The 55410-nt window shown below is 64.4% G+C and carries 60 protein-coding genes and 1 tRNA gene (2 of these 61 cut by a window edge); 24 read left to right on the plus strand and 37 right to left on the minus strand.

Features of this window, described 5'->3' with window-relative positions:
* Positions 1–1115 carry the beginning of an aconitate hydratase AcnA gene (acnA, locus tag FJ428_RS11150; RefSeq protein ID WP_140879443.1) on the minus strand. 1576 nt of this gene lie to the left of the window's left edge, so the window shows 1115 of its 2691 coding nt (coding positions 1–1115); it begins with the start codon at positions 1113–1115; the stop codon falls past the left edge of the window.
* Between the two features lie 284 nt (positions 1116–1399).
* Between acnA and ccmA the strand changes: the two genes are divergently transcribed.
* The 5 genes from ccmA (at position 1400) to FJ428_RS11170 (ending at position 3745) form a co-directional block, all read left to right on the plus strand.
* Complete coding sequence (ccmA, locus tag FJ428_RS11155; protein WP_140879444.1) at positions 1400–2002, plus strand: heme ABC exporter ATP-binding protein CcmA; 603 nt, start codon at positions 1400–1402, stop codon at positions 2000–2002.
* A 193-nt stretch (positions 2003–2195) separates the two neighbouring features.
* On the plus strand, positions 2196–2861 hold the full coding sequence (gene ccmB, locus FJ428_RS11160) for a heme exporter protein CcmB (RefSeq protein ID WP_140492261.1): 666 nt from the start codon (positions 2196–2198) through the stop codon (positions 2859–2861).
* Positions 2848–2997: a hypothetical protein gene (locus FJ428_RS30260; RefSeq protein WP_181167271.1), complete on the plus strand. Its 150-nt coding sequence runs from the start codon at positions 2848–2850 to the stop codon at positions 2995–2997. The genes ccmB and FJ428_RS30260 overlap by 14 nt, the downstream gene beginning before the upstream one ends.
* Entirely contained in the window at positions 2994–3167 is a 174-nt protein-coding gene (ccmD, locus tag FJ428_RS11165) for a heme exporter protein CcmD (RefSeq protein ID WP_140514011.1), read from the plus strand. The genes FJ428_RS30260 and ccmD overlap by 4 nt, the downstream gene beginning before the upstream one ends.
* Positions 3164–3745 (plus strand): DsbE family thiol:disulfide interchange protein, encoded by a 582-nt coding sequence (locus FJ428_RS11170; RefSeq protein ID WP_140879445.1) that lies wholly within the window; start codon positions 3164–3166, stop codon positions 3743–3745. The genes ccmD and FJ428_RS11170 overlap by 4 nt, the downstream gene beginning before the upstream one ends.
* A gap of 14 nt (positions 3746–3759) precedes the next feature.
* Here the strand turns inward: FJ428_RS11170 and ppa are convergent, their stop codons facing one another.
* From ppa to FJ428_RS11195, 5 genes are all read right to left on the minus strand, one after another.
* A complete protein-coding gene (gene ppa, locus FJ428_RS11175; RefSeq protein WP_140492463.1) occupies positions 3760–4293 on the minus strand; it encodes an inorganic diphosphatase in 534 nt (177 codons plus the stop codon).
* Positions 4294–4483: 190 nt separating this feature from the next.
* Positions 4484–4990 carry a GNAT family N-acetyltransferase gene (locus FJ428_RS11180; RefSeq protein ID WP_140492466.1) on the minus strand — a complete coding sequence of 169 codons (507 nt, stop codon included), beginning with the start codon at positions 4988–4990 and terminating at the stop codon, positions 4484–4486.
* A gap of 116 nt (positions 4991–5106) precedes the next feature.
* Positions 5107–5745, minus strand: coding sequence for a TPM domain-containing protein (locus tag FJ428_RS11185; protein WP_140492470.1), 639 nt, complete (start codon positions 5743–5745; stop codon positions 5107–5109).
* 8 nt (positions 5746–5753) lie between these two features.
* Entirely contained in the window at positions 5754–6563 is an 810-nt protein-coding gene (locus FJ428_RS11190; RefSeq protein ID WP_181165206.1) for a YgcG family protein, read from the minus strand.
* A gap of 51 nt (positions 6564–6614) precedes the next feature.
* The gene (locus FJ428_RS11195; protein ID WP_140514006.1) at positions 6615–7250 is read right to left on the minus strand and encodes a LemA family protein; all 636 of its coding nucleotides are present in this window, start codon (positions 7248–7250) and stop codon (positions 6615–6617) included.
* 163 nt (positions 7251–7413) lie between these two features.
* On the opposite strand from FJ428_RS11195, the gene FJ428_RS11200 reads away from it, so the two are divergent.
* From FJ428_RS11200 to FJ428_RS11225, 6 genes are all read left to right on the plus strand, one after another.
* Positions 7414–7665: a hypothetical protein gene (locus tag FJ428_RS11200; protein WP_140492477.1), complete on the plus strand. Its 252-nt coding sequence runs from the start codon at positions 7414–7416 to the stop codon at positions 7663–7665.
* Positions 7666–7672: 7 nt separating this feature from the next.
* Entirely contained in the window at positions 7673–8557 is an 885-nt protein-coding gene (gene pdxY / locus FJ428_RS11205; RefSeq protein WP_140524619.1) for a pyridoxal kinase PdxY, read from the plus strand.
* Positions 8554–9327 (plus strand): DUF429 domain-containing protein, encoded by a 774-nt coding sequence (locus FJ428_RS11210; RefSeq protein WP_140879446.1) that lies wholly within the window; start codon positions 8554–8556, stop codon positions 9325–9327. The genes pdxY and FJ428_RS11210 overlap by 4 nt, the downstream gene beginning before the upstream one ends.
* A gap of 138 nt (positions 9328–9465) precedes the next feature.
* The gene (locus tag FJ428_RS11215; RefSeq protein ID WP_140492485.1) at positions 9466–10110 is read left to right on the plus strand and encodes a carbonic anhydrase; all 645 of its coding nucleotides are present in this window, start codon (positions 9466–9468) and stop codon (positions 10108–10110) included.
* A 20-nt stretch (positions 10111–10130) separates the two neighbouring features.
* Positions 10131–10541, plus strand: a complete 411-nt coding sequence (locus FJ428_RS11220; protein WP_181167280.1) for a nuclear transport factor 2 family protein — start codon at positions 10131–10133, stop codon at positions 10539–10541.
* 85 nt (positions 10542–10626) lie between these two features.
* Positions 10627–12681, plus strand: a complete 2055-nt coding sequence (locus tag FJ428_RS11225) for a M3 family metallopeptidase (protein WP_140879448.1) — start codon at positions 10627–10629, stop codon at positions 12679–12681.
* Here the strand turns inward: FJ428_RS11225 and FJ428_RS11230 are convergent, their stop codons facing one another.
* The 4 genes from FJ428_RS11230 to FJ428_RS11245 all read right to left on the minus strand — a co-directional run bounded on the left by FJ428_RS11230 (position 12682) and on the right by FJ428_RS11245 (position 17648).
* Positions 12682–14187 carry a M81 family metallopeptidase gene (locus FJ428_RS11230; RefSeq protein ID WP_140879449.1) on the minus strand — a complete coding sequence of 502 codons (1506 nt, stop codon included), beginning with the start codon at positions 14185–14187 and terminating at the stop codon, positions 12682–12684.
* A gap of 78 nt (positions 14188–14265) precedes the next feature.
* The gene (locus FJ428_RS11235; RefSeq protein ID WP_140492497.1) at positions 14266–15090 is read right to left on the minus strand and encodes a carbohydrate ABC transporter permease; all 825 of its coding nucleotides are present in this window, start codon (positions 15088–15090) and stop codon (positions 14266–14268) included.
* Complete coding sequence (locus FJ428_RS11240) at positions 15087–15956, minus strand: sugar ABC transporter permease (RefSeq protein WP_140628240.1); 870 nt, start codon at positions 15954–15956, stop codon at positions 15087–15089. Before FJ428_RS11240 ends, FJ428_RS11235 begins: the two co-directional genes overlap by 4 nt.
* A 459-nt stretch (positions 15957–16415) precedes the next feature.
* Entirely contained in the window at positions 16416–17648 is a 1233-nt protein-coding gene (locus tag FJ428_RS11245; protein ID WP_140492503.1) for a sugar ABC transporter substrate-binding protein, read from the minus strand.
* A gap of 280 nt (positions 17649–17928) precedes the next feature.
* On the opposite strand from FJ428_RS11245, the gene FJ428_RS11250 reads away from it, so the two are divergent.
* Genes FJ428_RS11250 through FJ428_RS11260 form a run of 3 tightly spaced genes read left to right on the plus strand, consistent with a single transcriptional unit; the run spans position 17929 to position 20675 of the window.
* Entirely contained in the window at positions 17929–18699 is a 771-nt protein-coding gene (locus FJ428_RS11250) for an SDR family oxidoreductase (RefSeq protein WP_140492506.1), read from the plus strand.
* 2 nt (positions 18700–18701) lie between these two features.
* Complete coding sequence (gene ugpC, locus FJ428_RS11255) at positions 18702–19769, plus strand: sn-glycerol-3-phosphate ABC transporter ATP-binding protein UgpC (protein ID WP_140879450.1); 1068 nt, start codon at positions 18702–18704, stop codon at positions 19767–19769.
* A gap of 24 nt (positions 19770–19793) precedes the next feature.
* Positions 19794–20675, plus strand: a complete 882-nt coding sequence (locus tag FJ428_RS11260) for a MurR/RpiR family transcriptional regulator (protein WP_140492512.1) — start codon at positions 19794–19796, stop codon at positions 20673–20675.
* A gap of 3 nt (positions 20676–20678) precedes the next feature.
* On the opposite strand, the gene FJ428_RS11265 is transcribed toward FJ428_RS11260, so the two are convergent.
* Positions 20679–20996, minus strand: a complete 318-nt coding sequence (locus tag FJ428_RS11265; RefSeq protein ID WP_140492515.1) for a DUF167 family protein — start codon at positions 20994–20996, stop codon at positions 20679–20681.
* A 13-nt stretch (positions 20997–21009) separates the two neighbouring features.
* A complete protein-coding gene (locus FJ428_RS11270) occupies positions 21010–21300 on the minus strand; it encodes a YggT family protein (protein WP_140492518.1) in 291 nt (96 codons plus the stop codon).
* A 136-nt stretch (positions 21301–21436) separates the two neighbouring features.
* Between FJ428_RS11270 and FJ428_RS11275 the strand changes: the two genes are divergently transcribed.
* The 5 genes from FJ428_RS11275 to FJ428_RS11300 all read left to right on the plus strand — a co-directional run bounded on the left by FJ428_RS11275 (position 21437) and on the right by FJ428_RS11300 (position 24978).
* Positions 21437–21512, plus strand: a tRNA-Ala gene (locus FJ428_RS11275).
* Positions 21513–21837: 325 nt separating this feature from the next.
* Positions 21838–22584, plus strand: coding sequence for a helix-turn-helix transcriptional regulator (locus FJ428_RS11280; RefSeq protein WP_140492521.1), 747 nt, complete (start codon positions 21838–21840; stop codon positions 22582–22584).
* Between the two features lie 402 nt (positions 22585–22986).
* Entirely contained in the window at positions 22987–24081 is a 1095-nt protein-coding gene (locus tag FJ428_RS11290) for a SagB/ThcOx family dehydrogenase (protein WP_224518943.1), read from the plus strand.
* A gap of 69 nt (positions 24082–24150) precedes the next feature.
* Complete coding sequence (locus tag FJ428_RS11295; RefSeq protein ID WP_140879451.1) at positions 24151–24402, plus strand: hypothetical protein; 252 nt, start codon at positions 24151–24153, stop codon at positions 24400–24402.
* Positions 24403–24654: 252 nt separating this feature from the next.
* The gene (locus FJ428_RS11300) at positions 24655–24978 is read left to right on the plus strand and encodes a hypothetical protein (protein WP_140628227.1); all 324 of its coding nucleotides are present in this window, start codon (positions 24655–24657) and stop codon (positions 24976–24978) included.
* A 74-nt stretch (positions 24979–25052) separates the two neighbouring features.
* Here FJ428_RS11300 and FJ428_RS11305 read toward each other — a convergent pair whose 3' ends face one another.
* From FJ428_RS11305 to FJ428_RS11320, 4 genes are read right to left on the minus strand one after another with little or no spacing between them, the layout of a single operon-like run.
* Positions 25053–25997, minus strand: a complete 945-nt coding sequence (locus tag FJ428_RS11305) for an energy transducer TonB (RefSeq protein ID WP_140580193.1) — start codon at positions 25995–25997, stop codon at positions 25053–25055.
* Positions 25994–26461 carry a TonB system transport protein ExbD gene (exbD, locus tag FJ428_RS11310; protein WP_140492534.1) on the minus strand — a complete coding sequence of 156 codons (468 nt, stop codon included), beginning with the start codon at positions 26459–26461 and terminating at the stop codon, positions 25994–25996. Before exbD ends, FJ428_RS11305 begins: the two co-directional genes overlap by 4 nt.
* Before the next feature lie 12 nt (positions 26462–26473).
* Positions 26474–27394, minus strand: a complete 921-nt coding sequence (gene exbB, locus FJ428_RS11315; RefSeq protein WP_140580192.1) for a tonB-system energizer ExbB — start codon at positions 27392–27394, stop codon at positions 26474–26476.
* Between the two features lie 55 nt (positions 27395–27449).
* Complete coding sequence (locus FJ428_RS11320) at positions 27450–28241, minus strand: ATP-binding cassette domain-containing protein (protein ID WP_181167272.1); 792 nt, start codon at positions 28239–28241, stop codon at positions 27450–27452.
* Positions 28242–28460: 219 nt separating this feature from the next.
* Between FJ428_RS11320 and FJ428_RS11325 the strand changes: the two genes are divergently transcribed.
* On the plus strand, positions 28461–29135 hold the full coding sequence (locus tag FJ428_RS11325; protein WP_140559240.1) for an isochorismatase family cysteine hydrolase: 675 nt from the start codon (positions 28461–28463) through the stop codon (positions 29133–29135).
* A gap of 98 nt (positions 29136–29233) precedes the next feature.
* On the opposite strand, the gene FJ428_RS11330 is transcribed toward FJ428_RS11325, so the two are convergent.
* On the minus strand, positions 29234–30181 hold the full coding sequence (locus FJ428_RS11330) for an LLM class flavin-dependent oxidoreductase (protein WP_140879452.1): 948 nt from the start codon (positions 30179–30181) through the stop codon (positions 29234–29236).
* Between the two features lie 137 nt (positions 30182–30318).
* Complete coding sequence (locus FJ428_RS11335; RefSeq protein WP_140492547.1) at positions 30319–30474, minus strand: hypothetical protein; 156 nt, start codon at positions 30472–30474, stop codon at positions 30319–30321.
* A 292-nt stretch (positions 30475–30766) separates the two neighbouring features.
* Between FJ428_RS11335 and FJ428_RS11340 the strand changes: the two genes are divergently transcribed.
* Complete coding sequence (locus tag FJ428_RS11340) at positions 30767–31534, plus strand: SDR family oxidoreductase (RefSeq protein WP_140628218.1); 768 nt, start codon at positions 30767–30769, stop codon at positions 31532–31534.
* A gap of 76 nt (positions 31535–31610) precedes the next feature.
* On the opposite strand, the gene FJ428_RS11345 is transcribed toward FJ428_RS11340, so the two are convergent.
* The 8 genes from FJ428_RS11345 to FJ428_RS11380 all read right to left on the minus strand — a co-directional run bounded on the left by FJ428_RS11345 (position 31611) and on the right by FJ428_RS11380 (position 41184).
* Complete coding sequence (locus FJ428_RS11345) at positions 31611–32555, minus strand: ABC transporter permease (protein ID WP_140559242.1); 945 nt, start codon at positions 32553–32555, stop codon at positions 31611–31613.
* Positions 32552–33607: an ABC transporter permease gene (locus FJ428_RS11350; protein WP_140879453.1), complete on the minus strand. Its 1056-nt coding sequence runs from the start codon at positions 33605–33607 to the stop codon at positions 32552–32554. The genes FJ428_RS11345 and FJ428_RS11350 overlap by 4 nt, the downstream gene beginning before the upstream one ends.
* Positions 33607–35097, minus strand: a complete 1491-nt coding sequence (locus FJ428_RS11355; protein WP_140879481.1) for an ABC transporter ATP-binding protein — start codon at positions 35095–35097, stop codon at positions 33607–33609. Before FJ428_RS11355 ends, FJ428_RS11350 begins: the two co-directional genes overlap by 1 nt.
* Before the next feature lie 259 nt (positions 35098–35356).
* Positions 35357–36388 (minus strand): BMP family protein, encoded by a 1032-nt coding sequence (locus FJ428_RS11360; RefSeq protein ID WP_140550656.1) that lies wholly within the window; start codon positions 36386–36388, stop codon positions 35357–35359.
* A 150-nt stretch (positions 36389–36538) separates the two neighbouring features.
* A complete protein-coding gene (gene pcaF / locus FJ428_RS11365) occupies positions 36539–37744 on the minus strand; it encodes a 3-oxoadipyl-CoA thiolase (protein ID WP_140492563.1) in 1206 nt (401 codons plus the stop codon).
* A 199-nt stretch (positions 37745–37943) separates the two neighbouring features.
* Entirely contained in the window at positions 37944–39242 is a 1299-nt protein-coding gene (locus tag FJ428_RS11370) for an FAD-binding oxidoreductase (protein WP_181167273.1), read from the minus strand.
* A gap of 2 nt (positions 39243–39244) precedes the next feature.
* Positions 39245–40618 (minus strand): glutamine synthetase family protein, encoded by a 1374-nt coding sequence (locus FJ428_RS11375; protein ID WP_140879483.1) that lies wholly within the window; start codon positions 40616–40618, stop codon positions 39245–39247.
* Positions 40619–40623: 5 nt separating this feature from the next.
* Entirely contained in the window at positions 40624–41184 is a 561-nt protein-coding gene (locus tag FJ428_RS11380) for a nucleotide disphospho-sugar-binding domain-containing protein (protein ID WP_224518942.1), read from the minus strand.
* Positions 41185–41277: 93 nt separating this feature from the next.
* Between FJ428_RS11380 and FJ428_RS30265 the strand changes: the two genes are divergently transcribed.
* Positions 41278–41472, plus strand: a complete 195-nt coding sequence (locus tag FJ428_RS30265; protein WP_181167274.1) for a hypothetical protein — start codon at positions 41278–41280, stop codon at positions 41470–41472.
* 29 nt (positions 41473–41501) lie between these two features.
* Here FJ428_RS30265 and FJ428_RS11390 read toward each other — a convergent pair whose 3' ends face one another.
* From FJ428_RS11390 to FJ428_RS11415, 6 genes are all read right to left on the minus strand, one after another.
* The gene (locus FJ428_RS11390) at positions 41502–42209 is read right to left on the minus strand and encodes a hypothetical protein (protein WP_140879454.1); all 708 of its coding nucleotides are present in this window, start codon (positions 42207–42209) and stop codon (positions 41502–41504) included.
* A gap of 323 nt (positions 42210–42532) precedes the next feature.
* Entirely contained in the window at positions 42533–43294 is a 762-nt protein-coding gene (locus tag FJ428_RS11395; protein WP_140879456.1) for a glucose 1-dehydrogenase, read from the minus strand.
* A gap of 10 nt (positions 43295–43304) precedes the next feature.
* On the minus strand, positions 43305–44117 hold the full coding sequence (locus FJ428_RS11400; RefSeq protein WP_140879458.1) for an ABC transporter permease: 813 nt from the start codon (positions 44115–44117) through the stop codon (positions 43305–43307).
* The gene (locus FJ428_RS11405) at positions 44117–44974 is read right to left on the minus strand and encodes an ABC transporter permease (protein WP_140879459.1); all 858 of its coding nucleotides are present in this window, start codon (positions 44972–44974) and stop codon (positions 44117–44119) included. The genes FJ428_RS11400 and FJ428_RS11405 overlap by 1 nt, the downstream gene beginning before the upstream one ends.
* A gap of 76 nt (positions 44975–45050) precedes the next feature.
* Complete coding sequence (locus tag FJ428_RS11410; protein WP_140879460.1) at positions 45051–46214, minus strand: spermidine/putrescine ABC transporter substrate-binding protein; 1164 nt, start codon at positions 46212–46214, stop codon at positions 45051–45053.
* Entirely contained in the window at positions 46195–47331 is a 1137-nt protein-coding gene (locus FJ428_RS11415; RefSeq protein ID WP_140492582.1) for an ABC transporter ATP-binding protein, read from the minus strand. The genes FJ428_RS11410 and FJ428_RS11415 overlap by 20 nt, the downstream gene beginning before the upstream one ends.
* A gap of 119 nt (positions 47332–47450) precedes the next feature.
* On the opposite strand from FJ428_RS11415, the gene FJ428_RS11420 reads away from it, so the two are divergent.
* Complete coding sequence (locus FJ428_RS11420; RefSeq protein ID WP_140492585.1) at positions 47451–48257, plus strand: LuxR C-terminal-related transcriptional regulator; 807 nt, start codon at positions 47451–47453, stop codon at positions 48255–48257.
* Positions 48258–48284: 27 nt separating this feature from the next.
* Here FJ428_RS11420 and FJ428_RS11425 read toward each other — a convergent pair whose 3' ends face one another.
* From FJ428_RS11425 to FJ428_RS11445, 5 genes are all read right to left on the minus strand, one after another.
* Positions 48285–50351 carry a 3-hydroxyacyl-CoA dehydrogenase NAD-binding domain-containing protein gene (locus tag FJ428_RS11425; protein ID WP_140879461.1) on the minus strand — a complete coding sequence of 689 codons (2067 nt, stop codon included), beginning with the start codon at positions 50349–50351 and terminating at the stop codon, positions 48285–48287.
* Between the two features lie 145 nt (positions 50352–50496).
* Entirely contained in the window at positions 50497–51444 is a 948-nt protein-coding gene (locus FJ428_RS11430; protein ID WP_140513970.1) for an ABC transporter permease, read from the minus strand.
* Between the two features lie 3 nt (positions 51445–51447).
* Complete coding sequence (locus FJ428_RS11435; RefSeq protein WP_140513969.1) at positions 51448–52422, minus strand: ABC transporter permease; 975 nt, start codon at positions 52420–52422, stop codon at positions 51448–51450.
* A 1-nt stretch (position 52423) separates the two neighbouring features.
* Positions 52424–53887 carry a sugar ABC transporter ATP-binding protein gene (locus tag FJ428_RS11440; protein WP_140559251.1) on the minus strand — a complete coding sequence of 488 codons (1464 nt, stop codon included), beginning with the start codon at positions 53885–53887 and terminating at the stop codon, positions 52424–52426.
* A 49-nt stretch (positions 53888–53936) separates the two neighbouring features.
* Positions 53937–54950 carry an ABC transporter substrate-binding protein gene (locus FJ428_RS11445; protein WP_140492600.1) on the minus strand — a complete coding sequence of 338 codons (1014 nt, stop codon included), beginning with the start codon at positions 54948–54950 and terminating at the stop codon, positions 53937–53939.
* A gap of 208 nt (positions 54951–55158) precedes the next feature.
* Between FJ428_RS11445 and FJ428_RS11450 the strand changes: the two genes are divergently transcribed.
* Positions 55159–55410, plus strand: the beginning of a protein-coding gene (locus FJ428_RS11450) for a glucan 1,4-alpha-glucosidase (protein WP_140879462.1). It continues 2166 nt past the right edge of the window; only the first 252 of its 2418 coding nucleotides appear in the window; it begins with the start codon at positions 55159–55161; the stop codon falls past the right edge of the window.

Here is a 55410-nt window from a genome sequence, read left to right on the forward strand (position 1 = left end):
CCGAGATCGAGCTCCAGCAAGTCGGTGAAGACCGGGTCGGCGGAGCCTGCGTCACGCCACATGCCTTGCGCCTTGGAGTAGGCTTCGACCAGCGCGATGCGGCTTTCCTCGCGGCCCGACATTGTGAGGTAGCGGATGGTCTCGCTATCGACCGGGAAAAAGCCGCAGGTGGCGCCATATTCAGGCGCCATATTGCCGATGGTGGCGCGGTCGGCCAGCGTCATATTGGAGAGACCGGGACCGAAGAATTCGACGAACTTGCCGACGACGCCCTTCTTGCGCAGCATCTGGGTGACGGTGAGCACGAGGTCGGTGGCGGTGACGCCCTCCTTCAGCTTGCCGGTGAGGCGGAAGCCGATGACCTCGGGCAAAAGCATGGAGACGGGCTGGCCGAGCATGGCCGCCTCGGCTTCGATGCCGCCGACGCCCCAGCCGAGCACGCCGAGGCCGTTGATCATTGTGGTGTGCGAATCGGTACCGACGCAGGTGTCGGGATAAGCGGTCGTTTCGCCGTCCTCGGTGTTGGTCCACACCACCTGGCCGAGATATTCGAGGTTGACCTGATGGCAGATGCCGGTACCGGGTGGCACGACGCGGAAATTGCGGAACGCCTGCTGGCCCCATTTCAGGAACTTGTAGCGTTCCTCGTTGCGCTCATATTCGAGCTCGACATTGCGCGCGAAGGCCATCGGCGAGCCGAACTCGTCGACAATGACGGAATGGTCGATGACGAGGTCGACCGGCACCAGCGGGTTGATCTTTTGCGGGTCGCCGCCGAGCGAGGCCATTGCGTCGCGCATCGCCGCCAGGTCGACCACCGCCGGAACGCCGGTGAAATCCTGCATCAGGACACGGGCAGGGCGATAGGCAATCTCGACGCCGGCCGTCCCCTTGTCGGTCAGCCAGCCGGCGACGGCCTTGATCGAGTCCTTGGTGACGGAGCGGCCGTCCTCGTTGCGCAGAAGGTTCTCCAGCAGAACCTTCATCGAATAAGGCAATTGGGCGATGCCGGTGAGCCCGTTCTTCTCGGCCTCGACGAGGTCGAAATAGGTATATTCGGCGTCGCCCGCTTTCAGCGTGCGGCGGCAATTGAAACTGTCGAGGGATTTTGACACGTGCGATCCGTCCTTGTCTGTTCAGCCTGAAAGGGAACGGACGCCGATGGCATGCAATCACGCGCAAAGGTGCGGGTACGGCCATTTCCGCTGTCCGCTCCCAAGCAACCCGAGCCGTTCAAGGCGGCGCGTGCGCTGGTTCGGCGCTAGTTCTGTTCCCGCGCCGACCGCTGGCACGGATGCACCGCATATAGAGAATTTTCTGGAATAGTTCTAGACAGTTAAAAAGCAAATTTGTGCGATGCGGCAGGGGCCGAGGCGGATTGTTTCAGGGCGGGCGAGGGATGCGGCTTATCGCCGAAAATCTGGGCGGCGAACGCGGCGGCGAGACGGTGTTTTCGGGCATTGGCTTTGAGCTCGATCAAGGCCAGGCGCTTGTCGTCACCGGGCCGAACGGATCAGGCAAATCGACCTTGCTCAGGATCGTCGCCGGACTGCTGCCGAAGGCTGAAGGCAATTTGCTGATCGAGGGCGGCGGCGATGAATTTCCGTCGATCGCTTCGGCCTGCCACTATCTCGGCCATCAGAACGCAATGAAAATGGCGCTCAGCGTGACGGAAAACCTGCGCTTCTGGCGCGACTTCAACGGCGGTGGATCCTTCGGCGTCGAGGAGGCGCTGGAGACGGTCGGACTGGGCGGCATCGGCCATCTGCCGTTCGGCTATCTCTCGACCGGGCAAAGACGACGCGCGGCGATTGCGAAACTGCTGCTCAGCCACCGGCCGATCTGGCTGCTCGACGAGCCGACGGCGGGTCTGGACAAGGATTCGGAGGCGCGATTCGCGGGATTGATGAGGGGGCATTGTTCCGAGGGCGGGATGATCGTCGCGGCAACGCATCTGCCGCTCGGGATCGAGGGGGCGACGGAATTGAGGATGGGGGAGTAATGCCGAGCTTGAACACCCCCCTCTGTCCTGCCGGACATCTCCCCCGCAAGGGGGGAGATTGGCAGCTTCGGCGCCTCGCCCGCTTTCCAACGTTGAAAATCGGCGAAGGCCGGGGTGACATCCGATCTCCCCCCTTGCGGAGGAGGTGTCCGGCAGGACAGAGGGGGGCGCTCAAGCGCGAGTATCTCATATCATGCTAGCCCTCCTCCTCCGCGATATCCGCCTTTCGATTCGGGCCGGCGGCGGGGCGCTGACGGGCGTAATCTTCTTCCTCGCCGTGATCGCCACCATTCCCTTCGGCGTCGGGCCGGACCTGAGACTGCTAGCCCGCATCGGCCCGGCGATCCTGTGGATCGGAGCACTGCTCTCTTGCTTGCTCGGCCTCGACCGGTTGTTCCAGGCCGACCGCGAGGACGGCTCGCTCGATCTCCTGGTGCTTGGCAACGACCGCCACATGCTGGCGCTGACGGTGCTCACCAAATGCCTGGCGCATTGGGCGGGCAGCGTGCTGCCGCTGGTGGTCGCCGCGCCCCTGCTCGGCCTGTTCATGAACATGGAGCCGGTCGCCATCGGCGCCACGGCGCTTACGCTGCTGGTCGGCACGCCGGCGATCACTTTCATCGGCGCCGTCGGCGCGGCGGTGGCGGTGGCGCTGCCGCGCGGCGGACTCCTGATCTCGGTGCTGGTGCTGCCGCTGACCATCCCGGTGCTGATCTTCGGGGTTTCGGCGAGTTACGGCGCGACGGCCAATCCCGATCCGTTCCTGCAGCCTTTCCTCATTCTTGCCGCGCTGACGTTGTTTCTTGCCGTGCTCGGACCGCTGGCGGCGGCGCTGGCGCTGCGCCATGGCACGGATTGAGGCGGCCACGACCGGCAGGGGCTGCGGCGCGGCGGCCAATTGCGCGGTCACCGGCGCGGGGCTAAGGGAAGGCATGATCGAGCACGGCGGAAGGATCGAATTGGCGGGCGGCATGCCGACGAGGCAGCCGGCATGAGCCCGCATGCGCTCTACGTCACCGCCGCCTATGCCGTCACGGCGATTGCGCTGGCCGGGCTGATCGGCTGGATCCTGCTCGATCAACGGGCCCGCAAGCGCGAACTGGCCGAACTCGAGGCGGCGGGCGTGCGCCGACGCTCCGACAAGGGCGGGGAGCGCGCGTCATGAGCACGGATATGCCAACGCCGGCGCCGCCCCGGCGCCGCCTGTTCGTGCTGTTGCCGCTGCTGGTCTTCCTCGGGCTGGCGGGGCTGTTCCTGGCGCAACTCCTGTCGGGGCGCGACACTTCGGAGGTGCCGTCGGCGCTGATCGGCCTGCCGGCGCCGCCGACCAACCTGCCCCCGCTGGACGGCACGAACCTGCCGGGACTCGATTCGAAATCGTTTGCCGGCAAGGTGACGCTGGTCAACGTCTTCGCCTCATGGTGCGCGCCTTGCCGCGAAGAGCACCCGGTGCTTTTGGGGCTGGCGCAGGACAGGCGCTTCACCATGGCGGCTCTGAACTACAAGGACCGGCCGGAAAACGCCCGCCGGTTCCTCGGCGATCTCGGCAATCCGTTCCAGGCGATCGGCGTCGACGAGGCCGGCCGCACGGCGATCGACTGGGGCGTCTATGGCGTGCCGGAAACCTTCGTCATCGGCAAGGACGGCAAAATAGTCTACAAGCATGTCGGGCCGCTGACGGCCGAGACGGCTCAGACGCTGCTGTTGCCGCAGATCGAGAAGGCGCTGGCCGCGCCGAACTGACGTGACCGGCCTTCTTACTTGCTTGCCTTGGCCCGCTCGATCGCGTCGACGATCATCTTCTTGGCGTATTTGGAATCGTGCCAGCCCTCGATCTTGACCCATTTGCCGGGTTCGAGATCCTTGTAGTGCTCGAAGAAGTGCTGCACCTGATCGCGGGTGATCTCGGGCAGCTGCGTGTATTCGGTGACGTTCTCGTAACGCAGCGTCAGCTTCGGCGACGGCACGGCGATGACCTTCTCGTCCTGGCCGGCATTGTCCTCCATGATCAGCACGCCGATCGGCCGCACATTGATGACGCAGCCGGGCACCAGCGCGCGCGTGTTGCAGACCAGCACGTCGATCGGATCGCCGTCGCCAGACAGCGTGTGCGGAACGAAGCCGTAATTGCCGGGATAGCGCATCGAGGTGTGCAGGAAACGGTCGACGAACAGCGTGCCGGCCTCCTTGTCCATCTCGTATTTGATCGGCTCGCCGCCGATCGGCACCTCGATGATGACGTTGACGTCCTCGGGCGGATTTTTTCCGGTGGCGATGGCTTCAATACGCATGACTTATCCCTCTCTCGATTGGCAGACCGATAGCGGGCGGCGCAAAATGGTGCAATGCGGCGAATGGTGCTCAAGAACGCCCAGCAAGACGCAATGGCATTCAATGCGTTCAATCATTAGCAGAAGATGTTTCAGTGTCGTGATTGCGTAGGTTGCGCTTCGCGCCGCTTACGCGATCGTTCCTCGCCGGTCATTCCCAGACGAAAGCAACCTTCTTCAGCGCCTTCTGCTCGAATATCTCGACGCCTTCGGCGATATCGCGGCCGCCGGCGCCGGAATAGAAGGCGAGCGCGTTCTGATTGTCTTCCAGCGCCCACACCACCGTGCCCTTCAATCCGTGGTCGGCAAGCCGCGCCCGTGCCGCCTTGAAAAGCCGGCTGCCGAGCCCGATGCCCTGATATTCCGGCCGAAGGTACAATTCATAGATCTCGCCCTGCTGCTTGAGTTCGCGGGCCCGGTTCTTGCCGATCGTGGCGTAGCCGGCAACCGTGCCGCCAATCTCGATCACCAGGACGGTGGCGGCGCGGCGGATGGCATTGGCCCACCAGTCGGCGCCGCGACGGTTGATCATCGATGTCAGGGTGCGGTGCGGGATGATGCCGCTATAGGCGCCGCGCCAAGCCTGCAAATGCACGTCGGCGATCGCCGCGGCGTCGCGCGATTCGGCTTTGCGGATATCGATGCTCAGCGTATTCATGATTTGTTAACCATAAACCCGCATCGCTCGAATGCAAGAGTCCGGGCAGTCCGGAGGACGCTTTCTCACAGGCCGTCATCGCCTGCGCGATGCGCGTTCGAGGCTGTCGGTGGAGCTCAAATCTCGACCAGATGATCGTCGAGTTCGTTGGTGTCGCCCGACGTCACCGGGAAGTGCTCGGCGAGCACCGCTCCAACCGATTGGATCGCCTTGACGAAGCCGTCGGCAAGCCGGTCGTCGCCGGCATGTGCGGTAAGCTCGCGCACCACATCGTCCCAGACATGCTGGCCGACCTTGGCGTCGATGCCTGAATCGGCGACCACCTCGGCGTAGCGCTCGGTGACCGACACGAACACCAGCGCTCCGGTACGCGCGGTGGTGCGGTGGACGTTGCGGGCCAGGAACTGCTTCAGTGCGTTGTCATGCGCGGTCTGATAGCGCAGCCGTCTCGGCACCATATGGATGCGCAGCCCCGGAAAGGCCCATAACAGCAAAAGAAAGCAGGCCAGCGCCAGAAGCTGGGCAATGACGAAGTGCGGCAGACGGATGGTTAGCCACCAGGCCTCGAGCCCATAGGCGACGGCGAGGCTGACCAGCAGCGTGGCGAGAGCCGCCACGAAGGCAGCCGGAAAGAAGTAGTTGCCGCTGGCATGCGCCACCACGCAGTAGATTTCGCCGTCGGTCCTTGATTCGGCGGCGCGGATCGCCCCGGCGATGCGCTCATGGTCCTGCGGGCTGATCGGTCGTATCGCCATGATCCCTCTCACCAGCTTCCCGAAGAGCCGCCGCCGCCGGAAGAGCCCCCACCGCCGGAGAAACCACCGCCGCTACCGCCCGAGGACCAGCCGCCGCCGCCCGACCAGCCGCCGCCACCTGACGACCAGCCGCCACCCGACGATCGCCGGCTCGGCTCGAACGTCATGCCGAGCCAGCGGTAACGGCCGGGACCGATCTTCTGGCCGAAGATCGGCGGCAACACCGAGGCCGCTATGCTGCCGAAGAAGATGAGCGCCCAGATGCCGATGAAGATGGCGAAGAACAAATCGTCGGAATTGAACGGCGCCTGCTGGTTGCGCTTGCCGCGTGCTTCCAGCTCCTCGGGATTGCCGTTGAGCACCATGATCATGTCGTCGACGGCCTTGGTGATGCCGCCGGAGAAATCGCCGGCACGGAAGGCCGGCACCATGTCGTTTTCGATGATCAGCTTGGTGTGCAGGTCGGTCAGCGTGCCTTCCAGCCCGTAGCCGACCTCGATGCGCATCTTGCGGTCGTTCGGCGCGACCAGAAGCAGCACGCCGTTGTTCTCCTTCGCCTGGCCGAGTTTCCAGAACCGGTACAGCCGGTTGGCATAGGGCTCGATCTCCTCGCCGCCGAGACTGGGAATGGTGGCGACGACGATCTGATCGGAGCCCTTCGTCTCGAAATCGGCAAGCTTCTGCGTCAGTGCCGCCCTGGTCGCCGCATCGATGATGCCTGCATTGTCGACGACACGGCCGGTCAGCGCCGGGAGCTCGGCGGCGAGGGCCGCAAATGGCACCACGAGAACGAGGAGCAGGACAGCGACGCGATACATGGCGCGTCGTCCCTCATTGGCGAGCAGGATCACCACGTCGGAATCCGGCAATCATCCGCCCTGTTTCGTGCCGAAATCGACCTTCGGCGTCTGCAATTTGTCCTCCTCGACCGTGAAATTGGCGAAGGGCTCGTTGCCGCGGAACCAGAACGTCGCCCACAGCACCGAGGGGAAGGTCCGCAGCGTCAGATTGTAGTCCCTGACCGCCTGGATGTAGTCACGCCGCGCCACCGCGATGCGGTTCTCGGTACCTTCGAGCTGCGCCTGCAGCGCCAGGAAGTTCTGGTTGGCCTTCAGGTCCGGGTATGCCTCCGACACAGCAAGCAGCCGCGACAGCGCGCTGGTCAGCCCTGCCTGGGCATCCTGGAACCTCTTGAGGGCTTCGGGATCCTTCAACGTTTCTGGCGTTACCGTGACCTGCGTCGCCTTGGCGCGCGCCTCGACCACCGCGTCAAGCGTGTCCTTTTCGTGCGAGGCGTAGCCCTTGACCGTCTCGACCAGGTTGGGGATGAGGTCGGCGCGGCGTTGATACTGGTTCAGCACCTCACTCCACGCCGCCTTGGCGTTCTCCTCCGCCGTCGGGATGGTGTTGTAGCCGCAGCCGGCAAGCAGCGGCAGCATGACGGCCATCACCAGCAAGGCGGGCAGCGTGCGGAATGTCGGGAAAGCAAGGCGCTGGGCAAACATGATCGGTCCCCTCGGTAGAAGTTGCATGCGAAGCATTACCACAATCGGCGCGCAAGAAAACGACCTCGGCGCAGACGGTTACCGATGGGGTTTACGGTCGGTCGCAAGGCGCTGTAATTGACGGAGCGAACGCGGTAAGGTCGCCACGAAACAGGACAGCATCATGGTGCAGCGCCAGGACAGCGACACCGAATCGCGCCGCATCCTCGAGCGCGTCGCGCGCGAAACCGATCCGGCCGCCACTTCGCTCGCGGCGCGGACCGCGAAGGCCGTTCGCGACCACGTCGCGGCGGCCGATGCCGACCGCGCGGATCCGATCGAAGTCTGGGGCACGCGCATTGGCCGGATAATTGGGCTGCTGCTGGCGCTGGGCCTGATGGTCTGGCTCGTGCTTTTCCTCACCCGGGGCAGTTAGGATTCCAATGAGCACCGAGCAAGCCGACGCGCCGCGCGCGGTCATCGTCATTTCCAGCCATGTCGCACGCGGCTCGGTCGGCAATCGCGCCGCCGTCTTTGCGCTGGAATCGCTGGGTTTCCCGGTATGGGCGGTGCCGACAATCATCCTGCCCTGGCATCCCGGCCATGGGCGCGCGACCCGCATCGTGCCGCCGCTCGATCAGTTCAAGGCATTGATGGCCGATCTGGAGCGCGCGCCGTGGCTGGGCGAGGTCGGGGCGGTGCTGTCGGGCTATCTCGGCGAGGCCGGCCAGGCCGAAGCCGTCGCCTCGCTGGTCGCCGCGGTCAAGGCGAGGACGCCCGACGCCGTCTATATCTGCGATCCGGTAATGGGCGATTCGGGCGGGCTCTATGTGCCGGAGCCGACGGCGATCGCCATGCGCGACCGGCTGATGCCGATCGCCGACATTGCTACCCCTAACCGCTATGAGCTGGAATGGATGGCCGGCGTGCCGTTGCCCGACCTGAAGTCGGTGATGGCCGCGGCGCTCCATGCGGGGCCTTCAACCATGCTGGTCACCTCGGCGCCGTCGATGATTTCAGGCGGCACCGGGAATCTTCTGCTCGACGGCAGCCAGGCGCTGCTCGCCGAGCACCGCGTCATCGACAAGCCGCCGAACGGTTTGGGCGACCTGACAGCGGCGGTCTACCTGGCGCGCATCCTCTCCGGCCAGCCGGCGATCAAGGCGCTGCAATCGACGACGGCGGCGGTCTACGAGATCCTGGCGCGCACGGCCAAACGCGGCGGCGACGAATTGCAGCTCGAAACCGATGCGCAGAGCCTGTCGCACCCGATGGCGATGGTGCAGCTTCGCCGTCTCACGCATCCGGGGCGGGACCGCCGCGCGTGACATCGGCCGAAGTCGTTGTTGCCGGCGTCGACGGCTGCAAGGCCGGCTGGATCGTCGTTCGACGTGCACCCGGCTCATTGCCCTCCGTCGAAATTTTCGCCAGCTTCGCCATGCTGCTCGCTGCGGTTCCCGACGACGCGATCGTCGCCGTCGACATGCCGATCGGCCTGCCTGAATTTTCGAGCAAGGGCGGGCGCGGGCCGGAGGCGCAGGTCAGGCGGCTGCTCGGGCCGCGCCAATCCAGCGTCTTCTCGATCCCGTCTCGTGCGGCACTCTACGCCGATACCGCCGAGTTCACTTCGATCGAAGCCTGGTACGCCGCGCACCGCCGGGCGAGCGACGTGGCCAGGACGACATCCGATCCGCCGCGCGGCGTTTCGATCCAGGCATTCGGCATCTTTGGCAAAATACGCGAGATCGATACGTTGCTGATCTCGCGGCCCGAACTGCGTGGCCGCGTCTTCGAATCGCATCCGGAAGTGGCTTTCTGTCGGCTCAACGGCGGGCAGGCCATGCTGCTGCCGAAGAAGGTCAAGGGCAGCATCAATCCGGCCGGCATGGCGGAACGCAAGGCGCTGCTTAGCCGGCACGGCTATGCCATAGACTTCCTCGATCAGGCGCCGCCGCGCGGTGCGGCCGCCGACGATTTCCTCGATGCGGCGGCGATGATGCTGATCGCCGGCCGCATCGCCGCCTGCACGGCACGGCCGTTTCCCGACCCGCCACTTACCGACGGCTTTGGCATACCGGTCGCCATCTGGGCGGCGTGACAACATTGCCCAGCTTTGCGCCTGACGCAGGGCATTTCTCACCAACCCCACAATTCTGCATTGCTCGCGACGGGCTTTTACCGCTAGAGCGTTTTCTCGACCGCAACGAGCTGCCGCCTCCAACCCGGAAAGCCGCCCATGCCTCACCTTCCCGACCACCTTCTTGCCGGCTACCGCAATTTCATGAACGGTCGCTATCTCACCGAGAGCGGCCGCTATCGCGAGCTCGCCCGGGAGGGGCAAGCGCCGGAAACCATGATCGTCGCGTGCTGCGATTCCCGCTCGGCTCCCGAGGCGATCTTCGACGCAGGGCCCGGCGAACTCTTCGTGCTGCGCAATGTCGGCAATCTGGTGCCGCCTTACGAGCCGGACGGCGAGTTCCACTCGACCTCGGCCGCGCTCGAATTCGCGGTGCAGAGCCTCAAGGTCAAGAACATCGTTGTCATGGGCCATGGCCGCTGCGGCGGTATCCGTGCCGCGCTCGACGCCAATTCCGCGCCACTGTCGCCGGGCGATTTCATCGGCAAATGGATGAGCCTGATCGCGCCGGCCGCCGAGACCGTGTCGGCCAGCACCTTCATGACTGCGACGGAGCGCCAGACGGCGCTGGAGCGCATCTCGATCCGCTATTCCCTCGCCAATCTCAGGACCTTTCCCTGCGTCTCGATCCTTGAGGGCAAGGGGCGGCTGTCGCTGCACGGTGCCTGGTTCGACATTTCGACCGGCGAGCTCTGGGTGATGAACAAGGAAACCGGCGATTTCGAGCGCCCGGTGCTGGAGTGATCGAAACGGCACGCCAGGCAATGAACATCCGGCCGGTCATGTTCACCGCCGCCGCACTGCTGATGGCGATCATGGCCGCCCGTGCCGATGACGGCGCCATCATCAGCCGCTGGTATTCGGCCCTGCTGGTCGCCGACCGCACCGAACTTTCCGACCTGCTCGCCGACAATGCGCGCATCGAACTCGACGACCTCGGCATCGTGCAGGGAAAGCAGGAGTTCATCGCCTCGCTCGACGAATGGAAAGGTGCGGTTGCTGGTGCCGCGATCCGACACCGGATCGAGAAGAACGAAGGCGGCGTCACCACGGTGATCGCCTGCTACGACTTCCCCGACAACGACATGCTGATGCATGAGACCTTCGCCATAGCGGGCGACCGCATCACGGCCAGCACGCAGAAAGCGCTTGCGGAAAGCTGCGAAGCCTACTGACCGGCAGCGCTGTTGCGCGCGCCGGACGAGCGCCCTACATCGGTGATTTCAGCCCCTCCCGACCTGCCAGCCCGAAAGACAATCCATGCCCGCCACGAAAGCCGTCGACCTCGCCGCCCATCCGCTGACCACGTGGCAAGGGCCACTCGGCCTGCCCGATTTCGCCCGATTTGGCGACGACGAGTTCGCACCCGTCTTCGACGCGGCGCTGAAGGCGCATGAGGCCGAGATCGAGGCCATTGCCGCGAACGAGGATACGCCGACCATCGAGAACACGCTTCAAGCCCTGGAGCTCGCCGGCGAAGCGCTCGACCATGTCTCGTCGATCTTCTGGTGCCGTGCCGGGGCCCACACCAACGAGGACATCCAGGCGCTGGAGCGCGACATCTCGCCAAGGATGTCGAGGCATTTCTCGGCGATCTCGATGAATGAAAGGCTCTTTGCCCGCATCGACGACCTTTACCGGCGCCGCGAGACGCTCAAGCTCGATGCCGAGACGTTGCGGGTGCTGGAAAAGACCTGGAAGGGTTTTGTCCGCTCGGGCGCGAAACTCGATGCGGATGGCAAGAAGCGGCTGGCAGGGATCAACGAGGAGCTGTCGTCGCTCGGCACCAGCTTCGGCCAGAACGTGCTTGCCGACGAACGCGACTGGGCGCTGTTCCTGGACGAGGCCGACCTGGCCGGCCTGCCGGATTTCGTGAAGAGCTCGATGGCCGAAGCCGCCGAGACGCGCGGCCAGAAAGGCCGCTACGCCGTCACCTTGTCGCGCTCGATCTACGAGCCGTTCTCGACCTTCTCGGAGCGCCGCGACTTGCGAGAGATCGCCTTCCGCGCCTTCACTATGCGCGGCCAGAATGGCGGCGCGACCGACAATACGGCCGTGGTGCGCGACATGCTGAAGCTGCGCGCCGAGAAGGCGAAGCTCCTCGGCTACGGCTCCTTCGCGGCGCTGAAGCTCGACGACACCATGGCCAAGACGCCCAAGGCGGTGCACGACCTGCTCGATCCCGTCTGGGAAAAGGCGCTGGAAAAGGCCGCCGCCGACCAGAAGGAGTTGGAACGGCTGGCGGCGGAAGCCGGCAGCAACGAAAAATTCGCAGCCTGGGACTGGCGGTTCTACCAGGAGAAGCTGCGCGCCGAGAAATTCGCCTTCGACGAGGCGGAATTGAAGCCCTATCTCCAGCTCGACCGGATCATCGACGCCTGCTTCGACGTCGCGACAAGACTGTTCGGCATCACCTTCGAAGAGAAGAAGGGCATTGCCGCCTGGCACCCGGACGCACGCGTGTTCGTGGTGAAGAATGCCGACGGCAGCGAGCGCGGCCTGTTCCTGGCCGACTATTTCGCCCGGCCGTCGAAACGCTCCGGGGCCTGGATGAGCGCGCTGAAATCAGGCTACCGCCTGGGCCCCGGCGCGAGCCCGATCATCTACAACATCATGAATTTCGCCAAGCCGCCCGTGGGCGAGCCGGCGCTGCTGTCGGTGGACGAGGCGAAGACCTTGTTCCATGAATTCGGCCATGCCCTGCACGGCATGCTGACCGACGTCACCTGGCCTTCGGTGTCGGGCACTTCCGTCAGCCGCGATTTCGTCGAACTGCCCTCGCAGCTCTACGAACACTGGCTGACCGTGCCGGCGGTGCTGGAAAAGCACGCTTTGCATGTCAAGACCGGCAAGCCGATGCCGAAGGCTCTGCTCGACAAGATGCTGGCGGCACGCACTTTCGGTGCTGGCTTTGCTACGGTGGAATTCACCGCCTCGGCGCTGATCGACATGGCCTTCCATGCAAGGCCCGACGCGCCTGAGGAGCCACTTCGTTTCGAGGCCGAAACGCTCGAAAAACTCGACATGCCCGACACCATCGCCATGCGCCACCGCACGCCGCATTTCGGCCATGTCTTTGCCGGCGAGGGCTATTCGGCCGGCTACTATTCCTACATGTGGTCCGAAGTGCTCGACGCCGACGCCTTCGCCGCTTTCGAGGAAACCGGCGACCCTTTCAACCCCGCGCTGGCCGAGCGGCTGAGAAAGAACATCTATGCCGCCGGTGGCTCGAAGGATCCGGAAGAACTCTACACCGCGTTTCGCGGCAAGATGCCGTCGCCGGAAGCCATGATGGTGAAGCGGGGGCTGGTGTGATCAGCCAATTTCCCCCCTTGTGGGGGAGATCGGCTGCTTCCAGGGATCCGCCACCCTTGGCCAGATCGCCCGCTTCAGTTTCCTGTAATCCGTCACCGCCGGATTGCTGGGATACGCGCTCGGCGCCGAGAGATAGATGATCTCGGCGGCGATCGGTTCGAAGCCGGCGTAGAAATGGTTGGTCGATTTGATCAGCAGCATGTCCTTGGCCAGCGGATCGACGCCGATGTTGGAAAAAATGTCCGGCTCGAAGGTCTGCGTGCGGTTGGTGTTGAGGATGATGTCGACCTCGGTGCCCTCGATGCGGATCAACGCGGCGGGCCCGAGCGTCACCCGGCTCGGCCCGAAGCTCTGCCAACCTTCGGCGAGAACTTTCAGCACCATGACGCGGGCGTCGATCGGCTCGCCGGCCTGGGGACCGGCCTTGCCGCCGAAACGCAGGTCGATGACGGCGCCCTCGCCCGCGGCCCGGCAGAAGGTCACGGCGACCGGATCCCAGATCGTCGCCACGCCGACATTGTCGATGCCGCGGGCCAAAAGCTCCCGCAGCACGATGGTGCCGTCACCCGGCACGCCGCCGCCCGGATTGTCCCAGATGTCGGCGATGACCACCGGCCTGCCGCGCTTTTCAGCGTGCACCGCCAGCGCCCGATCGATGCCATCGCCGGCGCTCAGCATCGTCATCGCCGTCTTTTCGCGCATCGCGTAGAGCTCGCGTCCCAGCGTTTCGGCCAGCGCGTCGCCGTTGGCCTTGTCATTGTCGGTGACGACGAGGATACGCGTGCCCATTTCGGGCACATCCGCCGCCATGAAGCCATGGATGACCGAGACCGACAGCACGCCGTCCCTGCCGTGCAGCGCCTTGATACGGTCGACGAAGGAGCGCATCGGTTCGCGGCTGGTCGGCAGCACCTGGATCATGCGGCAGTCGAAGGTCGAGATGACGGGCTTGATCTCGCCACGCGCCGCGGCGAGGCCAAGCTCGACGACATGTTCGCCGCGTTCGTAGAAATCGGTGTGCGGGAATTCTAGGAAATAAGCCATGACGTCGCACGCTGCCACGCGCTTCGGCGTCAGGTGGCTGTGCGGGTCGAACTCGCAGGCGATCACCACCTTCGGGCCGACGATCCCGCGCACGCGTTCGAGAAGGTCGCCTTCGCAATCGTCATAGCCCTGCGCCACCATTGCGCCGTGCAGTCCGAGGATAACCGCTTCGACCGGCAGTGCCGCCGTGAGCTGGGCGAGGATCTCGTCGCGCAGCTCCTCGTATGTCTGCCGCTGCATCAGGCCGCCGGGTTCGGCCCAGGTGGCGGTGCCCTCGATGACGTCGAGCCCCTCGCCGGCCGCGCGCCGGCGCAGGGCGACGATCGGCGAGGAGCACAGCGTCGGCGTCTCCGGATGCTTGCCCGGCCCGGCATAGAAGGCCATCTCGAACGATGCCCTGTCGGTCGGCACCGGCGAAAAGGTGTTGGTTTCCGTCGCCAGCGAGGCGGTGAAGATGCGCATGAAAGCTCCGTGGACAGGTTACTCTTCGTTCTCGCAATTCCGGACGGAAAACCGCCACACACTTTTTCAATGGAATTGCTATTTGACGGCCCCGAGCGCCAGCCCCCGCACGAGGTAGCGCTGCAGCCAGATGAACAGGATCGCCACTGGCAACGTCGCCAGCAGCGTGGCGGCCATGACGTGATGCCATTCGATGGTGTAGCGCCCGGCGACCAGCGAGAACACCTGGATCGGCAGCGTATAGCTCTCCTGGCTGCGCAGCATCGTGAGCGCCACGACGAATTCGTTCCAGGCGTTGATGAAGGTGAAGATGGCGGTGACGGCAATGGCCGGCAGGCAGAGCGGCAGAAACACTTTGCGCAGCGTCAGCCAGCGGCCGGCGCCTTCCATCCAGGCCGCCTCCTCGAGATCGCGCGGGATGGTGTCGAAATAGCTCTGCAGCATCCACACGGTGAAGGCGACGTTGAAGGCCATGTAGATGAAGCCCAGCGCGGTCGTCGATTCGACCAGTCCCCAGGCGGCCATCAACCGGAACAGGCCGAGCACCAGCACGATCGGCGAGATCATCTGCGAGATCAGCAGGAACTGGCGGAAGGCGCTGTAGCCGGCAAAACGAAAGCGCGACATGGCATAGGCCGCCGGCACGGAGATCAGGATGGCGCCGACGGTGGCGATCACCGAGACATAGAGCGAATTGGCGAGCGCCCGACCGAAGCCGGTCGCCACCCACATGTCTGCAAAATTCGACCAGCGGAATTCGCTCGGCCACCATGTCGGCGACAGCACCTCCTGCCGCGGCTTGACCGCGGTCAGGAACATCACCGCGAAGGGAAAGATCGTCACCACGATCAAAGGCGCCAGCAGCAGCCAGGCGATGACGGTACGCTTCAGCTTGCTCCTCATGCGCGCTGCTCCCGCATGGCGAGGCGCACATAGATCATGGTGAAGACCAGCAATATGGCGAACATCACCAGCGACACGGCGGAAGCCTCCCCCAGTTTGCCGATGCGGAAGGCAAGCTTGTAGAGGTGAGTGACCAGGATGTCGGTCGAATTGGCCGGCCCGCCCTGCGTCATCACCCAGATGATCGGGAAGGAATTGAAGACGTAGATGGTGTTGAGCACGATGGCGATGTTGATGAACGGCTTCAGGAGCGGAAAGGTGATTTCGCGAAACTGCTGGGCCGGCGTCGCTCCTTCGAGCGCGGCGGCCTCGTAGAGATCGTCGGGAATCGAAGACAGGCCGCCGAGGAAGATCGTCGTGGTGAACGGCACCGTCACCAATATGCCGATCAGCACCTGCATCGGGAACGCCGTCTCGGCCTGCGCCAGCCACTGGATGTTGTGATCGATAAGGCCGAGCCCGAGCAGCGCCGAATTCAGCATGCCGCTTTCACCGCTCAGCGCCCAGCGCCAGACCACCGCCGTCATGGTCAGCGACACCGCCCAGGGCAGCATGATGATGACGCGGGCAAGGCCGCGGCCATAAAAATCGGTGTTGAGGATGATCGCGACCGGGATCGACAGAAGCAGCGCGCCGCCAACCACCAGCACGGTCCATATCCCCGTGCGCCACAGTGCGGCGACGAAATCGGGATCGGCGGTGAGGGCGGCGAAATTGGCAAGACCGCTGAATTCGCGCAGCTGGCCGAAACGGTTGACGTCATGAGTTGCGATCTGGATCAGGTCCCAGACCGGCCAGAAGATCACGATTGCCGCCAGGAACAGGCTGGGCAAGGTCAGCAGATAAGGCAGGAAACGATTTTGCATCGGCTGGTTTGTACCGTGTTGCGGGTGGAGATTGGATTGCGCTGGCCTAACAGATTGACTTAATCCCGCCTCGTTCTTTTCAGGGGCACAGCTTCAGGACTCCTTGCAAGCGTGGCTGCGCCCCCTGCCTGCCCGTCCTCCGCAGCAGTTGCGGAAGGGGGCCCTTCCTCTCCCCCGTCGACCGGGGAGAGGCGTCGAGCGAAGCTCGACGGAGTGGGGGTCGACTCTTGGGCGCAAGGCGAGGCGATGCTTGCGCTTCCTATGTCCGTCGCGGCTTTGCCAGGTGGTTCCCCCACTCCGTCTCGGCTTCGCCGAGCCACCTCTCCCCCCTCCGGAGGGAGAGGAAAGGAGCCTGGCTGGGGCGGCGCTGATATCGATGAACTATCTTTCTGCTCGAGTCTGCAAGATGTGGCGCGCCCCGCCTGAGTGGGGCGCGCCACGGGCGCAGGGAGATACGCCCTATTTCTTCAGCACGGCGTTGGCCTTCGCCGCCGCATCCTTCAAACCCGCCTCCGGGTCGCCGCCGAGGTATATCTTCTGGATCGCGTCCGACGTGATCTGGGCGATCTCTTCCCAGCCCGGGATGACCGGCGCGAAGCGGGCATCGGGCAGAAGCGCGGTGAAGGCGGCGAGGTCGGCATTGTTGACGTAGTAGTCCATCTTGGCCTCTTCCTTGTTCACCGGCAGGAAGCCTTCGCCTTGCGTGAACTTGGCGCGCTGTTCCGTGGTGAACAGGAAGTCGAGCAGTTTCCAGGCCTCGTCCTTGTTCTTGGAGTTCTTGAACATGATGATGGAATCGGTGACGCCATAGGTGCCGCGCGCGCCCGTCGGGCCGGCGGGTATAGCCGCCACGCCGTATTTCAGGCTCGGCGCCTCTTCCTTGATCTGGTTGGACAGGAAGGGTGCGGTGATCATCATGCCGACCTTGCCCTGCTTGAACAGGTTCTGAACGTCCTCACGGTTGTTGGAGGTGACGCCGGGCTCCGTCAGGCCCTCGTCGATCATCGACTTGTAGAGCTTGGCGGCTTCGAGCGCGCCAGGCGTGCTCAAGCCCGATGTGCCGTCCTTGTTGAGGATCTCGGTGCCGTATGACCACATCGCATAGTAATAGTAGACGTCGGTCTCGATCTCCTTGCCCTGCAGGCCGAAGCCGAATGTGCCGGACCCCAGCGCCTTGATCTTGCGGGCGTCCTCCTGCAGCTCGGTCCAATTGGCCGGCGGCTTGGCGATGCCTGCCTTCTCGAACAGCTCCTTGTTGTAATACATGGCGCGCGCCGAAGCGGCGATCGGCAGGCCGTAGGTCTTGCCGTCCATGATCGAAGGCGACAGGAACGTGTCGATGAAGCGGCCCTTGAAGTCTGGCGTGATATAGCTGTCGAGCGGCTCGGCGACGTCCTGCTGCACGAAGTCGATCAGCCAGCGCGTGCCGATGATCGAGAGATCCGCATTGGTGCCGGCGGTGATGTCGGTGGTCAGCTTCTGCAAGAGCACATCCCACGGCACCACTTCGAACTTGACCGTGATGCCGGGGTTCTTTGCCTCGAACTCCTTCTTGACCTCCTCGAAGTAGGGGCCGGTCTTGGCGCTGTATTCGGCGACGGTGACGCGCACCTCGCCGGCTTGCGCCTGTGCCGCGAAGGCCAGCATGCTCATTCCGGCCATCAAGCCGACAGTCCATTTGGCAATGCTCATCCGATCTCTCCCATTTTGTTCCGCGCTTTTGCGCTCCTCACGCCGATGTTGGCGCAGGATTATGTGACTTTCCTACATTATCGAGGATCTGGCCGCACGCAAGCAGATTATCGTGTTGCTTAATTACATTCCATTCACTAGCCTGCCGACATCTGCCTAGAGCAGTTCACCGTTTCAAGGAAACGGAGAACCACTCTAACTCTTTGTTTTGACGCAATTCCGGACGGAAAACCGTATACACTTTCCTGGAATTGCTCGAACTGCCGGAGGAGCAAGCGCCGTGGTTTCGAAAGCCGAGTTCGAAGGCCGCACTGTCGTTGTCACGGGCGCCGGCGGTGGCCTCGGCTCGGCGATCGTCGCGTTGCTGGCCGGAAGAGGCGCGCGGGTGATCGGCTGCGATCAATCGGAGGAGGCGCTGGCAAGCCCGCACCTCGCCTCGCGTCATGTCTTCAACCTTCTCGACCGGGTTTCGGTCGAGGCAGCCATCGCGGCCGTGCTCGACAAGGACGGCGTGCCCGACATCCTGATCAACAATGCCGGCTGGACGCGCGCGGAGACGCTCGGCGCATTGACGACCGACAGGATAGGGCAGGAAGTCGACCTCAACCTGACCGGCGTGATGACTTTTGCCGACCCGCTGGTCAAGGCGATGGCGGCGCGCGGTTCGGGCAGCGTCGTCTTCATTTCTTCCGTCAACGCCATCGCCCATTTCGGCAACCCCGCCTATGCCGCCGCCAAGGCCGGTATCAACGCCTATGCCAAGGCGATCGCCGTCGAGCTCGGCCGCAGCGGCGTTCGCGCCAATGTCGTCTGTCCGGGATCGATCCGTACCGCCGCCTGGGACCATCGCCTGGCCAAGAACCCGGATATTCTCGGCAAGCTCCAGCGGCTCTATCCGCTCGGCCGCATCGTCAATGCCTCGGAGGTGGCGGAAGCCGTGGCGTTTCTTGCCTCTGACCGGGCGTCCGGCGTAACGGGCGTGGTGATGCCGGTGGATGCCGGCCTGACCGCCGGCTGCCTGCCGTTCATCGACGACATATTGGGAGCGTGACCATGACCGACGTCCAGTTCCGCGGCCTTTCGAAATCCTTCGGCCAGCACAGCATCCTCGAGAATATCGACCTCGACATCGAGAGCGGCGAATTTGTCGTGCTGGTCGGCCCGTCCGGCTGCGGCAAGTCGACCTTGCTGCGCATGCTGGCCGGACTGGAAACGATAAGCTCGGGCGATCTCGTCATTGGCGGCGTGCGCGCCAACGACCTGCCGCCGCAGCAGCGCAACATCGCCATGGTCTTCCAGTCCTATGCGCTGTTTCCGCATCTCAAGGCCTCCGACAATATCGGCTTCGGGCCAAAAATCCGCGGCGAGAGCCGCGCCGCGGTCGAGGACAAGGTCAAGAAGGCATCCGGCGTCCTCAACCTGTTCTCCTATCTCGACCGTTACCCCCGGCAATTGTCGGGCGGCCAGCGCCAGCGCGTCGCCATGGGCCGCGCCATCGTGCGCGAACCCTCGGTCTTCCTGTTCGACGAACCTCTGTCCAATCTCGACGCGCAGTTGCGGGTGCAGATGCGCACCGAGATCAAAGCGCTGCACCAGAGACTGAGATCGACGGTCGTCTACGTCACCCACGATCAGATCGAGGCCATGACCATGGCCGACCGCATCGTGGTGATGGATCGCGGCCGGATCCAGCAGGTCGGGCCGCCACTGGAGCTCTATGACCGGCCGGCCAACAAGTTCGTTGCCGGCTTTCTCGGCTCGCCCTCGATGAGTTTCGTTTCCGGGTCCCTCAAGACGACGGCCACGAACAGCTGGTTCGAATCGACCGGCGGCGGAAGGCTTGCGCTTGGCGGCAAAGAGGTGCCGACAGGCGGTGCGGTGGAGGCCGGCATCCGGCCCGAACATTTTGTCATCGGCGAAGCTGCCGACGCGATGACCATCAAGGTGGACGTCGTCGAGCCGACGGGCTCCGAAACCCATGTCTACGGCGCCATCGGCAGCGATACGGTGCGCGTCGTCTTCCGCGACCGGATGCAGGTGAAGCCGGGCGACCGCCTGCCGGTCTCGGTCGAGCCGCGCAACATCCATCTTTTCGAGAAGGCGACGGGCCTGCCTCTATGAAAGCACAAGCGTGAAGACAACGGCATGAAGACACCGGCCGACATCATCACCCGGTTGCAACTGATGTCGCAGGACGGCACCAAGTCGGATCGTCGGCTGGCGGGCCTGGTCCTGTCCGATCTCGATTTCGCCTCCAAGGCGGCGATCTCGGAGATCGCCGCGCGCGTCGGCGTCAGCGAGCCGACGGTGACCCGCTTCTGCCGCAATCTCGGCTGCGAAGGCCTGCGCGACTTCAAGTTCTACCTGGCGCAGGCGATCGCCATTGGCGGACAGTATCTGTCGCCTGAGCCGCTGAGCCGCGACGCCCGTGAGCAGCGCATCGCATCGGCCATCACCGAGGCGGCGATATCGGCCATCCAGCGCGCCAGCGAAAACCTCGACATGACGACGCTGGTCGATGTCGCCGCGCGCATTGCCACGTCAGGCAACGTGCTGTGTGTCGGCTCCGGCGGCATTTCCTCGATGATGGCGACCGAGATGCAGAACCGGCTGTTCAGGCTGGGCCTGCCGGTGCTGGCGCAGATCGACGGGCAATTGCAGCGCATGTACGCCGCCGTGGCCACGCCCGACACCACGCTGGTCGCCTTCTCGGTTTCCGGCTATGCACGGTCGGTCATCGAGGCGGTGCAGGTCGCGCAGCAATATGGCGCCACAACGGTCGCCGTCACCGCGCCGGACTCGGCATTGGCCAGGGCCGCCGACACCGTCATCCATTTGCAGCCGCTCGAGGACGGCAACATCTACAAGCCGACATCGTCGCGCTATGCGCTGCTGGCGATCGTCGACATGATCGTCACGTCGGTGGCCGAGACGCGCGGCCCGAAGGTGCTGGAGAATTTGCGCCGCATCAAGCAGAGCGTGAACACGCTGAAGGTCGACGATCCGCGTTTGCCGCTGGGCGATTGAACTTCAGGCCGAAGCACTGAGCGCCTCGATGCGCTGCATCAGCACCTGGGGTTCACCCGTCACGCGCAGCGTCTTGAGCCGTGCCGTGCCGCCGACGACAACCGAAACGGCCGAGGCCGGCACTCCAAGCGTCTTGGCGGCCAGCTTCTCCAGCGCTCGATTGGCGGCGCCGTTTTCGGGCACGGCGCGGACCCGTGCCTTCAAATGGCTTCGCCCATCAGCCGATGTCTCTATGCTTTCGAACCTGTCCATGGAAGACTTCGGTGTCAGCCGGACGAACAATTCGATGCCGTTCTCGCGGATGCGGAACGGGGCACTCATGCGAGCATCGGGTTCACAGCACCAGCGGTGCCACGGTGGTGAGCAGGAACTGCCTGAGGAAGAACAGGATCAGCAGCAGGATGATCGGCGAGATGTCGATACCGCCAAGGTCCGGCATGAAACGTCGGATCGGCCTGAGCGCCGGTTCGGTCAGCCGGTAGAGCATGTTGCCGATGCTGCCGACAAACTGGTTGCGCGAGTTGACGACGTTGAAGGCATAGAGCCAGGAAAAGATCGCCGAGATGATGATGACCCACCAATAGAGGTCGAGCGCCATGACGATTGTTTGAATGAGGGCGAGCATGCCGGTCTCCAATTGTTGCCGACATGTAGCCATTGCGCGCGAAACCGGCAAGGGCAGGCTTCGGCCGCCAGGATTTCGGCAAAACGTCGCCTTGACAGAAAACTGCCGTGCCCGATAAATGCGCCATCCGCTGGACGGGGCTGTAGCTCAGCTGGGAGAGCGCGTCGTTCGCAATGACGAGGTCAGGGGTTCGATCCCCCTCAGCTCCACCAGCGGGATAGTCGTTTTCTTCTCTTCGCTGCATTGCAACAGCCGAAGCCACGTCGGTGGCTACGGTGCGAAATGTCACGACACTGGCGCCCTTTTCCGTCCATCATGAAGGATTGCGAGAGCCTTCCGGGGCAAACGCCTGTCAATTGGACTTATGGCGGTGATCGCTATGGAATCGCGCTATTTTTTTTGGAATCCACCCCATTAGAGTGACATTACCAAATCAGTTTTTTCTGTGTGTTGTAGCAAGGCGTTTCGGTGGGGGCGGCTGACGGCGCTATACGGATTTGGAAGTCGATATGAAGAACCCGCCCGCGGAAGCAAAACGTGTCAATTCGCGAGTATCTCGCTGCAAATCTCAGACGGCTCTGTAAGGAGCATGCCTCGGTAAGCGCGGTATGCCGGGAACTGGGCATCAATCGCACGCAGTTCGAACGCTACCTTCAGGGACAGACTGTTCCGAACAAAGCGACAGCCAAGCTGATCTGCGACTATTTCCGCATCGACGAAGCCGAATTGTACCGGGAACCGGGCGCGCCGAAACCTGCGGTTCGCGGCCTGCCACCGATTTCCGAAAGCCTGTTCAACCAAATGATCCGGCCGCCCGCCCCGTCGATCGCGGGCGGCACCTACTTCACCTATTTTTCGATCCCGGCCCGCCCCGACCTGTTGATGCGGTCGGTGACCTTCGTGCGGCGCGACGCCGAGCTGGTGACGTTCCGAAGGGTTACCGGATGGTCGGAGCGCCGGGGAACGACATGGGCGCGGGCGCGCGGCAATCATTACGGCGTGGCGATCTCGCGCCTGAACTGGATCTACTTCAGCGGCGTCAATCGCCGCCAGACCGGTGAACCATCGCTGATCTCGGTGCAGTGGGCTCCCATCTCGGAACCGGTACTGATTGGCAAGGCCATGCTTCTAACGGAAGCCGGGCCGGCCTTCGTGTCGGTCATCATGCGGCAGGACGTATCCATCGGCCCGCGGCAGGCGATCCGCATGGCGCACGTCGTCAAGCTCGACGACCCGAGCCTCGACCACCTCGTGGTCAGCCTCGCTCGGGACGGGCTGGACTGATCGCGTCAGAATCTTCCCTTTTTACGCTAAATAAGAATAACTCTATCCGGAAATAGCGTATGCCGGCAGTCATCTACTCCGTATGTGAGTAAAATCGATTTTTTGTACTTTAGGGCTAAGAAAGATAATTTAGATTAATGCAGTTTTACTACCATTTTAACAAACCATTAACTCTTTCGATCTTACCTTCCGCCCGTGGATCCCGTTTTTGGGGATCTTTTCAACAGATCCCATTTGGGGGTCAGGAAGGGATGAAAATGGCGAAGAAAGTGAACACTGCTCCGAAGCTGACGATTGCCGCAGGCACCCAGACCGTCTTCTTTTCGCAGGGCATGCACTACAACAAGCGCTGAGCTGCCCGAGGCGCCGGCGACGGTTGTTCGTCGGCGCCTCGCCTTCGCAATGACATTTCTGCATTCGGCTTTCGGCATCATGAAAATGCGCTCCGCAAAAACGCTTGTCTTCTACCCCGGCGCCAACAAGGTCACGGCGTGCAATTTCCTGACCAGAAGCGTCTTCGAATGCAGTTCCGAGGTGATCGGTCTTCTCGCATCCTGGGACAAATGGGCATCCGCCGCGGAGATCGCGCGGGACCACGGATGGTCGCGATCAGAGCTGGATGCCGTCATCCCCCAATTGCTCGATTTTTCCGCACTGGTGACCGCCGGGTCGCAACTGGCCGAACAGGAGAGCCAATTCTCGGGACAATGGAACTGGGGCATTCCGACCGCGCTGATGCATTTCTGCGTCCAGGACAGCGAGTTCATGACCATCGAACAGGCGGAGGCACGGCAGATCGAACGCGCCGGTCACACCGTGCAGCCCGACCTCGTGCTCAGGAATTCCGCGACGGCCATCCGGCTGCCGGACGCGCTGGACGACAATGAACTCATTGCCCTGATGGCGCAGCGTCGCACGAACCGAACGGCGGCGGCGCCCACCATCACCGCGAAACAGCTTTCCGACTGTCTGTTCGCGGGCATGGGCATCACCGGCGAGACCAGCAACTGCATTGGCGCCCTGCCGCTGGGCATGACCCCTTCCGGCGGCGCGAGAAACCCCTACGAAGCCTATGTGGTCGCGCCGGCGGTGGAAGGGCTGGAGCCCGGCGTCTATCACTACTCGGCTGTCGGACACGATCTTGAAAGGATTTCGGCGAACCACCTGCCGAAAGTCTCCGAGCTGGTCGGCGGACAGGAATGGGCCGACCCCATGCCCTGCCTGGTCCTGCTCTGCGCAAGGCTCGACCGCACCATGTGGAAGTATGAGGACGCCAATGCCTATCGTGTCGTGCTGATCGAAGCTGGCCATATCGGCCAGAACATGATGCTTGCAGCGACCAGGCACGGCCTGTCGGCCTGCCCGACCGCGGCGCTCAGCCACTCGGCGATCAAGCGCCTGCTCGGCCTCAACCGGCTCACCGACGCGCCCATCTACGCCTTGACACTGTCTATCCCGGAAACCGATCCGCGCCCGGCAGCGGGGTCGATCAATTAGCCGATTGATTATGTTCAGAGTGCCCGGTGAGGGGGTCCCCTGAATTCCACCACATCACAGGAGCAGCAAGTGGCCAACCAATCCCTACGCCAGTCCGAGATCGACAGTCTCCAATATATCGCGTCGATGGCCAATGAGCTGGTGCAGATGGCCGAAGCAAGCCGTTTCCCCATGATGTCCTATCGGCTGGGCATGGCTTATGCCGAGGCTTTCGACGTCCTTCGCGGCGCCCGGCCGGCGAGGCATCCGCAGCTCAGCGGCAATTCGATGCACCCCAAGACGCAGGCGAAAGACAATCGCGTCCAGCCGAGGAGAGCATAGCCAGATGCGGCCATCATCTCGGTGCGCAATGGCGTGCCCCGGGACGTGCGCGGCAAGACCTGCTGCCGTCCTTGAGGAAGGCCGCCGTCGGCTTGACCGCATCGAGATGGCCTATTGGTTTGGTTGGAACACGCGGGCGCAGAGGCAACATCATCCAAGGCCGGCCGGCCGATGTCGCCGCGATCGCTGCAATGATCGCCCGCAGCCCGCCGAACCGGCATTTATGCACGACGACCTGAGGGGAACCCACAAATGAACATGATCGCAGCCATCAAAAGCGCCGATGCCGGTGAAAGTGTCTTCAGCCGCCTCCATGCCCTGATCGCCAGCCGGCCGGCATCGCCGGATGCGGCGCGCCTTCAAGCGCGCCAACTGGTTTCCACGGCGATAGCCGACACCTGGCACGCCGACAGTCTCTGGGGCGCGGTGGATGCCTTCCATGCCCATTTCGACTTCATGATGCAGACCATCGAGATCAACGGCGCCGGCGATCCGAACCTCAGGATCCTGCGCATGAGATGCCGCTTCTACCTCGAGCAGGTCGAGGCCCTGTGTCTGTCGATGAGCTATCAGTAGGCCGACCGTTCGACCTTGCTTTGATCCGTGTATGTCGTTTCTCCCGAACCGGGCTCAGTTTTGGGCGGCATGCATCAGTTCCGAAGGCTGAATACGAATGGCGCCGTGCGGCTGACGCGCGAACCCAGCTCCGGCGGCGGCGGCGGCACGGTGGCGCCCTGCAGCACGGCGAGCGCGGCGCGGTCGAGGTCGGGATCGCCCGAGGAGCGGACGACGCGCGCCGACGTCACCCGGCCTGAGGCGTCCACCGTGAAGGTGACGTTCGCATTGCCTTGCGAGCGTCGCGATTTCGCGGCGCTCGGATAGCGCGTATGCCGTTTGATCCATGACAGCAGCCGCGATTCCCACTTGGCCGGGCTGACGCCGGACGCCCCGGACGCCGATTTCGGCGCCGCTGTCCTGGGGGCGGGCTTTGCTTCCGCGCTCGCGGCGGTTATCGTCTTCGGCGGCGCCTTATCCTTTTTCGGCTTGGGCTTCTCGACCGGCTTTTTCACCTTGGCCTGGACGGGTTTCTTTTCCGTGGGCGTCTCGACCGGCTTCGGCTGCGGCAGCGGCACGACGACGTCAGGCGCGACCGTCTCGACCATGTCAGGGACGATCTCTTCAAGCGGGGGTTGGTCGGCCGGCTCAGCCCGCGTCGTTTCAGTCGGTTCGGTCGTGTCAGGCGGCGTTGCATCCGGCTCGGCAACGGGCTCCGCTTGCTCGGCCATTTTCTCGGGCTCGGCTTCGGCGGCCTTTTCGGTGTCCTCGACCGGCTCGGCCTGGTCGGGCACAGCGGCGTCCAACATCGCGGCTTGTTCGGGCACGGCCGGCGTCGCGACCATCGGCGCCATCTCGATGGCCAGCGCCGGCGGCGGCCCGCCATCCGCCGGGTCGACCGGAGTGAAGCTCTGTACCGCATAGGCGACCGCAACATGCGCCCCAAGCACCAGCGCGGCCGCAACCGCCCACAGGCCGAGGTCGCGCCAGCCGAGGCGCGACAGCTCCACCGTGGGCGAGGCGGCCGCTTGCCCGGTCATGGACCAGCGGCTCCGCCTGGATCCGCTGCGGGAGCACCGCCGGCGGGCGCAGCCTCCAGGCCGACCAGGGCGATCTTCAGGTAGCCGGCGCCGCGCAGCAGGTTCATCGCCTCCATCAGGTCGCCATAGGCAACCGCCTTGTCGGCGCGAAGGAAGATGCGCGCCTGCTTGTCGCCTTTGGTCCTGCCGTCAAGCGTGGCGGCGAAAACCTGGCGCGGCACGGTGTCGTTGCCGATCGCTAGCGAGAGGTCATCCTTCAACGTCAGGAACAGCGGCGTCTCCGGCCGCGGCGCCGGCGTCGCGGTCGAGCCCGGCAGGTCGACATTGACATCCACCGTCGCCAAGGGCGCTGCGACCATGAAGATGATCAGCAGCACCAGGATGACGTCGATGAAGGGCGTGACATTGATCTCGTGGCTTTCCTCGAGATCGTCGTCCATGGTCTGACGGATGCGGCTGCCCATGGTCTTGCCCCGCTACTGCGCCGCCAGCGCCGTTGCCGGCGCCACCGTGCGGAAATCGAGGTCACGGCTGACCAGCCGCTCGACGCCAGCCGAGGCGTCGGCGAGGATCTGCCGGTAGCCGGCTATCGAGCGCGCAAAGACGTTGTAGATGACGACGGCCGGTATCGCGGCGACGAGCCCCATTGCGGTGGCGAGAAGGGCTTCGGCAATGCCCGGCGCCACCACCGCCAGATTGGTGGTCTGCGCCTGCGAAATGCCGATGAAGGCGTTCATGATGCCCCATACCGTGCCGAACAGACCGACGAAAGGCGCGGTCGAGCCGATCGTCGCCAGCAGGCCGGTGCCGCGCGACATGCGTCGCGCCGCCGCCGCCTCGATGCGTGTCAGGCGCGAGGCGACCCGTTCCTTCAGCCCGTCGCCGCCGGCATGGTCGAGCGCGCCGGCCGAAAGTGCCGCTTCTTCCTCCGCCGCCCGCACCAGCAGGGCGCCGGTGCCGCCGTTGCGGTCGAGCGCGCGGCTCGCCTGCTTCAGCGTCGCGGCATTGCCGATGGCCCGCGCGGCGCGACGAGCGCCAAGCTTGCCGGCAAGCACTTCCAGCGACTTGGCCAGCCATATCGTCCAGGTGACGAGCGAGGCGAAGGCCAGCCCGATCATCACCGCCTTGACGATGATGTCGGCAGCCATGAACATGCCCCATGGCGACAGATCGTGCGGCAAGCTCAGCGCCGGCGAGGGCTCGGCCGCCGTACCGGCCCCGGCTTGCGGCTGTGCAGGCGCTAGGGCTCCCACGGGAGCGGCGGGCGCGGCCGGCGATGGTGCTGGCGCCGTAATGGTGGCGGGCGTGCCGCTTGCCGGCTGCTCCTGCGCCGGCGCGCTGGCGGCCGCCAGCATGGCGGATGCAAACAGCGCTGCGACCAAACCGGTTCTCGACATCGTCTTCTTCCTCGTTCTCACAGCCGCCAGTCTTCCCCGCCGTGGCGCTGAAGCGTCACTGGACGTAGCCGACGGGCTGGCCTGTGACGGGGTGCGCGAACACGCCCATCTCCACTCCGAAAATGCCCTTGAGCACATCGCCTTGCATGATTTCGCCGGGCGTGCCGCGCGTCAGCAGCCTGCCGTCCTTCAGGGCAATCAGCTCGTCGCAATAGCGCGCCGCCATGTTGGGATCGTGCAGCACCACGACGACGCAAAGGTCGCGCTTGCGGCTGAGATCCCTGACCAACCCAAGCACCTCGACCTGATGGGCGATGTCGAGCGCCGAGATAGGCTCATCGAGCAGCATGACGCCGGCATTCTGCGCCACCAGCATGGCGAGCCAGGCGCGCTGGCGCTCGCCGCCCGACAGCTCGTCGACCAGCCGGTCGGCAAAGCCGGCCATGTCGGTCAGGGCCAGCGCCTCCTCGACATGCCGTCTGTCGTCCTGGCCGAAGCGGCCGAGCGCGCCATGCCAGGGATAACGTCCGAGCGCCGCCAGCTCGCGCACGGTCAAGCCGGTCGCCGCCGGCGTCGTCTGCGGCAGATAGGCAAGCGCCCGCGCCAGTTCGCGCGCACCCCACTGGGCCAAAGGCCGCCTGGCGAAGGTGATGGCGCCAGAGCTTGCCGGCTGCTGGCGCGCCAAAAGCTTGACCAGCGTCGACTTGCCGGACCCGTTGTGGCCGATCAGCCCGTAGACGCGCGCGCACTGCAATTCGAGCGAAACCGGACCGAGCAGCGTCCGCTCGCCCACGGCAAAGCGCAACGCGTCGATGTGGAAAGCAGTCTGGGTGTCAATTCCGGTCAAGGTCCGTCTCCAGTACGGCTGCGGGCATGTCATCAATCCGGTTTTCGGCAGCCGTGCCCGGTTGACTATGAAACATGACTTTACTAGTCAACAATGAAGTTGAGTTTTTGCATCAACAAAACATCGTGACGCCTGATGCCGCTTCGAATTTCAGGCAAGGAAGCGTTTCCGTGAAGCGATGAACCGCTCTAAGGTCTTCGCTGAAACAGGAAACCGCGCATGATCAAGGCGACACCCTTCGATTTTCCCTATGACGGCAGGCTGGTGGCCGAGAACACCGCGCTGGTCGTGATCGACCTGCAGCAGGATTTCCTGTCGACGACGGGCTACTTCGCCAGGAAGGGATATGATCCGTCGCCGTTGAGAGCGATCCTGCCCGCGGTGAGCCGGCTGATCGCCGCTGCCCGCGAGGCGGGCGTCAGCATCGTCCATACAAGGCAGGGCTACCGGGCCGACATGGCCGACATGACGCCTTACGAGAAATGGCGCCGCAGGCGGGCCGGCCTCGACGGCACCGAAATCCTGCTTCGTTCGGGTCCGGGTTTTCAGATCGTTCCGGAGATCGACGTCGCGCCGCGGGACATCATCGTCGACAAGACCTGCAACGGCGCCTTCACCTATACGGATTTCGAGCTCGTGCTGCGCGCGCGAGGCATCACGCATCTTCTGTTTTGCGGATGCACGACGGATGTCTGCGTGCACACGACGCTGCGCGAAGCCTGCGATCGCAACTTCCAGTGCCTGACGATCTCCGACGCCTGCGCCAGCGGCGACAGACGGGCGCATGAGGCGGCCCTTCACATGGTGACGGTCGAAGACGGCGTCTTCGGCGTGCTGGCGGATTCTGGTGCAGTCATTGAAGGCCTGTCACGGCTGGGTAACAAGGCGCGTTAAAGGATTAGGTACCGCAGAGCAGCCTCGCACGTCATAGACACGGCAGGATAGCACCCTCCGGCAGGCCAGAGCGGTTGGAAAGGAAATTTCTCCGCAGTTCAGCCCGTTGCCCGTGTTTCCAGTCCCGTGCGCTGCGCGAAAGCCCCATGCTGGAACTCGCCGCTTTCACGCCGCGCCAGCGAATTGCGCAGCAGCGCGATCGTCTCGCGGCCGACTGTCGCGATCTCGCGCGGCGTGTCGATACCGACGATCATGAATTCATCGATGCCGAGAGCCGCGTAAGCAAGCAGCGACAGGGCGGCCTGGGCCGGCGGACCGGAGACATCGACCGCCTTGTGCCCTGCCGAGGAAATTCCCCGGTGGATGCGGACCGGAAGGGCGAAGCGTAGTCTGGCGGCCCGGCCATGTTCGGCGGCGGCGCCGCGCACACGCTCCATCAACTGCCTGACATCGTCGATCGAACCGGGCGCCAGTTCGAAGACGTCGGCATGCCGGCCGGCCACTTTCAGTGCCGTGCCGGACTGCCCGCCCATGCGGATGACGAGGTCGGCACCATGAGGCCCCTTGCGCGGAACATAGCCGCCCTTGATGCTGTAGAACGCGCCTTCATGGTCGAAAGGCCGCTCGTTCGACCATAGCCGCTTCAACAGAACCAGATATTCGTCGATGCGCTGCCAGAGGACACCGTGTCCGACCGGAAGCGCTTCGGCATCGTCGTCGCTTAACGGCTCGCTGATCATCCTGAGCGCCAGGCGGCCGCCGCTGCGGGCGTCGATCGAGGCAAGTTGCCGCGCCGCCACGGTCGGTTCGACCACGCCGGCCCAATGGGTGAGGACCACTTCCAGCGACGAGCTGCGGTCCAGCACCTGGGCGGCAAGATCCATATTGGTCAGCAGGCCGGCCGGATCGTCGACGACGAGGTTGCGGAAACCGCCATCCTCGATCAGCGCCAGCCTGGTCGCCGTCTCGGCAAAGTCGTAGAAAAAGGAAACTGCGCTATCGGCAGGATAGGTCTTGCCGGGCACATGCGTGAATTCGATCGGCATTGCCATCTCCTCCATCTCTGGAATCACGGATGCGGTCAAATACGAATCAATGGCGCACGCGAAAGCGCACCGGGATCCGGTTCATTCAACTCCGATTGCCTGAAGGCGGTGGGTCGTCAGCCTGGCCGGACCACGGCTCAGGGAATGAGGCCCAGAACAACAGCCCCGGTGAACACGAACGCAAGGGCAAAGACGACATAGGCGAAAGCACCGGCATAGGCCGGGCGGAAGCTCTGGGCATTGGCCAGCCTCTGGCCGCTGCTGCGGGTCTCGGTGTTCTGCATATAGGACATGTCGACCTCCGTCTCGCCGGTTAATCTATAAAAGTTGTAGACTTTGTCGATTGCTATTTTTCGGCCATGCGCAGAATTTTTTTCTAACAGCGCCGTGAGAACTGGCGCTGAGTTGCTGCAGAGCGGCATCGGCGTGATCGACGGACATGGCAGCGTCGGTTTCACTTCCGGCGCTCGACGGCACTTCACTTGCCGATCCATTCGTGCATTGGCCGCCCCGCGCGGGCAGGATAGCATCGCGGCAGAGCGACAATGCGAGATCGTCCAAAGGACATTTGGGAGGAGCAAGGAAATGGGAGCAAGACTGGCCGGCAAGGTCGCCATCGTTTCGGGCGGCGCGACGGGAATGGGCGGGGCGGCCTCGGAACTGTTCGCGGCGGAAGGCGCAAAGGTGGCGATCATCGACCGCAATGGCGAAGCGGCGGCAGCCACCGCCGCGGCGATCCGGGCGCGCGGCCAAATCGCGGAGCATTTTGTCGCCGACGTTTCCGACGAGGCGCAGGTCGAGGCGGCCGTGAAGGGCGCGGCCGAGACGTTCGGCGCGGTTACCGTCCTGTTCAATCATGCCGGCACCATCGTGATAAAGCCGTTCCTGGAGACCAGCGTGCAGGAATGGGACTGGCTGCATGCCGTCAACGTGCGCTCGATGTTCCTGATGACCCGCGCCGTGCTGCCCGGCATGATCGCGGCCGGCGGCGGCTCGATCGTCTGCACCTCGTCGATCTCGGCGGTGGCGGCGACGCCGAACGAAGTGCTCTATGACACCACCAAGGGCGCCTGTCACATGTTCGCGCGCGCCATCGCCGTGGAATTCCGCGACCGCAACATCCGCTGCAACGCCGTCTGCCCCGGCTTCATCCGCACACCGCATGGGCTGCGCGAGGTCGCCGATCTGGGTAAGCTCGGCGTCGATGTCTCCGACGCGGCGCTGGCTGCGCAGCAAGGGCGGATCGGCGAACCGGAAGAGGTGGCAAAGGCGGCGCTGTACCTCGCCAGCGACGAATCGAGCTTCGTCAACGGGGCCCATCTGTTCGTGGATAACGGCTTCACGGCGATGTGAGACGTCCCAAGGACAGCTTGGCGCCCTTCCTCTACCCCCTCCGGGGGGAGAGGAAAAGACACCGAGCCCTACTCGTCTATCGTTCTTCCCGGCGAAACGGTTTCAGCAGCGCCGACGGCGCCACCGCATTGCGCGACATCACCGCCATGGCGACGATGGTGAAGATGAAGGGCAGCATCAGGAACGCCTCGTAGGGGATATGCCCGAGGCCGCTCGCCTGCATGCGCAACTGCAAGGCATCGACAAAGGCGAACAGCAATGCGGCCCCCGCCGAGCGCCACGGGTCCCAGCGGCCGAACACGACCAGGGCGATCGCCACCCAGCCGCGCCCGGAGACGACGCCGAAGGTGAAGGCGTTGAACTGCGCCATCGACAGGAAGGCGCCGGCCAGCCCCATCAGCGCCCCGCCGAGAATGACCGCCTGGAAGCGGGTGACAATGACGCTGACGCCGGCGGAGTCGGCGGCGCGCGGGTTTTCGCCGACCATGCGCACCGACAGCCCCCATGGCGTGCGGTAGAGCACGAAGGCGGCGATAGGGATGGCCAGGATCGCCATGTAGACCAGCGCGAACTGGTTGAACACCGCCGGCCCAAGCACGGGAATGTCGGAGAGGACCGGGATCGGCAGCGTCTGAAAACCCTTGATGCTCGGCGGCACCGATTGCTGGCCGAAGATCAGCCGGTAGAGGAAATAGGCCAGACCCGACGCAAGCAGCGTCACGCCGATGCCGCAGACATGCTGGCTTAGGCCCAGGGCCACCGTGAACAGCGCATGCAGCGCCCCCATCAGCATGCCGGTCAGCACCGCCGCCAGGACGCCCAGCCACAGGTTGCCGCTGAGGCTGGCGGCGGTGAAGCCGGCCATTGCCGACAACAGCATGATGCCTTCGATGCCGAGATTGAGCACGCCGGCGCGCTCGGAGAACATTTCGCCGAGGGTGGCGAAAGCCAAGGGCGTGGCGATGCGGATGATGGCGGCCAAGAAGCCGACCTGGAAGATCTGTTCGAACACCGCGCTCATCGGGAGGCTCCGACGCGGCGGATGCGATAGGTGGTGAACAGCAGCGCCACCAGCATGGCAAGCAGTGCCGTGCCCTGGATGACATCGCTGAGGAAGGCCGGCACGCCGGTCGCGCGCGACATCGCCTCGGCGCCGGTCATCACGGCAGCCAGGAAGATTGCCGCCGGCACCACGCCGAGCGGGTTGAGCCGCGCCAGCATTGCAACGACGATGCCGGAATAACCGTAGCCCGGCGAGATGTCGCTCATCACCTGAAAATGCACGCCGCCAACCTCGCCGACGCCGGCGAGCCCGGCTAGCGCACCGGACAGCAACGCCGTCGAGAGCAGCACCCGCTGGACATTGATGCCGCCATATCTGGCCGCTTCCGGATTTTCGCCGGTGACCCGGATCCGGAAGCCGAGCGTGGTGCGCACGATCAGGAACCAGATCAGCGGTGCCGCGATAAGCGCCGCGATGACGCCGAGATGCAGCCGCGTGCCCTCGATCAGCACCGGAAAATTGGCCGAATCCTCAATCGGAGGCGAGATCGGATAGCCGCTGAAACTATCCTTCCATGGCCCTTCGATCAGCGCCATCAGCGCGTAATAGATGACCGAATTGAGCAGCAGCGAACTGACGACGTCGTCGACCTTGAATTTCACCCGCAGCGTTGCCGGCACGAGCGCGACGGCTGCACCGGCCGCGGCGCCTGCCACTGCCATCAAAAGCATGGCGAGCGGTCCCGGCATCGGGATCGCGCCGACGAAGCAGCTCGTCACCGCGCCGGCAAGCAGTTGCCCTTCGGCGCCGATGTTCCAGAATTTGGCGCGGAAGGCGACAGCCACCGCCAGCCCGGTGAAGATCATGGGCGCGGCGCGCACCAGCGTTTCGGTGATCGCATAGCTGTCGCCGAGCGAAGCCGTGAACATAACGCCGTAGGATTCGAGCACGCCGGCGCCGGCCAGCGCGATCAGGCCGCTGCACAGCACCAGCGCGGCACCGATCGCCAGCAGCGGCAATGCGAGGTTGAACCAGGCTGGCGTCGAGCTGCGGACTTCGAGGCGGAACATCAGCTATGGCCCTCCGCCCCGGTCATCAGCAGCCCCAGCCGGGCGATCGTCGCATCGGCGCTGGGAAGCGTGCCGGCGATGCGGCCCTCATACATCACCGCGATGCGGTCGCAGAGCACGAGCAACTCTTCCAGATCCTCGCCGATGACGATGATGCCGCAGCCCTTGGCGCGCATGTGGAGGAATTTTTCATGGATGAAGCGGGCGGCTCCGATGTCGAGGCCGCGCGTCGGCTGCGAGACGATAAGCACCTTCGGATCGAAGGCGAGCTCGCGCGCCAAAAGCGCCTTCTGCAGATTGCCGCCGGACAGGGCGCCGGCGCGCGTCATCGGCCCGGGGCAGCGTATGTCATAGGCCTTGATCTGCGCCTCGGCGAAGGCGCGGATTGCATCCGGCTTGAGCAGGCCCTTGCTGCTGAAAGCGGCGGTGCCGATGCGCGGCAGCACCATGGAATCGGCGAGCGGCAAATTGGTGACCAGTCCCGTCGTCATGCGGTCTTCCGGGATGCGGCCAAGGCCCAGCGCCTGCACCTCGCGCGGCGAGAAGCGAGACACTTTCTGTCCCGCAATCGTCATCCGACCGGCATCGGGGGCGCGCACGCCCGAGATCACCTCCGCCAGTGCCCGCTGGCCATTGCCGGAGACACCGGCAATGCCGAGGATCTCGCCGGCGCGCACGGAAAGCGACACATCGCGCAGCGCCGTGCCCGAATGGCTCGAGGTGGAAATGCCGTCGAGAGTGAGCACCGCTGCCCCCGGTGTCGACGGCCCCTTGGCCGGCGGCACGATCTCGTGGCCGCACATCAGTCGCGCCATTTCCGCCGACGTGGTGTTGGCCGGATCGTCGACGCGGCCGGCGACGCGGCCATGCCGCAGCACCGTGCAGCGATGGGTGAGCGCGCGCACCTCGTTGAGCTTGTGCGAGATGAAGATGATGCCCAGACCCTGCGCCGCCATCGACCGCAAGGCCGAAAACAGCCCGTCGACTTCGCTCGGCGCCAGCACCGCGGTCGGCTCGTCGAGAATCAGCAGTTTTGCGCCGCGAAACAGCGCCTTGACGATCTCGAGACGTTGCTGCTCTCCGACAGACAGCGCCGAGACCGGCAGGCTGGGATCGAGTGTCAGCCCGTGCTGGCGGCTGATTTCAACCAACCGCGCCAGTCCGCCGGCGCGGTCGATCCGCCCGGATTTGCCTGGTATGCCGATAAGCAGGTTTTCCAGTACCGTGAGCCGTGGCGCCAGGTGAAAATGCTGGTGCACCATGCCGATGCCGGCGGCCAGCGCATCGGCCGAACTGGTGATCCGCACCTTCCGGCCCTGGATGAGGATCTCGCCGGCGTCGGGCGCATAGGCGCCGAACAGCACGTTCATCAGCGTCGTCTTGCCGGCGCCGTTCTCGCCCAGCAAGCCGAGGATCTCGCCGGGCGCCACGCTGAGGTCGACGGCTTCGTTCGCCTTGACGGCGCCGAAGCTCTTGGTGATGCCGTGCATTTCGATGAGCGGGGCGGGCGTCGGCAAGAGTACTCCTGATCGGATGGGCTTACGATTCGGCTTGACCGATAGGGATGCGCTGCACCCCCCTCTGGCCTGCCGGCCATCTCCCCCTCAACGGGGGAGATCGGATGTCACCCCTCGGCTTTCGCCAATTCCTAATTTGACTAGCCGGCGAAGCTGCCAATCTCCCCCTTGAGGGGGAGATGGCCGGCAGGCCAGAGGGGGGCGCTTAGCACCAACTCCTAAAGACCAGAACTCAATCCGAAACCGGTGTGTTCTCGTCCACGTCGACGCGGAAATTGCCTTCGAGGATTTCGGCCTTCTTCTTCTCGACCATGTCCTTGACCTCGGCCGGCAGCGTCTTGTCGAACTTATGGTAGGGCGCCAGGTGAGAACCGCCCTTGGCCATGCGCGAGAAATCGCCATAGTCCTGCGCCGTGAAGACGCCGGCCTTGACCAGTTTTATGGCTTGTTCGACGGTGGGATACATATCCCAGACCGGGCCGGTAATGACGGTGTCGGGGCCAAGGCTCGACTGGTCGGACATATTGGAGATGGCGTAGATCTTTTTCTCCACCGCCGCTTCGATGACACCGAAGCGCTCGGCATAGATGACGTCGACGCCGGCGTCGATCTGAGCGACGGCCGCCTCCTTGGCCTTGGGAGGATCAAAGAAGGAACCGATGAAGGCGACCTTCTTCTTGATGTTCGGATTGACCTCCTTGGCGCCGGCGAAGAAGGCGTTGACCAGCCGGTTCACTTCCGGAATGCCCATCGCCGCGACGGCGCCGATCGTGCCCGACTTCGACATCTTGCCGGCGATCATGCCGGAGAGATAGGCGGGCTCGTGGATCCAATTGTCGAAGACGCCGAAATTGGGCTCCGCCGGCCCGGCGCCGGAGCCGAACAGCCAGGCAGTCTTCGGGAACTGCTTGGCGGTGCGGCGCGATTCACGCTCGGCGGCGAAGGCATCGCCCAGCACCAGTTCATAGCCGCCCTGTGCATATTCGCGCATGACGCGGCTGAAGTCGGCGGTCTGCACCTTCTCCGACCATTTATACTCGATGCCGAGTTCCTTCTCGGCCTTCTGCAAAGCGACATGGATCTGGTTGTCCCACGGCTCCTCGATGGGCGTGGCGAAGATCGCCGCTACTTTCAGCTTCTTGTCCTTGGCGAAGGCGGCGCCCGGCAGCATCGCCGCGGCCAGGCCAAGCGCGCCCAGTTCCAGCACGTTGCGCCGCGAAAGGCCTTCGCGCGTTGAATGAGATTTGTTCTTCCGGTTTTCCATTGCAGTCCCCTCTGTTCGACAGCCGTGTCGAGCCGGCCGTTCTAAAAATCAGACGAGGAACTATGGAACGGGTCCGGACTTTTGTCCACATGGTCAAATTTGGCAGATCGATCATATCCACTCTCCTGGACTAGCCGGGAGAGCGGTTGTTCAGACCCGTTCGAGCGCGATGGCGATGCCTTGGCCGACGCCGATGCACATGGTCGCCAGCGCATAGCGGCCGCCGCGTTCGCGCAGCTCCAGCGCCGCCGTGCCGGAGATGCGCGCGCCCGACATGCCCAAGGGGTGGCCGAGCGCTATGGCGCCGCCATTCGGGTTGACGTGCGGCGCATCCACCGCGATGCCGAGCTGGCGCAGCACTGCGATGCCTTGCGAGGCGAAGGCTTCGTTGAGCTCGATGACATCGAACTGTTTTGGCGTCAGGCCAAGCCGCGCGCACAGTTTTTGCGTCGCCGGCGCCGGGCCGATGCCCATGATGCGCGGCGCGACGCCGACGGCGGCCCCGCCGAGGATGCGGGCGATCGGCGTCAGGCCGTATTTCCTGGCCGCCGCTTCCGAAGCGACGATCAGCGCCGCCGCCCCGTCATTGACGCCCGAGGCATTGCCGGCGGTCACCGTGCCGCCTTGCCGGAACGGCGTCGGCAGCTTGGCCAAGGCCTCTATCGTGGTGCCAGCGCGGGGGTGCTCGTCCTTCGAGACGACAACCGGATCGCCCTTGCGCTGCGGAATGGTCACCGCGGTTATTTCCTTGGCCAGCCGGCCATTGGACTGCGCGGCGACGGCCTTGTCCTGGCTGCGCACCGCGAAAGCGTCCTGGTCCGCGCGGGAAACCGAAAAATCCTCGGCGACATTTTCGCCCGTCTCCGGCATGGAATTGACGCCATACTGACTCTTCATCAGCGGGTTGACGAAGCGCCAGCCGATCGTGGTGTCGTAGATCTCGGCATTGCGTGAAAACGCCGTCTCGGCCTTGGGCATGACGAAGGGCGCCCGGCTCATCGATTCGACGCCGCCCGCGATCATCAGCTCGGCCTCGCCGGCCTTGATTGCACGGGCGGCGATGGTCAGCGCATCCATGCCCGAGCCGCACAGGCGGTTGACGGTCGAGCCGGGGATTTCCTTCGGCAGGCCGGCCAGCAGCAGCGCCATGCGCGCCACGTTGCGGTTGTCCTCGCCGGCCTGGTTGGCGCAACCGTAGACAACGTCGTCGACCGCCTGCCAGTCGACGCCGGCATTGCGCTCGATCAGTGCCTTCAGCGGAATGGCGCCGAGGTCGTCGGCGCGTACCGAGGACAGCGAGCCGCCAAAGCGGCCGATCGGCGTACGGATATAGTCGCAGATATAGGCTTCGGCCATGTCAGTCAGCTCTCCCGTTTCCCTCATGCGCCGCCTTGGTGCGACGCGTGCAGGTCGCGCAATGTCGTAGCTCGGTTCGCTTGGCGCCGACATTTCGTCAAGCGCCTGCGCGAACTTAACCACCCAGCCACAGCTCTCCTGCCCCTGCTGGCGAATCACGCTTGGATGCAGCGCCACGATCAGCGGGTTGGCCGCGAGCTCAATGCTTCATCCGATCCCTCATCGCATACCACAGCATTCCCAGCACATAGAGCGGCCCGCGCAGCGCCGTGCCTCCGGGGAAGGGCATCGGGGTCAGCGTCGAGAACAGGTCCAGCCGCGAGGCGTCGCCGGTGATGGCTTCGGCGAGCAGCTTGCCCGACAGGGTCGACAGGATGACGCCCTTGCCGGAATAGCCGTGCGCGTGATAGACCTCGCCATAGTGCCCGACATGCGGCAGTCGCGACGTCGTCACCGACACCAGCCCACCCCAGGCATGGTCGATCCGGCAGCCCTTGAGCTGCGGGAAGGTGCCTTCCATGTGCGGCCGCACGAAACCGGCAATATCGGCCGGCGGCGACGGCGTGTAGCGCTCGCCGCCGCCGAACAGCAGGCGACCGTCGGCCGACATGCGGTAATAGTTGACGACGAAGCGCGTGTCCGACACCGCGACATTGGCAGGAATGACGTTGCGGGAGCCCTCCAGCGGCTCGGTGGCGACGATGTAGTTGCCGACCGGCATGATGCGGCTGTTGACGCGCGGCTCCAGCCCATTGAGCAGCGCGTCGCCAGCCAGCACGACATGCTTTGCGCGCACCGATCCTTTTGACGTCGAGACCCGGATCGAAGGCTCGCGCTCAAGCCGCACGGCCACCGAATTCTCGTGGATGACGACGCCGGCCGCGCTTGCAGCGCGGGCAAGCCCGAGCGTGTAATTCAAGGGATGCATGTGGCCGCCGAGCGGCTCGTACATCGCGCCGTGATAGGGCGTGTCGACCTTGGCCCGGGCCTGCGCCGCCGACAGGATCTCGAGGTCGCGGAATTTCATCACGCTCTCGAGGCATTTCGCCTCTTCCTCCAAATCCCTGAGATCGGAGCCGTTGACCGCGCCGACCAGATGGCCGGTCAGCCTGAGATCGCAGTCGATCGTATGGCGCTCGATAATGTCGAGCACCAGGCTGCGCGCCTCGAAGGCGAGATCGAACAGCGCCTTTGCCCGTTCAGGCCCATAAAGCTTGACCAGGCCCTTGGCGCCCTTGCGCAGGCCGGGGATCATCTGGCCGCCATTGCGGCCCGAAGCGCCCCAGCCAATCTTGCCGCCTTCCAGCAGCACCACCTTCAAGCCGCGTTCGGCGGCGTGAAGAGCGGCCGACAGACCGGTGCAGCCGCCGCCGACGACCACCAGGTCGGCCTCGACATCGCCGATAAGTGCCGGATGGTCCGGCGCCGGATTGGCGGTGGCGACATAGTAGGACTTGCCGATGTCGAGACCGGAATTGAAACCCGTTGAAGATGCCATGATCACACCTTCAAGAGCAGGTGGTCGCGTTCCCAGCTCGTCACCACGCTCTGGAACAGGTCGAGCTCGACGCTTTTCACGCGCAGATAGGTCTGGAAGAAGTCCTCGCCGAGCAGTTTGCGCACCGGTTCACAGGCCTCGAAACGATCCAGCGCCTCCTCCATCGTTTTCGGCAGCGTGCTCTTGATCTTGTAGGCATTTCCGGATGCTTCCGCCGAGCGCGCCAGCTTCTGTTCGACGCCCAGATAGCCCGCCAGAAGCGAGCCGGCGATCGCCAGATACGGATTGCAATCGGCACCCGGCAGCCGGTTCTCCACCCGCCGCGCGGCGCGCCCGCCGGCCGGCACGCGCAGGCCGCAGGAACGGTTGTCATGCGACCATTCGATGTTGGCCGGCGCGCTGTGGTTTGGTCTAACGCGTCGGAACGAATTCACGTTGGGCGCGAACAGCGGCATGATTTCGGGAATGTATTTTTGCAGGCCGCCGATGAAATAACCGAACATCGCGGTATCGGCATCATCGCTGCCGGCAAACAACGTGTTGCCGGCCTCGTCGATGACTGACATGTGCAGATGCATCGAGCTGCCGGCCTGTGCGGCGATCGGCTTGGCCATGAAGGTCGCATACATGCCGTCTTGCTGGGCGGCCTGGCGCGTCAGCCGTTTGAACAGCAGCACCTTGTCGGCCAGCGGCAGCGCGTCGCCATGCAGGAAGTTGATCTCCAACTGCCCCGGTCCCGATTCATGAATCAGCGTATCGAGCGGCAGTCCGGCCGCCTCCGCATAGTCATAGACGCGCCGGACCACCGGTTCATATTCCTCGAGCGCCGCCATGTCATAGGGATGCTGCACGGCCTCGGCGCGGCCATTGCCGCCGGTCGGCGCGGTCAGCGGCTTGTCGGGATCGGGATTGGGCGCGGTCAGGTAGAATTCGAGCTCCGGCGCCACTACCGCCCGCCAGCCGCGCTGCCGGTAGAGATCGAGCACGGCGCGCAGAACATGGCGCGGCGAGGCCATCCATGGCCGGCCGTCCATGTGGAAGGCGTCGGCGAAGACGTAGGCCTTGCCAGCGCCGGCGCCCGGCGCCAGGCAAAGCGTCGAGACATCGGGCACCATGCGCATGTCGGGGTCCGAATACGCAAAACCCTCGTCGATGGAACCGGAATAGCGCCCGTCTATGCTGACCAGGAAGGCGCTGCTCGGCAGATAAAGCGCGCGGTCTTCCAGCGCCGTGAGGAATTTTGCCGTCGGCAGCGCCTTGCCGCGCAGCACGCCGTTCATGTCGGGCACCAGGCATTCGACCTCGTTGATGCCGTGCTGCGCCAACCATGCCTTGGGATCGGTGGAGGGCGCGGTATTCGTGTTCTTCTCAAGCATTTCGTTCAAGTCCGTATCAGAGAGAGTATGGCTTGCGCGACCACGTCCGTTCCGGGGTTCAGCGCCATCTGGGCTGCATTTCCCTTGAGGCGGGCGCGCATGGCGTCGTCGGCCAGAAGGCCGGGAATGGCGCTCTCCAATACTCCTTCGGTCCAGCCGTCACGGCCGATATGATCGCCGGTGCCGGTCTCTTCGGCGCGGCGTGCATTGTCGTGGCCGTCCCGGCAATAGGGCATGATCAGCGACGCCACACAGAAGCGCAACGCCTCGCAAAAGCCGGTGTTGCCGCCGTGGTGGATGAACAAATCCAACTTCGCCACCGCCGAGGACTGCGGAAACCAGGCGCCGAGATAGACATTGTCGGGCACCGCTCGGTAAGCGTCGCGCAGGCCGCCGACATTGACGATGAAGCGCGCCGGCATCTTGTCGGCAAAGACGCCGGAAAGGCCGGCATGGAAGATGAAGGCGGGGCCCCGCACGGCCCGCGCGATGCCGACGCAATTCAGCGCCGCGCCGAAGCCTGCTTCGGGGAACAGCGCGATGGTCGGGCTGACTTTACGCGTCAATTATTTCCTCTTCATTCCGGCCGGCTGATCATGCCGAACGGCGCGGGAGCGCCGCGGCCGGCCGCTTGCGGTCGCAGTTTGCGAGAGCCGCAGATGGACGCGAAGCAGATCGGCAGTAACCTAATACTGCCGGCTTTCGAGCTGGTCGAGTGCTTTCAGACGTTCGCGCAGCGATTGCCGCAGCCGAAAGACATTGGCGGCCACCGGTATAGATGCCGACAGCCGCCGCAGCTTAAGGTGATCGGACAACGCATCGGCCACGAAGCGATTGGCCGCAAACACGTGTGAGGCCGGCTGCCCCGTTGTCGCTGGCGATGCTACGGCGTCGGTTGCATGGCAGCGGCCGTCTCGTCGATCTTGCCGGCAAGGACGCCTTGGGCCCAAGCGGTGACCTCGGCGTCGACGGGCTTGTTGGCCATATCGGTCAACGCCGCGTCGAGTGCGGCCGGGTCGGTGCCGACCGCCGCCGCGTCGACCACTTCCTGCTGGGCGTCGATCTGGTCCTGCAGAGCCGATATCTGTCCAGGCAGGGCCGCCTGCTCCTCGGGGGTCATGGCGGCGATCTGGTCCGGCGTCAGCGACGTCAGCGCGTCCAGCTGTGAATTCAGGACGTCCAGCTGGGTTTGTGCGACCTTGGCTTTTGCCGACTGTGTCACGAAGGCCTGAAGCGCAGCGAATTTCCTGCTCTTGGAATTCATATAGGCGTTGACGTTGCGCTGCAGCGAGTTCAACCGGCCGAGCTTGGCGTGGAGGTTCTTTTCCTTGGGCAGGGACGAAACCTTTGTCTTCGTATCGACCGTGGTCGTTGCGTCCCTTGTCGCCTTGGCTACCTGCCCGCGGGCCGACGAGGACTTACCGTGCGCAGCGCCGCTGTTGCCGTGGGCGCCACCATTGCCGTTGCCGCCGCTGTGACCACCGCCATGGCCTCCGCCATGGCCTCCGCCGTGTCCATTGCCGGCTAGTGCCGGAGACGCCAGAAGCGCCAGTGCGGCTGACGCCGCCAACACAGTTTTCCGGTTTGTCATGTCAGTCTCCTGGGGAAACGCCGCTCTGCGCCCGCTGCTATCGTAAGTTCGTATGAGAAGCCGCTAATTATGCGCAGTAAACTTTAGACAAAGACTGTCTCAATAAGAGAGCAGGGAACCTGTCGGTACGGCAACTGCTTGATATCCAACAGAAATCGACGTTTTCGAACGGCTGTGGTACTGAAGTCCCATGCCGGTCGGACCATGGTCCGAACTGCCGGTCAGAGTTGATTTCGGCGCTGCCGGCCGGCGACGCGGCTCTGGCCCAGAACGCGCAGGCGACGGCGCTTTTCACCAATCGGCCGAAGGCCCAGACGGCTGATTCAGCCGATGCTTTCGCCACCGTCGATCACCAACGCCTGGCCGGTCATGAAGGATGACCGATCGGACACGAGGAAGAGGATCGCCTCGGCGATCTCCTCGGCGCTGGCCCAGCGGCCCATCGGGATCTTGGTGCGGACATAGGCTTCGATTGCCTCGCGTCCGCCCATCTGGGCGATGAACGGTCCATTGAACGGCGTGTCGACCCAGCCGGGGCAGAGCGCGTTGACGCGCACATTGTGGCGGGCATAGTCGAGCGACATCTGCCTGGTCATCGCCACCACGGCATGTTTCGAGGTCGTATAGGCGATCATCTCGCGGTCGTAGAACACGCCCGAATTGGAGGCCGTGTTCAGGATGACGCCGCCGCCCTGTGCGACCATCGATGGCATGACGATCCTTGCCGCCAGGAACTGCGCCCGCACATTGACCCGCCAGGAAGCGTCCATGCCGCCGGTCTCGACCTCGGTCAGCGTGCCGCCGACCTGGATGCCGGCGTGATTGTGCAGGATGTCGATGCGCCCATGCCGGTCGAGCGTACCGGCAAGGAGCTGCTCGACCGCATTGTCGTCCGAGACGTCGGTGGCGACCGCCTCCGCCCGGCCGCCCGCGGCGCGTATATCTGAAGCCGTCGCCTCGCCGCTGGTCCGATCCCTGTCCGCGATGACGACTACCGCGCCTTCCCTGGCCATGATCATGGCGCCGGCGCGCCCGATGCCGGAACCGGCGCCTGTCACCACGGCGATGCGGTCTTCGAGGATCATGATGCGACCTTTAGTTTGACGGCTTGCGCTGGCGCAGCTGCCATTGGGCAAGCACCACGAGCAGGACGGACGCGACGAGCACGATCGTCGCGATGGCATTGATCTCCGGCGTCACCCCGCGCCGGATCGACGCAAAGACATAGATCGGCAGCGTCGTCTGCGCGCCGGCGACGAAGAAGGCGACGATGAAATCGTCGAAGGAGAAGGTGAAGGCGAGCAGGAAGCCGGCGACCACCGCCGGCAAGATCTGCGGCAGGACGATGGAACGGAACGTCGTCAGCGGGGTGGCATAGAGATCGCTCGAGGCCTCGACGAGATTGCGGTCGAGGCTGCCGAGGCGCGTGCCGACGATCATCGTCACCAGCGCCATCGAAAACAGGCCGTGCGCGGCGATGATCGAACCATAGCCGAGCGACAGGCGCGGCGGCTGATCGTCAGGCCAGACCGAGGCGAGGATCGGATTGACGACGGCAAACAGCTGGACGAGCGCGACCAATGTCGAAATGCCGATGACGACGCCGGGAACGACGATTGCGGCTCCAAGCAAGGCGTCGAAGACAGCGCGGGTCCGCACCCCGACGCGTGCCAGGCCGAGCGCGGCCGCCGTGCCGAACACCGCCGCCAGCAAGGCGCTGGTGGTGGCGATGAACAGGCTGTTCTTCAGCGCCTCGACCAGGAATGGGTTCGCCAGCGCCTTGCCGTACCATTGCACCGAAAAACCGGTGAACTCGCTGGCGTGGTGACCGGCGTTGAAGGAGAACAGCACGACCAACGCGATCGGCAGGTAGAGGAAGGCGAAGACGGCAATGACGAAGGCGCGCATCAGATCAGATCCACCCGGCGGGCGCCCGAGACGCGGGTCGAGATGCGGTTGGCGGAAATCAGCACCACAACCGAAACCAGCACCAGCGTGATTGCGATGGCCGATCCGAACGGCCAGTTGCGCGACTGCAGGAACAGGTCGACCAGCGCATTGCCGATGAAGAACACTTTGCCGCCGCCAAGCAGCGTCGGGATCAGGTATTCGCCGAGCAGCAGGATCATCACCAGCGAGAAGCCGGTCATCACGCCGGGCAGCGACAGTTTCAAGGTCACGCCCAAGAAAGTGGAGAGCGGCGTCGCGCCGAGATCGGCGGAGGCCTCCAGCAGGCGCCGATCGAGCCGCTCGAGGCTGACATAGATCGGCAGGATCATCAGCGGCAAATAGCCGTAGACGATGCCGAGCAGGACGGCGCCCGGCGTGTTGATCAGCCTGACGTCCTCGATGCCGGCAAGCGCGAGCAGCGCCGGGATGCCGCGTCCACCCAAAATGTACATCCAGGCATAGGTACGCATCAAAAGGCTGGTCCAGAACGGTATGACGACCAGCGCGAGCAGGATCAACCGCCAGCGCTGCGGCGCCCGCAGGGCGAGGTAATAGGCGACGGGATAGGCCACGAGCAGACAGGCGAGCGCGCCCACCGGAGCCAGCACCATCGTGTTCCAGAACGCGGTCGCCCGCGCCGGAAGATTGGCATATTGCGCCAGCGTGAAGGCCGCCCGATAGCCGCCCTCCGGCGCCCGCTCGCCGACGCTGAAGACGGCGATGGCCATGAACGGCAGCACCAGGAACACGACGAGCCACGCGGCCGCCGGCCCGAGCAGCATGGCCGTCAGCAGATTTTTGCGAATGCCGCGCATCGAAGGATTGCCCCGGTGCCGGCGGTCTGGGCCCGCCGGTCAAGTTGTCTCGAATGGGATTTGTTGCCCGCCTGGCTCAAGCCGACTTGAAGCGCGCCATCAGCTCGGCGCGGCCCGGATCGGTCAGCGTTGCAGCAGCGCCGAATTCCAGCGGCGTCAACAGGTCGGCCGCCGGATAGAGGATCGGATTGTCCAGCACCTCCTTCGGCAGCAGCTTGTTGACGCGGGCGTCGGTGGAAGGCGCGCCGTTGGCGAGGTGCTCCTTGACCGCGACCTGCGGGTTCATCAGATAGTTGAGCAGGGCGTAGCCGGCCGGCTTGTTCGGCGCGTCCTTCGGGATGGCGTAGAAGTCGGTCCAGATCTCGCCGCCTTCCTTGCCCAGCACATAGGCGATCTCCGGAATGTCGCGATGGAGCTGCGCACCGTCATTGGTCCAGCACATCGTCATCCAGGCATCGCCCGCGCGCATGCCCGGCTGGTAGTCGGAAGACACCGCGAACAGATGCGGCTTGACCTTGAGCAGCAATTCCTCGGCCTTGGCGAGTTCGTCCTGCTTCAGCGAGTTGAAGGAGTAGCCGTAATATTTCAGCGCATTGCCGATGGTGGTCAGCTGATAGTCGTGCACCATAGTGCGGCCGTCGCCCTCGGTCATGGCGGTGTCCCAGAATTCCTTCCAGCTCGTCATCGGCTTGGTCAGCTTCTTGGTGTTGACGGCAAATCCTGTCGTGCCCCAATTCTTCGGCACGGCGTAGATCGTGCCGTCGATCGTGCCTTCCGAGGTGAAGCGCGGGTCTTCCTGCGTGCCGTCGAAATTCGGCAGCTTAGCCATGTCCAACGGCTCGATGATGCCGAGCTTCTTGTAGGTCGAGATGGTGTAATTGGTCGGCACGAACAGGCTCCAGCCCGACGCCCCGGCCTGCAATTTGGCCAGCATCTCCTCATTCGAGCCGAACACGTTGACCTCGACGGCCACGCCTGTGTCCTTCTTGAAATTCTCGAAGGTCTGCGGGTCGTGATAGTTGGGCCAGGTGGCAATCGACATGCGGTCGCCGAGGTTCTCGGCGGCAAAGGCCGGCGTCGGCATGATGCCGATCTCGCGCGCCATCACCGCCGTCGCGATGCCGAGGCCGGTGAGGCCAAGGAAGTCGCGGCGGCCGATCGAGCCGCGCTTGAGGCGCATTAGCTGGTCGACGAAATCCTCGGGGCTTATCGGCAGTCCGTCACGATATGATTTCGACATGTTTTTCTACCCTCTGGTTGGTCCCGTTGTTCTTTGGATCCGCGAACGCCAACGGCGTTCCGGCGGCAAAGCCGATGGCGACGGGTTCACCCGGCTTGAAGAGATTGCCCTGGCCGATCATGTGGTCGGCCTTGGCCAGCAGCGTTCCGATGCCCTGGACCTCGACTGCGTATTCCGCCGTGGAGCCCAGAAAGATCCGGTTGCGGACGATGCCCTTGAGCGGGCCGCTAGTCGGGCCACCGAGACTGAGCGATTCAGGACGCAGGCTGACCGAAACGGTTTCGCCCTGCCGCAAATCCACCCGCTTGCGCGCCGCGATGACGGTGCCATCGGCCAGCTTCACATCCACCAGATCGCCCGAATAACCTGCGACGGCGCCGCTCAAGAGATTGGTCTTGCCGACGAAATCGGCGACGAACAGGTCGGCCGGTTCGTCATAAATCTCGCTCGGCTGCCCAAGCTGAACGATGCGGCCGCCATTCATGACGCAGACGAAATCGCTCATCGACAGCGCTTCCTCCTGGTCGTGGGTCACCAGCACGAAGGTGATGCCGATCTCGCGTTGCAGGTTCTGCAATTCGATCTGCATGTCGGTGCGCAGCTTCTTGTCGAGCGCCGCCAGCGGCTCGTCGAGCAGCAGCACCGCCGGTTTGTTGACCAGCGCGCGGGCGAGAGCGACACGCTGCTGCTGGCCGCCGGACAGTTCGTGGACCTTGCGGCCGCCATAACCGGCGAGTCGCACCATTTCCAGCGCTTTGCCTGCCCGCAGGCCGATCTCGCGCGACGACAGCCGCGGTCGTGCCTGGCGCAACCCGTAGGCGACATTGTCGTTCACGTCCAGATGCGGGAACAGTGCATATTGCTGGAACACCATGTTGACAGGCCGCCTGTAGGGCGGCGTGTCGGCCATGTCCTGGCCGCGGATGAGCACCTTGCCCTCGCTCGGCTGTTCGAAGCCGCCGATCATGCGCAGGCAGGTCGTCTTGCCGCAGCCGGATGGTCCGAGCAGGGCGACGAAGGCGGAGGGCGGCACGGCCAGATCGATGCCGCTGACCGCGGTCACCGCGCCATAGCGCTTGGTGACGCCGCGAAACTCGATGTCGGGCACTGCGGTCAAGGCTGCGGGCTCCAGCGACAGGACGATGCGATTTCGGGACGCTACCAGAGCCAATGGCAGCTAGTATATACCTCGCAGGTGGTATATCTGACCTATTTTCTTGTTTAAGGGGGTATTGGATGTCCCGCAGCGACGACTACAGCCAGCTCGCCGCGCTGGTCGCGGCTACGCGGGAGACGAGCGGCGACGTCTTCGGCAGGGCGATGGTCGCTTGGCTGCGGCAGCACGTCGACTTCGATCATTGCGTGATCTTCGGCTACCGCGGCGCTGCCCGTCCGCCGTTGCTGTTCGAGACCTTCTCGTCGGCCGAGAGCCATGTCTTCGTCGCGCTCTATCAGGAAGGCCCATACCTGCTCGACCCGTTCCATCACGCGGCGGTCGAACGCAAGGAAGGGTTCTGGCGCATGCGCGAGCTGGCGCCCGACCGCTTCTACGCCAGCGAATATTTTCGCTCCTACTACAGCCAGACCAGGCTGGCCGAGGAGGTCGGCTTCTTCGTTCCGCTGCCGGGCAAGGACGCGCTGGTGCTGTCGCTGATGCGGCTGCGCGCTTCAGGTCCGTTCGGGACCGCCGACGCCAGACTGCTGCGCGACATGGCGCCGGCGGTGGTCGCCTTCGCCCGATTGCGCTGGCCCGCCCTTCCCGCCGACGAGCCGGCCGAGGCCAGGCAAGACGATGCATTGGCGGCGGTCAACGAGTTCGATCGCGCTCATATCTGGAAGAGCCTGTCCCTGACGCCGCGCGAAAAGCATGTCGTCGATCTAGTGCTGCAAGGGCATTCCACCGAATCAATCGCCCGGGCCATGCGCATCGTGCCGGGGACGGTGAAGGTCCATCGCCGCAACATCTATCGCAAGCTCAAGATCAAGTCGCAGGCCGGCCTTTTTGCCCGCTTTGTCGAAATCATCGACGCGCGGATAAGATAATTCCGACGGTCTTCAACCGCCTTTCGATCAAGGTCTTGCGCCAGCCTCCCAGGAGCCGGTCTCGGCCATCCGTTTCAGCAGCCGCGCCGGCTTGAAAACATCCTTGCCCGTCCGCTGGTGCCAATATTCGAGCCGCTCGACGATCCTGGGCGCGCCTTCGAGGCCGGCCCAGAACATCGGACCGCCCTTGCCGATGGGAAAGCCATAGCCGTTGACCCAGATGACATCGATGTCGGAGGCGCGGGCGGCTATCCCTTCTTCCAGAATCTTGGCCCCCTCGTTGACCATGGGATAGAGCGTGCGCTCGATGATTTCTTCCGCGCTGATTTCGCGCGACGCGATGCCCTTCTCGGCTGCCTTACCGCGGATCAGCGCATCGATCTGCGGGTCCGGGACCGGCATACGTGACCCGTTCTCGTAAAGATAATAACCTCGACCGGTTTTCTGGCCGAAACGCCCCTGTTCGCACAACGTGTCGGCGATCACGGCCGTCTGGCCTCGCGCCTTGCGGTTGCGCCAGCCAATGTCGAGGCCGGCGAGATCGCCCATCTGGAACGGCCCCATCGGCCAGCCGAAATCGGTGAAGGCCTTGTCGATCTGGCTGGGCGTCGCGCCTTCCAGCAGCAAGGCTTCCGATTCGGAGCCGCGCGCGGCCAGCATGCGGTTGCCGACGAAGCCGTGGCAGACGCCGACGACGACCGCCACCTTGCCGATCCGCCGCGCCAAGTCGACTACGGTTGCCAGCGCGTCGGGCGCGGTCTTGTCGGCGCGCACGATTTCCAACAGCTTCATGACGTTGGCCGGCGAGAAGAAGTGCAGGCCGAGCACGTCTTGCGGGCGCGAGATCGAGGCGGCGATTTCGTCGATGTCGAGATAGGAGGTGTTGGTGGCGAGTATCGCTCCCGGCTTGGCCACGGCATCGAGCTTGCCGAACACCTCTTTCTTGACCGCCATGTCCTCGAACACGGCCTCGATGATCAGATCGCAATCGGCGAGATCGGAATAATCGGTAGAGCCCTTGAATTGAGCGAGGCGTTGGCGCCTGGCATCTTCGGTCAAGGAGCCGCGCGAAACGGAGACGGCATAATTCTTGTCGATCATGCCGAGCCCGCGCTGCAAGGCTTCCTCGCTGGTCTCCAATAAGGTGACTGGAAAACCGCCATTGGCGAAGGCCATGGCGATGCCGCCGCCCATCGTGCCGGCGCCGATGACGCCGACGCGGGCGATCCTGCGCCGGACAAGGTCCTTGCCCGGGATCTTTGCGGCTTCACGCTCGGCGAAGAACAGATGCCGCTGCGCCCGCGACTGATCGCTGGCGACCAGCTTCATGAACAGCGCGCGTTCGGCAGCCAGAGCTTCCTCGAACGACATCGTGACGGTATTGCGCACCGCTTGCGCGCAAGCGATCGGCGCGTCGAGGCCGCGCGCTTTCCTGGCGAGATCCGCCGCCTCGGCATCGAAAGCGGCCAGCTCGGTTTTCTCGTCATCGCGATCGCGCACCGGCGTGAACGGCCCGCCCTTGCGGGCGATCTCCCTGGCAAAGTTCACGGCATGCGTGATCACGTTACTCTCGAACACGGCATCGACCAGTCCGATTTCATGCGCCTCATCAGCACCGATCGGCGCGCCGGAAACGATCATCCTGAGTGCTTTGATCGCGCCGACGAGGCGCGGCAGCCGCACCGTGCCGCCGCCGCCCGGCAGCAGCCCAAGCTTCACCTCGGGCAGGCCGAGCCTGGCGTCGGCATCGGCAACGCGGAAGTGACAGCCGAGCGCCAGCTCCAGCCCGCCGCCCAGCGCGGTGCCGTGGATGGCGGCGACCGTAGGTTTGGCGATGGTTTCCAGCGTCCCAATGATGGCACGCAGCTCGGGCTGTTGCACCGGCTTGCCGAATTCGGTGATGTCGGCGCCGGCGACGAAGGTCCGGCCCGCGCACGCGACGACGATGGCTCCGACCGATGCGTCGTCACGCAAGGCAGCCAGCGCCTGCATCAGTGGTTCGCGGACATGAAAGCTCAGCGCGTTGACCGGCGGGTTGTCGATGGTGACGATGGCGACGTCGCTGTCCCTGGCGACGCTGACAAAATTGGACAAGTTGACCCTCCCGACACCGGCTGCGATCCGGAGGGTTTACTAGGCTGCGCCGCGAATGGGAACCGCGTGCCGCACTGGCACAGGACTTGTCAGGACAGGCTGTAAGACGGCACGCCGGCGAGTTGCGGTTGAAGAGAAGCGAATATCACCGCACCGCCTTCTCCCCGCCTGCCGCCGTGATGACGCCGACGATGATCAGCCCGGTCAAAAGCAGGCGCACGCCGGCGCTGAAGCCGAATGTGTTGAGCATGGTCAAAAGCAGCACCAGGAACAGTGCTGCGCCCCAGACGCCGGGGACATTGGCCTTGCCGCCGGCCACCGAGGTGCCGCCGATGACCACCACGGCGATCGAAGCCAGCAAATACTCGTTGCCGATATCGACATTGGCGCCGCGGAAATAACCGGCGAGCAGCGCGCCGTCGATGCCGCCGAGCGCGCCCGACAGCGTGTAGGTGAGGAAACGGACGCGGCCGACATTGACGCCGGCGAGCCAGGCGGCGCGGATGTTCTGGCCTATCGCCAGCACCGAGCGGCCATAGATCATGCGCTGCAAGGCGATGGCCGCACCGATGGTAAACAGCACGGTGAGAACCGCCAGCACCGGAATGCCGAGAACCTGCCGGTTGGCGAAATCGGCAAAGCCCGGCGGCGGCTTGATCTGCAATCCGCGCCCATAGCTGATGTCGACCGACTGGATGATGAAGCTCGCCGACAAAGTGGCGATGATCGGCGGTATTCGCAGCGCCCAGATCAGCAGATAGTTGACGGCACCGATCGCGGCACCACAGGCAAGCGCGGCCAGCAGCCCGACCACGATCATGGCATCGCTGCCGCCCATCACCTTCATGGCCACCGCGCTGGCGAGCCCGATATTGGCCGGCAGCGACAGGTCGACATTGCCCGGCCCAAGCGTGATGACGAACATCTGGCCGACGCCGACGATGACGGTGAACACGGCCAGCGACAGCGCGGCGGTGACCATGCCGCCGGCGCCATAGCCGCCGGTGAAAGCGATGGTCGCCAGCCACACCACAAGCGCGCCGACGAACGACCAGATCCAGGGCTTGGCGGTCAGCGACCTCAGCAATATCATCGCTCACCTCTCCTTGCGGCTGATCAGCACCCGCGCCGCCAGCACGATGATGAGGATGGCGCCGTTGGCCGCCACCTGCCAGTCGGGCGGGATGTGCATGAAGGTGAGCAGCGGCGATGCCGCCAGCGCCAGCGTCAGCGCGCCGATTACCGCGCCGATCGGCGACACGCGGCCGCCGACGAATTCGCCGCCGCCGAGGATGACGCCGGCGATCGAAAGCAGCGTGTAGCCATTGCCGATATTGGCATCGGCCGAAGTGGTGATGCCGATCAGCGCCATGCCGGACAGCACGCCGAACAGACCCGTCAGCGCGAACAACACGACCTTGGTCTTGAGCAGCGACCAGCCGGCACGTTTGAGCGCAGCCGGGTTGCCGCCGGAGCCGCGTAGGATGACGCCATAGGAGGTGCGCATCAGGCCGAAATGGACGATGAGGCCAATCAGCAGCGCGGCGATGATCGGGAAGGGCACAAAGGGCGGCTTGAACGCCATGATCGCCAGCAGCCAGTCCGGCGCCTTGCCGCCGGGCTTGGGCAGCACCAGGATGGCCAGCCCCTGCCAGACGAAACTCATGCCCAGCGTCACCACGATCGATGGCAAATTGCGCAGATGGATCAGCGCGCCGAGCAGCGCATAGATGCCGATCGATCCGAGCAGGACGAGAACCCCAATGAGCGGTGCGTCCTTCAACCAGGTCGCGGTGACGCAGCCGACGAAACCGACAAAGGTGCCGATCGACAGGTCGAGCTCGTTGCCCGATATGACGAACATCTGCGCGATCGTCGCCAGCGCGATCGGGATCGCCAGGTTGAGCATCAGGCCGAAGCCGAAATAGCTGATGGCGCGCGGATTGAGCCAGGCGATGGCGAGCAGCACCAGCACCAGCGACAGCGCCGGCAGCAGCCCACGCAGTAGGCGGGCGCGTGCCGCCCCGCTCCCAAAGGTCTTCGAACCGTGTTGAACAGAGACGGCCGTCATCTCAGGCCGCGTCGCCGAAGGAGGACTGGATGATCTTTTCTTCCGTCAGCTCGTCGCGCGTCAGATTGGCGACGATGCGGCCGTTCTTGAAGACATAGACATGGTCGCAATTGTCGAGTTCTTCCGTTTCCGTGGTGTACCAGAGGAAGGTGCGGCCCTTGCCGGCCTCCTCGCGCACGAGATCGTAAACCTCGAGCTTGGTGCCGATGTCGACGCCGCGCATCGGGTCGTCCATCAGCACGATCCCGGCGTCGGAGCCGAGAGCCCGGGCGAACAAAGCCTTCTGCTGGTTGCCGCCCGACAGCGAAAAGATGTTGTTGTTCATATCCGGCGTGCGGATGCCGATCTTCTTTTGCCAGAACCCGGCCAGTTCGGCCTCTCGCCGCGGCGAGATCAGCAGCCCGTTGCGCAGCCGAGCCAGCGAGCGGATGCCGATATTTTCAGCGATCGACCACTGCGGAAAGATGCCGTCCGCCTGGCGGTCGCCGGCCACAAGCGCCACCGGTGCGGTGACCTCGACGCCGGCCTTGGCGCGCGATGCCGCGGCGAAGATCGCCAGCAGCAGGTCGGTCTGGCCATGGCCGGCCAGGCCGGCAAGTCCGATGATCTCGCCGGCGCGGGCCACCAGCTCCTTGCCGTCCTGCTGCCGCGCCGGCCGGGCGCGCACGCGCAACGGGCCGGCCTCGGCTTTCCGGATTTCGGTGGCGGTCCTCCGATGTCCTTCGGCGCCGCCCATGGTGGCGACCAGCCTATCGCGGTCGAAAGCGTTCGCCGCGTCGGCGCCGACAACCTTGCCGTCGCGCATCACGACGATGCGATCGGCGTTCTGCAGCACTTCGCCCAGCACGTGGGAGATGAGAATGCAGCTCCCACCCGACGCGACGAAGCGGCGCACGAAGGCAAGCAACTGCCCCGCCGTGTGCGCGTCGAGCGAGGACGTCGGCTCGTCGAGGATGACCAGGTGGAGCGGCTCGCGGGTCAGCGTGAACGCGCGCGCCACCTCCACCATCTGTCGCCGTCCGATTGAAAGGTCACCGGCGATGTCGGCCGCCGAAATGCCATGGTCGGGAAAGATTTCGTCCAGCTTGGCCGTGATCAGCTCGGCCGCCTTGCGCCGCCAGCCGAAGCCGGTGAGCGAGGCGTGGTTGATGCGCGTGTTCTCGGCGACGCTGAGATTGGGGCACAGCGACAATTCCTGGAACACGCAGCGTATGCCGAGCTGCTGTGCCCGCGACACCGAGTAGTTCTCCTCGGCCTCACCATGCACGCCGATCGTTCCGCTGTCGGGTGTCAGCGTGCCCGCCACCATGTGCATGAGCGTCGATTTGCCGGCGCCGTTGTGGCCGACGAGGCCGACGCACTCGCCGGGCCCGACAGTGAAGTCGACGCCGCCAAGCGCGCGAACGGCGCCGAAGTGTTTTTCGGCGCCGCTCAGTCTGATGATGTCCGCGTTCCCTTCAGGCATGCTCAACGATATCCGGTCGGCGATGTGCACGGCAACGCGTGTGCGACATTTACTTGATATTGGCTTTGATGGCCGCGATGGCATCTTCCTGTGTGTATTCGTGCGTGGCGACACCGCCCTCCTTGATCTTCGGCAGAGCGGCCTCGAAATCGTCCTGAGTGAAGGCGAGATACGGCACCAGCAGGTCGTGGGGAATGTCCTTGCGGCCGTCGAGCACTTGCTGCGCCACCCAGAAGGCGAGCGTCGAGACACCGGGCGCGATCGAGGCCGACCAGGTCTGGTAGCCGTCCTTTTCCTTCTGTTCCTTCCACCATTTCAGCTCGTCCTGGCGGTTGCCCATGATGATGGTCGGGCGCGGCTTGCCGGCGGCGGCGAAGGCTTGCGCGGCGCCATAGCCGTCACCGCCCTGGTCGACGATGCCGACGATTTCGGGCAGCGAGGGCAGGATGGTCGCCACCGCCTTCTGCGCCGTCGTCTGGTCCCAGTCGCCGGTCACCGAGCCGACGATCTTGAACTCGGGATGGGCGGCCACGCCTTCGAGGATGCCGGCATGGATGGCGTCGTCGATCGAGGTGCCGGCGAGGCCACGGATCTCGAGCAGGTTGCCGCCCTTGGGCTGGAACTTGGCCATATGCTCGACTTCCTGCTTGCCCATGTCCTTATAGTCGACGACGACGCGGTAGGCGCAGGGTTCGGTGACGATGCCGTCGAAGGAAACGACCACGATGCCGGCGTCGCAGGCCTGCTTGATGGCACCGTTCAGCGCGTCGGGCGAGGCGGCGTTGATGACGATGGCGTCATAGCCCTGTAGAATCAGGTTTTGCACCTGGGCTGCCTGTGTCGGCACTTCCTTGTCGGCCGTCGTGAAGACATCGGCGGCCCCGACCACCTTGTCGGCCACCGCCTTCTTGGTGACGGCGTTGTAGCTGTCGAGCATCGCCTGCCGCCACGAATTGCCGGCGTAATTATTGGAGAAAGCGATCTTCTTGCCGCTGGTGTCGGCAAACGCCGTACCGGCTGCGAGCACCGCTGCAAGGGTGCCCAGGACGAACAGTTTCTTCATGTCATACTCCTCCCGAGTTGCTGGTCTTGATGGCTGCTGGTGACTATCGCGCTTGCGTACCTGTTTTTTATCTATTGTCAGACAAAAGTGCAGAAGGCCGGCGAGCTGTCAACTGCAATCCATAAGATGCCGCCGATCACTTTGCGGTGCGATCATTGAAATAGCTTCGGTGGATGGGCTAGGCATGCGGGCAGGAGGCCGCAGACGCATGGCAGTGACGCCGATCGTTCCCCCGGGGGCTCCGGGAATTCCGGCGCGCTGGACGTCAAGCGCCAAAAGCGGCGTCGGCGCGGCGCTTTCGCCGTCGAGCCGCGTCTGGTTCACGCTCAGCCATGGCATACTGAACGAGATCTACTATCCCGGTGTCGACAGTGCCTGCACCCGCGACCTCGGCCTGATTGTCACCGGCCCGAACGGATATTTCTCGGAAGAAAAACGTGATGCCTCGCATGGCATCGAA

The organism is Mesorhizobium sp. B2-8-1, assembly GCF_006440955.1.
Taxonomy (GTDB): domain Bacteria; phylum Pseudomonadota; class Alphaproteobacteria; order Rhizobiales; family Rhizobiaceae; genus Mesorhizobium.

Coding starts and splice junctions, on each gene's coding strand:
- ccmA (WP_140879444.1), top strand. CDS start 1,400: ATGCGGCTTATCGCCGAAAATCTGGGCGGCGAACGCGGCGGCGAGACG.
- ccmB (WP_140492261.1), top strand. CDS start 2,196: ATGCTAGCCCTCCTCCTCCGCGATATCCGCCTTTCGATTCGGGCCGGC.
- FJ428_RS30260 (WP_181167271.1), top strand. CDS start 2,848: ATGGCACGGATTGAGGCGGCCACGACCGGCAGGGGCTGCGGCGCGGCG.
- ccmD (WP_140514011.1), top strand. CDS start 2,994: ATGAGCCCGCATGCGCTCTACGTCACCGCCGCCTATGCCGTCACGGCG.
- FJ428_RS11170 (WP_140879445.1), top strand. CDS start 3,164: ATGAGCACGGATATGCCAACGCCGGCGCCGCCCCGGCGCCGCCTGTTC.
- ppa (WP_140492463.1), bottom strand. CDS start 4,293: ATGCGTATTGAAGCCATCGCCACCGGAAAAAATCCGCCCGAGGACGTC.
- FJ428_RS11180 (WP_140492466.1), bottom strand. CDS start 4,990: ATGAATACGCTGAGCATCGATATCCGCAAAGCCGAATCGCGCGACGCC.
- FJ428_RS11185 (WP_140492470.1), bottom strand. CDS start 5,745: ATGGCGATACGACCGATCAGCCCGCAGGACCATGAGCGCATCGCCGGG.
- FJ428_RS11190 (WP_181165206.1), bottom strand. CDS start 6,563: ATGTATCGCGTCGCTGTCCTGCTCCTCGTTCTCGTGGTGCCATTTGCG.
- FJ428_RS11195 (WP_140514006.1), bottom strand. CDS start 7,250: ATGTTTGCCCAGCGCCTTGCTTTCCCGACATTCCGCACGCTGCCCGCC.
- FJ428_RS11200 (WP_140492477.1), top strand. CDS start 7,414: ATGGTGCAGCGCCAGGACAGCGACACCGAATCGCGCCGCATCCTCGAG.
- pdxY (WP_140524619.1), top strand. CDS start 7,673: ATGAGCACCGAGCAAGCCGACGCGCCGCGCGCGGTCATCGTCATTTCC.
- FJ428_RS11215 (WP_140492485.1), top strand. CDS start 9,466: ATGCCTCACCTTCCCGACCACCTTCTTGCCGGCTACCGCAATTTCATG.
- FJ428_RS11220 (WP_181167280.1), top strand. CDS start 10,131: ATGAACATCCGGCCGGTCATGTTCACCGCCGCCGCACTGCTGATGGCG.
- FJ428_RS11225 (WP_140879448.1), top strand. CDS start 10,627: ATGCCCGCCACGAAAGCCGTCGACCTCGCCGCCCATCCGCTGACCACG.
- FJ428_RS11230 (WP_140879449.1), bottom strand. CDS start 14,187: ATGCGCATCTTCACCGCCTCGCTGGCGACGGAAACCAACACCTTTTCG.
- FJ428_RS11235 (WP_140492497.1), bottom strand. CDS start 15,090: ATGAGGAGCAAGCTGAAGCGTACCGTCATCGCCTGGCTGCTGCTGGCG.
- FJ428_RS11240 (WP_140628240.1), bottom strand. CDS start 15,956: ATGCAAAATCGTTTCCTGCCTTATCTGCTGACCTTGCCCAGCCTGTTC.
- FJ428_RS11245 (WP_140492503.1), bottom strand. CDS start 17,648: ATGAGCATTGCCAAATGGACTGTCGGCTTGATGGCCGGAATGAGCATG.
- ugpC (WP_140879450.1), top strand. CDS start 18,702: ATGACCGACGTCCAGTTCCGCGGCCTTTCGAAATCCTTCGGCCAGCAC.
- FJ428_RS11260 (WP_140492512.1), top strand. CDS start 19,794: ATGAAGACACCGGCCGACATCATCACCCGGTTGCAACTGATGTCGCAG.
- FJ428_RS11265 (WP_140492515.1), bottom strand. CDS start 20,996: ATGAGTGCCCCGTTCCGCATCCGCGAGAACGGCATCGAATTGTTCGTC.
- FJ428_RS11270 (WP_140492518.1), bottom strand. CDS start 21,300: ATGCTCGCCCTCATTCAAACAATCGTCATGGCGCTCGACCTCTATTGG.
- FJ428_RS11290 (WP_224518943.1), top strand. CDS start 22,987: ATGACATTTCTGCATTCGGCTTTCGGCATCATGAAAATGCGCTCCGCA.
- FJ428_RS11300 (WP_140628227.1), top strand. CDS start 24,655: ATGAACATGATCGCAGCCATCAAAAGCGCCGATGCCGGTGAAAGTGTC.
- FJ428_RS11305 (WP_140580193.1), bottom strand. CDS start 25,997: ATGACCGGGCAAGCGGCCGCCTCGCCCACGGTGGAGCTGTCGCGCCTC.
- exbD (WP_140492534.1), bottom strand. CDS start 26,461: ATGGGCAGCCGCATCCGTCAGACCATGGACGACGATCTCGAGGAAAGC.
- exbB (WP_140580192.1), bottom strand. CDS start 27,394: ATGTCGAGAACCGGTTTGGTCGCAGCGCTGTTTGCATCCGCCATGCTG.
- FJ428_RS11325 (WP_140559240.1), top strand. CDS start 28,461: ATGATCAAGGCGACACCCTTCGATTTTCCCTATGACGGCAGGCTGGTG.
- FJ428_RS11330 (WP_140879452.1), bottom strand. CDS start 30,181: ATGCCGATCGAATTCACGCATGTGCCCGGCAAGACCTATCCTGCCGAT.
- FJ428_RS11335 (WP_140492547.1), bottom strand. CDS start 30,474: ATGTCCTATATGCAGAACACCGAGACCCGCAGCAGCGGCCAGAGGCTG.
- FJ428_RS11340 (WP_140628218.1), top strand. CDS start 30,767: ATGGGAGCAAGACTGGCCGGCAAGGTCGCCATCGTTTCGGGCGGCGCG.
- FJ428_RS11345 (WP_140559242.1), bottom strand. CDS start 32,555: ATGAGCGCGGTGTTCGAACAGATCTTCCAGGTCGGCTTCTTGGCCGCC.
- FJ428_RS11350 (WP_140879453.1), bottom strand. CDS start 33,607: ATGTTCCGCCTCGAAGTCCGCAGCTCGACGCCAGCCTGGTTCAACCTC.
- FJ428_RS11355 (WP_140879481.1), bottom strand. CDS start 35,097: ATGCACGGCATCACCAAGAGCTTCGGCGCCGTCAAGGCGAACGAAGCC.
- FJ428_RS11360 (WP_140550656.1), bottom strand. CDS start 36,388: ATGGAAAACCGGAAGAACAAATCTCATTCAACGCGCGAAGGCCTTTCG.
- pcaF (WP_140492563.1), bottom strand. CDS start 37,744: ATGGCCGAAGCCTATATCTGCGACTATATCCGTACGCCGATCGGCCGC.
- FJ428_RS11370 (WP_181167273.1), bottom strand. CDS start 39,242: ATGGCATCTTCAACGGGTTTCAATTCCGGTCTCGACATCGGCAAGTCC.
- FJ428_RS11375 (WP_140879483.1), bottom strand. CDS start 40,618: ATGCTTGAGAAGAACACGAATACCGCGCCCTCCACCGATCCCAAGGCA.
- FJ428_RS30265 (WP_181167274.1), top strand. CDS start 41,278: ATGGACGCGAAGCAGATCGGCAGTAACCTAATACTGCCGGCTTTCGAG.
- FJ428_RS11390 (WP_140879454.1), bottom strand. CDS start 42,209: ATGACAAACCGGAAAACTGTGTTGGCGGCGTCAGCCGCACTGGCGCTT.
- FJ428_RS11395 (WP_140879456.1), bottom strand. CDS start 43,294: ATGATCCTCGAAGACCGCATCGCCGTGGTGACAGGCGCCGGTTCCGGC.
- FJ428_RS11400 (WP_140879458.1), bottom strand. CDS start 44,117: ATGCGCGCCTTCGTCATTGCCGTCTTCGCCTTCCTCTACCTGCCGATC.
- FJ428_RS11405 (WP_140879459.1), bottom strand. CDS start 44,974: ATGCGCGGCATTCGCAAAAATCTGCTGACGGCCATGCTGCTCGGGCCG.
- FJ428_RS11410 (WP_140879460.1), bottom strand. CDS start 46,214: ATGTCGAAATCATATCGTGACGGACTGCCGATAAGCCCCGAGGATTTC.
- FJ428_RS11420 (WP_140492585.1), top strand. CDS start 47,451: ATGTCCCGCAGCGACGACTACAGCCAGCTCGCCGCGCTGGTCGCGGCT.
- FJ428_RS11430 (WP_140513970.1), bottom strand. CDS start 51,444: ATGATATTGCTGAGGTCGCTGACCGCCAAGCCCTGGATCTGGTCGTTC.
- FJ428_RS11435 (WP_140513969.1), bottom strand. CDS start 52,422: ATGACGGCCGTCTCTGTTCAACACGGTTCGAAGACCTTTGGGAGCGGG.
- FJ428_RS11440 (WP_140559251.1), bottom strand. CDS start 53,887: ATGCCTGAAGGGAACGCGGACATCATCAGACTGAGCGGCGCCGAAAAA.
- FJ428_RS11445 (WP_140492600.1), bottom strand. CDS start 54,950: ATGAAGAAACTGTTCGTCCTGGGCACCCTTGCAGCGGTGCTCGCAGCC.